The sequence below is a fragment of the Sphingomonas hankyongi genome (assembly GCF_023516575.1).
In the GTDB taxonomy this organism is placed as follows: domain Bacteria; phylum Pseudomonadota; class Alphaproteobacteria; order Sphingomonadales; family Sphingomonadaceae; genus Sphingomicrobium; species Sphingomicrobium hankyongi.
Map to the genome: position 1 here is coordinate 220,839 of NZ_JAMGBE010000001.1, position 54,824 is coordinate 275,662.

At 63.7% G+C, this 54,824-nt stretch carries 61 protein-coding genes and 1 tRNA gene (2 of these 62 cut by a window edge); 33 read left to right on the forward strand and 29 right to left on the reverse strand.

Annotation, left to right across the window (positions count from 1 at the left end; all coding sequences use genetic code 11):
• Nucleotides 1-248: the beginning of an SDR family oxidoreductase gene (locus LZ538_RS01170; RefSeq protein ID WP_249830170.1), read on the reverse strand. 532 nt of this gene lie to the left of the window's left edge; the window shows 248 of its 780 coding nt (coding positions 1-248); it begins with the start codon at nt 246-248; the stop codon falls past the left edge of the window.
• 199 nt (nt 249-447) lie between these two features.
• Between LZ538_RS01170 and LZ538_RS01175 the strand changes: the two genes are divergently transcribed.
• Complete coding sequence (locus tag LZ538_RS01175) at nt 448-1,770, forward strand: L,D-transpeptidase family protein (protein ID WP_249830171.1); 1,323 nt, start codon at nt 448-450, stop codon at nt 1,768-1,770.
• Nucleotides 1,771-1,943: 173 nt separating this feature from the next.
• On the opposite strand, the gene LZ538_RS01180 is transcribed toward LZ538_RS01175, so the two are convergent.
• The 7 genes from LZ538_RS01180 to LZ538_RS01210 all read right to left on the reverse strand — a co-directional run bounded on the left by LZ538_RS01180 (nt 1,944) and on the right by LZ538_RS01210 (nt 7,261).
• Complete coding sequence (locus LZ538_RS01180; protein ID WP_283937530.1) at nt 1,944-2,828, reverse strand: outer membrane protein; 885 nt, start codon at nt 2,826-2,828, stop codon at nt 1,944-1,946.
• Nucleotides 2,829-2,948: 120 nt separating this feature from the next.
• Nucleotides 2,949-3,488, reverse strand: coding sequence for a DUF2793 domain-containing protein (locus tag LZ538_RS01185; protein WP_249830172.1), 540 nt, complete (start codon nt 3,486-3,488; stop codon nt 2,949-2,951).
• Nucleotides 3,489-3,592: 104 nt separating this feature from the next.
• Complete coding sequence (locus LZ538_RS01190; RefSeq protein WP_249830173.1) at nt 3,593-3,778, reverse strand: hypothetical protein; 186 nt, start codon at nt 3,776-3,778, stop codon at nt 3,593-3,595.
• 4 nt (nt 3,779-3,782) lie between these two features.
• Entirely contained in the window at nt 3,783-4,607 is an 825-nt protein-coding gene (locus LZ538_RS01195; protein WP_249830174.1) for a hypothetical protein, read from the reverse strand.
• Nucleotides 4,608-4,631: 24 nt separating this feature from the next.
• Nucleotides 4,632-5,456, reverse strand: a complete 825-nt coding sequence (locus tag LZ538_RS01200; protein ID WP_249830175.1) for a hypothetical protein — start codon at nt 5,454-5,456, stop codon at nt 4,632-4,634.
• Between the two features lie 39 nt (nt 5,457-5,495).
• Nucleotides 5,496-6,818, reverse strand: a complete 1,323-nt coding sequence (locus LZ538_RS01205; RefSeq protein WP_249830176.1) for a DNA-packaging protein — start codon at nt 6,816-6,818, stop codon at nt 5,496-5,498.
• Entirely contained in the window at nt 6,815-7,261 is a 447-nt protein-coding gene (locus LZ538_RS01210; RefSeq protein ID WP_249830177.1) for a hypothetical protein, read from the reverse strand. Before LZ538_RS01210 ends, LZ538_RS01205 begins: the two co-directional genes overlap by 4 nt.
• Before the next feature lie 235 nt (nt 7,262-7,496).
• On the opposite strand from LZ538_RS01210, the gene LZ538_RS01215 reads away from it, so the two are divergent.
• A complete protein-coding gene (locus LZ538_RS01215; RefSeq protein WP_249830178.1) occupies nt 7,497-7,889 on the forward strand; it encodes a GFA family protein in 393 nt (130 codons plus the stop codon).
• On the opposite strand, the gene LZ538_RS01220 is transcribed toward LZ538_RS01215, so the two are convergent.
• Entirely contained in the window at nt 7,886-8,446 is a 561-nt protein-coding gene (locus LZ538_RS01220) for a DUF4118 domain-containing protein (protein ID WP_249830179.1), read from the reverse strand. The two genes, LZ538_RS01215 and LZ538_RS01220, sit on opposite strands and share 4 nt — an antisense overlap.
• A 207-nt stretch (nt 8,447-8,653) precedes the next feature.
• On the opposite strand from LZ538_RS01220, the gene LZ538_RS01225 reads away from it, so the two are divergent.
• Nucleotides 8,654-8,878: a hypothetical protein gene (locus LZ538_RS01225; RefSeq protein ID WP_249830180.1), complete on the forward strand. Its 225-nt coding sequence runs from the start codon at nt 8,654-8,656 to the stop codon at nt 8,876-8,878.
• Nucleotides 8,879-8,944: 66 nt separating this feature from the next.
• A complete protein-coding gene (locus LZ538_RS01230) occupies nt 8,945-9,319 on the forward strand; it encodes a cupredoxin domain-containing protein (RefSeq protein WP_249830181.1) in 375 nt (124 codons plus the stop codon).
• 10 nt (nt 9,320-9,329) lie between these two features.
• On the opposite strand, the gene LZ538_RS01235 is transcribed toward LZ538_RS01230, so the two are convergent.
• Both LZ538_RS01235 and LZ538_RS01240 read right to left on the reverse strand, forming a co-directional pair.
• Complete coding sequence (locus LZ538_RS01235) at nt 9,330-9,854, reverse strand: hypothetical protein (RefSeq protein ID WP_249830182.1); 525 nt, start codon at nt 9,852-9,854, stop codon at nt 9,330-9,332.
• Between the two features lie 141 nt (nt 9,855-9,995).
• The gene (locus LZ538_RS01240; RefSeq protein WP_249830183.1) at nt 9,996-11,318 is read right to left on the reverse strand and encodes an NRAMP family divalent metal transporter; all 1,323 of its coding nucleotides are present in this window, start codon (nt 11,316-11,318) and stop codon (nt 9,996-9,998) included.
• Nucleotides 11,319-12,020: 702 nt separating this feature from the next.
• On the opposite strand from LZ538_RS01240, the gene LZ538_RS01245 reads away from it, so the two are divergent.
• A complete protein-coding gene (locus LZ538_RS01245; RefSeq protein ID WP_249830812.1) occupies nt 12,021-14,312 on the forward strand; it encodes an ATP-dependent helicase in 2,292 nt (763 codons plus the stop codon).
• A 53-nt stretch (nt 14,313-14,365) separates the two neighbouring features.
• Here the strand turns inward: LZ538_RS01245 and LZ538_RS01250 are convergent, their stop codons facing one another.
• Nucleotides 14,366-15,211, reverse strand: coding sequence for a hypothetical protein (locus tag LZ538_RS01250; RefSeq protein ID WP_249830184.1), 846 nt, complete (start codon nt 15,209-15,211; stop codon nt 14,366-14,368).
• A 183-nt stretch (nt 15,212-15,394) separates the two neighbouring features.
• Here LZ538_RS01250 and LZ538_RS01255 point away from each other — a divergent pair, with 183 nt between their 5' ends.
• Entirely contained in the window at nt 15,395-15,724 is a 330-nt protein-coding gene (locus LZ538_RS01255) for a GNAT family N-acetyltransferase (RefSeq protein ID WP_249830185.1), read from the forward strand.
• On the opposite strand, the gene LZ538_RS01260 is transcribed toward LZ538_RS01255, so the two are convergent.
• The gene (locus LZ538_RS01260) at nt 15,725-15,928 is read right to left on the reverse strand and encodes a hypothetical protein (protein WP_249830186.1); all 204 of its coding nucleotides are present in this window, start codon (nt 15,926-15,928) and stop codon (nt 15,725-15,727) included.
• Nucleotides 15,929-16,070: 142 nt separating this feature from the next.
• On the opposite strand from LZ538_RS01260, the gene LZ538_RS01265 reads away from it, so the two are divergent.
• Together LZ538_RS01265 and LZ538_RS01270 are read left to right on the forward strand one after the other, a co-directional pair.
• Nucleotides 16,071-16,625 (forward strand): L,D-transpeptidase family protein, encoded by a 555-nt coding sequence (locus LZ538_RS01265; RefSeq protein WP_249830187.1) that lies wholly within the window; start codon nt 16,071-16,073, stop codon nt 16,623-16,625.
• Between the two features lie 178 nt (nt 16,626-16,803).
• Nucleotides 16,804-18,111, forward strand: a complete 1,308-nt coding sequence (locus LZ538_RS01270; protein WP_249830188.1) for a L,D-transpeptidase family protein — start codon at nt 16,804-16,806, stop codon at nt 18,109-18,111.
• A 41-nt stretch (nt 18,112-18,152) separates the two neighbouring features.
• On the opposite strand, the gene LZ538_RS01275 is transcribed toward LZ538_RS01270, so the two are convergent.
• Nucleotides 18,153-18,668, reverse strand: coding sequence for a hemerythrin domain-containing protein (locus LZ538_RS01275; protein ID WP_249830189.1), 516 nt, complete (start codon nt 18,666-18,668; stop codon nt 18,153-18,155).
• A gap of 59 nt (nt 18,669-18,727) precedes the next feature.
• Here LZ538_RS01275 and LZ538_RS01280 point away from each other — a divergent pair, with 59 nt between their 5' ends.
• Nucleotides 18,728-18,982, forward strand: coding sequence for a hypothetical protein (locus LZ538_RS01280; RefSeq protein WP_249830190.1), 255 nt, complete (start codon nt 18,728-18,730; stop codon nt 18,980-18,982).
• Here the strand turns inward: LZ538_RS01280 and LZ538_RS01285 are convergent.
• Entirely contained in the window at nt 18,979-20,298 is a 1,320-nt protein-coding gene (locus LZ538_RS01285; RefSeq protein WP_249830191.1) for a serine hydrolase domain-containing protein, read from the reverse strand. The genes LZ538_RS01280 and LZ538_RS01285 overlap by 4 nt on opposite strands.
• A gap of 145 nt (nt 20,299-20,443) precedes the next feature.
• Between LZ538_RS01285 and LZ538_RS01290 the strand changes: the two genes are divergently transcribed.
• From LZ538_RS01290 to LZ538_RS01305, 4 genes are read left to right on the forward strand one after another with little or no spacing between them, the layout of a single operon-like run.
• Nucleotides 20,444-20,734: a lipopolysaccharide assembly protein LapA domain-containing protein gene (locus tag LZ538_RS01290; protein ID WP_249830192.1), complete on the forward strand. Its 291-nt coding sequence runs from the start codon at nt 20,444-20,446 to the stop codon at nt 20,732-20,734.
• Nucleotides 20,731-21,429: an orotidine-5'-phosphate decarboxylase gene (gene pyrF, locus LZ538_RS01295; RefSeq protein WP_249830193.1), complete on the forward strand. Its 699-nt coding sequence runs from the start codon at nt 20,731-20,733 to the stop codon at nt 21,427-21,429. The genes LZ538_RS01290 and pyrF overlap by 4 nt, the downstream gene beginning before the upstream one ends.
• On the forward strand, nt 21,426-22,283 hold the full coding sequence (gene accD / locus LZ538_RS01300) for an acetyl-CoA carboxylase, carboxyltransferase subunit beta (RefSeq protein ID WP_249830194.1): 858 nt from the start codon (nt 21,426-21,428) through the stop codon (nt 22,281-22,283). Before pyrF ends, accD begins: the two co-directional genes overlap by 4 nt.
• Entirely contained in the window at nt 22,283-23,503 is a 1,221-nt protein-coding gene (locus tag LZ538_RS01305; protein WP_249830195.1) for a bifunctional folylpolyglutamate synthase/dihydrofolate synthase, read from the forward strand. The genes accD and LZ538_RS01305 overlap by 1 nt, the downstream gene beginning before the upstream one ends.
• On the opposite strand, the gene LZ538_RS01310 is transcribed toward LZ538_RS01305, so the two are convergent.
• Together LZ538_RS01310 and LZ538_RS01315 are read right to left on the reverse strand one after the other, a co-directional pair.
• Nucleotides 23,500-24,864: an AmpG family muropeptide MFS transporter gene (locus LZ538_RS01310; protein WP_249830196.1), complete on the reverse strand. Its 1,365-nt coding sequence runs from the start codon at nt 24,862-24,864 to the stop codon at nt 23,500-23,502. The genes LZ538_RS01305 and LZ538_RS01310 overlap by 4 nt on opposite strands.
• Before the next feature lie 64 nt (nt 24,865-24,928).
• Complete coding sequence (locus LZ538_RS01315; protein ID WP_249830197.1) at nt 24,929-25,366, reverse strand: response regulator; 438 nt, start codon at nt 25,364-25,366, stop codon at nt 24,929-24,931.
• A gap of 14 nt (nt 25,367-25,380) precedes the next feature.
• Here LZ538_RS01315 and LZ538_RS01320 point away from each other — a divergent pair, with 14 nt between their 5' ends.
• Both LZ538_RS01320 and rsmD read left to right on the forward strand, forming a co-directional pair.
• Nucleotides 25,381-26,193: a pseudouridine synthase gene (locus LZ538_RS01320; protein WP_249830198.1), complete on the forward strand. Its 813-nt coding sequence runs from the start codon at nt 25,381-25,383 to the stop codon at nt 26,191-26,193.
• Nucleotides 26,190-26,729, forward strand: coding sequence for a 16S rRNA (guanine(966)-N(2))-methyltransferase RsmD (rsmD, locus tag LZ538_RS01325; RefSeq protein WP_249830199.1), 540 nt, complete (start codon nt 26,190-26,192; stop codon nt 26,727-26,729). The genes LZ538_RS01320 and rsmD overlap by 4 nt, the downstream gene beginning before the upstream one ends.
• Here the strand turns inward: rsmD and LZ538_RS01330 are convergent.
• The 3 genes from LZ538_RS01330 to LZ538_RS01340 form a co-directional block, all read right to left on the reverse strand.
• Nucleotides 26,707-27,090 (reverse strand): hypothetical protein, encoded by a 384-nt coding sequence (locus LZ538_RS01330; protein WP_249830200.1) that lies wholly within the window; start codon nt 27,088-27,090, stop codon nt 26,707-26,709. The two genes, rsmD and LZ538_RS01330, sit on opposite strands and share 23 nt — an antisense overlap.
• Nucleotides 27,091-27,197: 107 nt before the next feature.
• On the reverse strand, nt 27,198-27,644 hold the full coding sequence (locus LZ538_RS01335) for a hypothetical protein (RefSeq protein ID WP_249830201.1): 447 nt from the start codon (nt 27,642-27,644) through the stop codon (nt 27,198-27,200).
• A 92-nt stretch (nt 27,645-27,736) separates the two neighbouring features.
• The gene (locus LZ538_RS01340) at nt 27,737-29,647 is read right to left on the reverse strand and encodes a hybrid sensor histidine kinase/response regulator (protein WP_249830202.1); all 1,911 of its coding nucleotides are present in this window, start codon (nt 29,645-29,647) and stop codon (nt 27,737-27,739) included.
• A gap of 218 nt (nt 29,648-29,865) precedes the next feature.
• Here LZ538_RS01340 and LZ538_RS01345 point away from each other — a divergent pair, with 218 nt between their 5' ends.
• The 7 genes from LZ538_RS01345 to hslU all read left to right on the forward strand — a co-directional run bounded on the left by LZ538_RS01345 (nt 29,866) and on the right by hslU (nt 34,974).
• The gene (locus LZ538_RS01345; RefSeq protein ID WP_249830203.1) at nt 29,866-30,420 is read left to right on the forward strand and encodes a glycoside hydrolase family 108 protein; all 555 of its coding nucleotides are present in this window, start codon (nt 29,866-29,868) and stop codon (nt 30,418-30,420) included.
• A gap of 53 nt (nt 30,421-30,473) precedes the next feature.
• Complete coding sequence (locus tag LZ538_RS01350) at nt 30,474-30,776, forward strand: hypothetical protein (RefSeq protein ID WP_249830204.1); 303 nt, start codon at nt 30,474-30,476, stop codon at nt 30,774-30,776.
• Nucleotides 30,773-31,315 (forward strand): hypothetical protein, encoded by a 543-nt coding sequence (locus LZ538_RS01355; RefSeq protein WP_249830205.1) that lies wholly within the window; start codon nt 30,773-30,775, stop codon nt 31,313-31,315. The genes LZ538_RS01350 and LZ538_RS01355 overlap by 4 nt, the downstream gene beginning before the upstream one ends.
• Before the next feature lie 26 nt (nt 31,316-31,341).
• The gene (locus LZ538_RS01360) at nt 31,342-31,917 is read left to right on the forward strand and encodes a TMEM175 family protein (protein ID WP_249830206.1); all 576 of its coding nucleotides are present in this window, start codon (nt 31,342-31,344) and stop codon (nt 31,915-31,917) included.
• A gap of 23 nt (nt 31,918-31,940) precedes the next feature.
• The gene (gene hslV / locus LZ538_RS01365; RefSeq protein WP_249830207.1) at nt 31,941-32,480 is read left to right on the forward strand and encodes an ATP-dependent protease subunit HslV; all 540 of its coding nucleotides are present in this window, start codon (nt 31,941-31,943) and stop codon (nt 32,478-32,480) included.
• 32 nt (nt 32,481-32,512) lie between these two features.
• Nucleotides 32,513-33,592 carry an FAD-dependent oxidoreductase gene (locus tag LZ538_RS01370; RefSeq protein ID WP_249830208.1) on the forward strand — a complete coding sequence of 360 codons (1,080 nt, stop codon included), beginning with the start codon at nt 32,513-32,515 and terminating at the stop codon, nt 33,590-33,592.
• Nucleotides 33,593-33,678: 86 nt separating this feature from the next.
• The gene (hslU, locus tag LZ538_RS01375) at nt 33,679-34,974 is read left to right on the forward strand and encodes an ATP-dependent protease ATPase subunit HslU (protein WP_249830813.1); all 1,296 of its coding nucleotides are present in this window, start codon (nt 33,679-33,681) and stop codon (nt 34,972-34,974) included.
• On the opposite strand, the gene LZ538_RS01380 is transcribed toward hslU, so the two are convergent.
• Nucleotides 34,971-36,227, reverse strand: a complete 1,257-nt coding sequence (locus LZ538_RS01380) for a hypothetical protein (RefSeq protein WP_249830209.1) — start codon at nt 36,225-36,227, stop codon at nt 34,971-34,973. The genes hslU and LZ538_RS01380 overlap by 4 nt on opposite strands.
• A 130-nt stretch (nt 36,228-36,357) precedes the next feature.
• Nucleotides 36,358-37,017, reverse strand: coding sequence for a TIGR02117 family protein (locus LZ538_RS01385; protein ID WP_249830210.1), 660 nt, complete (start codon nt 37,015-37,017; stop codon nt 36,358-36,360).
• A gap of 97 nt (nt 37,018-37,114) precedes the next feature.
• Here LZ538_RS01385 and LZ538_RS01390 point away from each other — a divergent pair.
• From LZ538_RS01390 to ligA, 8 genes are all read left to right on the forward strand, one after another.
• Nucleotides 37,115-37,191, forward strand: a tRNA-Pro gene (locus tag LZ538_RS01390).
• Nucleotides 37,192-37,241: 50 nt separating this feature from the next.
• The gene (yajC, locus tag LZ538_RS01395; RefSeq protein ID WP_249830211.1) at nt 37,242-37,568 is read left to right on the forward strand and encodes a preprotein translocase subunit YajC; all 327 of its coding nucleotides are present in this window, start codon (nt 37,242-37,244) and stop codon (nt 37,566-37,568) included.
• Nucleotides 37,568-39,160, forward strand: a complete 1,593-nt coding sequence (secD, locus tag LZ538_RS01400; protein WP_249830212.1) for a protein translocase subunit SecD — start codon at nt 37,568-37,570, stop codon at nt 39,158-39,160. Before yajC ends, secD begins: the two co-directional genes overlap by 1 nt.
• Before the next feature lie 10 nt (nt 39,161-39,170).
• Entirely contained in the window at nt 39,171-40,121 is a 951-nt protein-coding gene (gene secF, locus LZ538_RS01405; protein WP_249830213.1) for a protein translocase subunit SecF, read from the forward strand.
• Between the two features lie 78 nt (nt 40,122-40,199).
• Nucleotides 40,200-41,027, forward strand: coding sequence for an outer membrane protein assembly factor BamD (locus tag LZ538_RS01410; protein WP_249830214.1), 828 nt, complete (start codon nt 40,200-40,202; stop codon nt 41,025-41,027).
• Nucleotides 41,028-41,052: 25 nt separating this feature from the next.
• Nucleotides 41,053-42,705 carry a DNA repair protein RecN gene (recN, locus tag LZ538_RS01415; protein ID WP_249830215.1) on the forward strand — a complete coding sequence of 551 codons (1,653 nt, stop codon included), beginning with the start codon at nt 41,053-41,055 and terminating at the stop codon, nt 42,703-42,705.
• Complete coding sequence (locus LZ538_RS01420) at nt 42,702-43,424, forward strand: dienelactone hydrolase family protein (protein WP_249830216.1); 723 nt, start codon at nt 42,702-42,704, stop codon at nt 43,422-43,424. The genes recN and LZ538_RS01420 overlap by 4 nt, the downstream gene beginning before the upstream one ends.
• A complete protein-coding gene (gene ligA / locus LZ538_RS01425; RefSeq protein ID WP_249830217.1) occupies nt 43,417-45,453 on the forward strand; it encodes an NAD-dependent DNA ligase LigA in 2,037 nt (678 codons plus the stop codon). Before LZ538_RS01420 ends, ligA begins: the two co-directional genes overlap by 8 nt.
• 3 nt (nt 45,454-45,456) lie before the next feature.
• On the opposite strand, the gene LZ538_RS01430 is transcribed toward ligA, so the two are convergent.
• The 7 genes from LZ538_RS01430 to LZ538_RS01460 all read right to left on the reverse strand — a co-directional run bounded on the left by LZ538_RS01430 (nt 45,457) and on the right by LZ538_RS01460 (nt 53,402).
• Nucleotides 45,457-46,752, reverse strand: coding sequence for an MFS transporter (locus LZ538_RS01430; protein ID WP_249830218.1), 1,296 nt, complete (start codon nt 46,750-46,752; stop codon nt 45,457-45,459).
• Nucleotides 46,753-46,866: 114 nt separating this feature from the next.
• Nucleotides 46,867-48,522: a S10 family peptidase gene (locus tag LZ538_RS01435; protein WP_249830219.1), complete on the reverse strand. Its 1,656-nt coding sequence runs from the start codon at nt 48,520-48,522 to the stop codon at nt 46,867-46,869.
• Complete coding sequence (locus LZ538_RS01440) at nt 48,522-49,478, reverse strand: hypothetical protein (protein ID WP_249830220.1); 957 nt, start codon at nt 49,476-49,478, stop codon at nt 48,522-48,524. Before LZ538_RS01440 ends, LZ538_RS01435 begins: the two co-directional genes overlap by 1 nt.
• A gap of 93 nt (nt 49,479-49,571) precedes the next feature.
• Nucleotides 49,572-50,459, reverse strand: coding sequence for a 50S ribosomal protein L11 methyltransferase (locus LZ538_RS01445; RefSeq protein WP_249830221.1), 888 nt, complete (start codon nt 50,457-50,459; stop codon nt 49,572-49,574).
• Nucleotides 50,456-51,376 carry a subclass B3 metallo-beta-lactamase gene (gene bla / locus LZ538_RS01450; RefSeq protein ID WP_249830222.1) on the reverse strand — a complete coding sequence of 307 codons (921 nt, stop codon included), beginning with the start codon at nt 51,374-51,376 and terminating at the stop codon, nt 50,456-50,458. Before bla ends, LZ538_RS01445 begins: the two co-directional genes overlap by 4 nt.
• Nucleotides 51,366-52,070: an SDR family NAD(P)-dependent oxidoreductase gene (locus tag LZ538_RS01455; protein WP_249830223.1), complete on the reverse strand. Its 705-nt coding sequence runs from the start codon at nt 52,068-52,070 to the stop codon at nt 51,366-51,368. The genes bla and LZ538_RS01455 overlap by 11 nt, the downstream gene beginning before the upstream one ends.
• A gap of 42 nt (nt 52,071-52,112) precedes the next feature.
• The gene (locus LZ538_RS01460; RefSeq protein ID WP_249830224.1) at nt 52,113-53,402 is read right to left on the reverse strand and encodes a methyl-accepting chemotaxis protein; all 1,290 of its coding nucleotides are present in this window, start codon (nt 53,400-53,402) and stop codon (nt 52,113-52,115) included.
• A 119-nt stretch (nt 53,403-53,521) separates the two neighbouring features.
• On the opposite strand from LZ538_RS01460, the gene sdhC reads away from it, so the two are divergent.
• The 3 genes in view from sdhC to sdhA are tightly spaced (each overlapping or abutting the next) and all read left to right on the forward strand, a layout consistent with a single transcriptional unit that may run on beyond the window.
• Entirely contained in the window at nt 53,522-53,917 is a 396-nt protein-coding gene (sdhC, locus tag LZ538_RS01465) for a succinate dehydrogenase, cytochrome b556 subunit (protein ID WP_249830225.1), read from the forward strand.
• Complete coding sequence (gene sdhD, locus LZ538_RS01470; protein ID WP_249830226.1) at nt 53,914-54,309, forward strand: succinate dehydrogenase, hydrophobic membrane anchor protein; 396 nt, start codon at nt 53,914-53,916, stop codon at nt 54,307-54,309. The genes sdhC and sdhD overlap by 4 nt, the downstream gene beginning before the upstream one ends.
• Nucleotides 54,306-54,824, forward strand: the 5' end (the start) of a protein-coding gene (sdhA, locus tag LZ538_RS01475) for a succinate dehydrogenase flavoprotein subunit (RefSeq protein WP_249830227.1). 1,290 nt of this gene lie beyond the right edge of the window; 519 of the gene's 1,809 nt are visible here — the first part of the coding sequence; the start codon lies at nt 54,306-54,308; its stop codon lies beyond the right edge, outside the window. Before sdhD ends, sdhA begins: the two co-directional genes overlap by 4 nt.

Here is a 54,824-nt window from a genome sequence, read left to right on the forward strand (position 1 = left end):
TTGACGAGGATGCGTTCCTGACCATGTGCATCGCGAGCCTTCGCGAATGCCGCCGCCACCTTCTCGTCTGACGTCACGTCGACTTCGCAGAAGACGCCGCCGATGTCACCGGCCACCTTTTCGCCGCGCTCGGAATCCCGATCGAAAACTGCGACCCGCGCTCCCCGCCGGGCAAGCTCGCGCGCCGTCGCTTCGCCCAGCCCTGATGCGGCTCCCGTGACGACTGCAGCTATTCCGTTCACGTCCATGTCTGTTCCTCGTTCGCCGAGGCTTTGGCTCGGCAATCCGTGGCTCGCTATGGGGGAAACTACAGGAAAACAAGCTGTCGCCGATTGTCGCTCCTGCGCCACAGCGTGCGGCAATCCAGTTGGATTCATCGCAGGTGCAGGTTGGATCGCTGATAAAAATGGCTAGATTCTGTTATTCGGAGACATCCAGGGGGTGGACGTGAAAACGAAACTGCTGATTGCCGGTCTCGGCGCGAGCATGACAGCCTTGCTGGTCGCGATGCCGGCTGGAGCGCAAGTCGGCGCGTCAGGCGCGGCTGCGGCGCAAGCCTCGACGATGCCTGTAGCGGCCTCGGTCTCCGCTTTCTACGACACTCACCAGGCCCAATCCCTCTGGTTCCAGAACGGCTCCGCCAAGCCGGCCGTGTCCCAGTTGATCGGAGTGCTGCAGCGCGCTGCTTTCGATGGATTTGCCGCTGGACCGCAGCTCGCGGCGCAAGTCCAGGCGGCGGCCGCACAGGCCGCAAGCAAGAATCCGGCTGATATCAGTGCGGCCGAAAAAACGCTGTCATCTGCGTGGGTCCAGTACGTCCAGGCGATACGGCAGCCCACTGCCGGCATGGTCTACGTTTTTCCCGTGCTTCAGCCGCAAGGCACACGCGCTGATCAGATTTTGCTGACCGCGGCCGCCGCTCCTTCGCTCGAGCAGCACATCGCCTCGGTCTCGAACGTCAACTCGGTCTATGCTCAGATCCGTGACGCGGCTTGGGCGGACGCGCAGAGCTCCGGAAACCTGACGCCGGATCCGCGCCTGATCGCGAACTTGGATCGGCTGCGTTCGATTCCGGCGAACGGCAAGTTCATTGTCGTCGATTCCGGCACACAGATGCTGACGATGTTCGAGAACGGGCGACCGTATGACTCGATGAAGATCGTAGTAGGAAAGCCTGAATATCCGACGCCCATGATCGCCAGCGTGATGTACTATATTGTGTACAATCCATACTGGAACGCGCCGGACCACCTCGTTCGCAAGATCGCTCAGAACTATCTTTCGATGGGCGATAAATATCTGAAGAGCCGGGGCTATCAGGTGATGAAGGATTGGACGGCCAGTTCGGGCGTCGTCCCTAGCGATCAGGTCGACTGGAAGGCTGTTGCGTCAGGCAAGGTGCAGATCCGGATCCGGCAGAAGCCTCAGGACGACAATAGCATGGGGGAGCTGAAATTCCCGTTCCCGAACAATCTGGACATCTTCCTGCACGACACGCCGCACAAGGAATATTTCGCGAAGGCCAATCGCAACCTCTCCAACGGCTGCGTAAGGCTTGAGGACGCGCGCCGCTTTGGGCGCTGGTTGCTCGGAACACAGCCGGCGTCTCCGGGGACGGATGCTGAGATCCAGGTCCAGCTCCCGCGCGGTGTACCTGTCTATCTCACCTACACGACCGCTCAGGTGCAGAACGGGAAGATCGCTTACTTCTCCGATCCTTATCACCTCGATCCTGCGGGCGGCGGCGCCGCCAAGGCCAGAGGCCGCTAAGCTAAGTCTGCGCTGGCTCACGAGCAGCGCTACTCTGATCGTTCAAAAACTGACGCGTTGACCGGCGTGGGCCTTCGGCGTGCGTCTACGCCGCGGCCGGAAGAACAGGACGGACAAAAGAAAACCGGCCCGGGCAAGGAAGCCCGAGCCGGTGTTTCTTTTCGCTGCGCTGCTTAGCCGCGCTCTGGCGCCGGAGGCGGCGGCGGAGGCGGAGGCGGCGGAGCCGGACACGTGTCCGTCGCCAAGATCACCGAGCCATCCGGGCAGGTCTGCGTCGCCGGAGGCGGCGGAGGCGGCGGAGGCGGCGGAGGCGGCGGAGGCGGCGGCGGGGCCGCGAAGTTGTAGATCAGGCTGGCCAGCAAGCTGTGCGAACGCCACTTACCGTCCAGGCTGAAATCGCCCTCGGCGGAGTCACCGTTGATATTGATGCGACCCGCGTTGAAGAAGCGATACTTCAGGCCAAGATCGATGTTCGTGCTGATCGGTGCGCGAACGCCCGCGATAAGCTGCCACGCGAACCCGCTGTCGCTGTCCGACACGTCGAAAGTCGTAATCGGAGGATTCGGGAGCGGCGAGCCACCCACACCGAAATCTGGGTCGTTGATATCCGTGTTGTACTTCACGCTGGCGAGACCAACGCCCGCACCAAGATAGCCCGACCAACCGTCGTCGGCGCCAAAGTCGACAAGAGCATTGATCATGCCCGAGACGGCCTTCACGCTTCCGTCGGCGTTAAAGAAGCCGCCGAACTGCTCGTTCTGCAGAGCTTCGTCGAAGCCGATCTCTTCTACCGACGCATGCTTGTAGCCAAGCTCGGCTTCAAGGCGGAACGGACCGAAGTCGTACCCGCCGACGAGATCGATGTCGAAGCCGACCTTATGGCCGACATTAACGCCGTCATCGACGAACACGTCAACATTGTTGTCGAAATCAAACCGAGTGTCCTCGACGATCATGCCGCCCGCTTCGAGTCCGACGTAGCCGGAATGATCGCGAGCGAACGCTGGCGTCGCCAGCGTCGTCGATGCGAGCGCCACCGCAATGGCAAGCTTGCGCATATTTGTCCCCTTTCGAATGCGTTCTGAGAATTGAACCGCGGGAACACATTATGAGCGCGCTTGTTGCCGCGCAAGATTCCGTTTCGGTAGTTCTGTTGCCGAAAAGCATCAGTGCCCCACCTAAACGCAGGTGCCTTTTCCCCTGCTAATTCGGCTTTCTTTCTGCGCTTCAATGAGGCCATGAGAGCGGAGGCTATGCAGGACTTCGGCAAGCGCCGCACGCGCCTCTTTGTCGACGACGGATCCGCCAGCCGGGGCGGCAATTGGGGCAGTCGGTCTACCGATCATCTTGCGACCGTCGATGATCAGTTCGAAGCCGCGAAGCTTTCCGAAATTCCACTGTCCGTTTAAATAGATAACGGGAACAGCATCTGCCTGGCGGACTGCTGTCAGTCCTTCATAGGGCTCTAGGAATCGCCAGCCTGCTTGGGTGAAGCAGGCGAGCTTCTTATCCTCTCGAGACCATTCTCCGATCGCCCCGTCTGGCACGATGTAGCAACTCCCAGGCGCCGGCGAGTTGGGCGGTTCTCTACCCTCGACCTCCTCCAGGACCGGGTGGATCAGGCTATCCAGAATCTGGAGCGCTTCGTTGTCCCATCGCTCGCTCCTAAGCTTGAGCCGCCAGACATTGGCGGCGAATTGCGCAGCAATTGCTGCCAATGTCGGAAAGACGGCGAAAGCCGGCCAGCCGGCGCCAAAGGCGACCGGTCTGACGTCACGGGATTCATTCCCGTGACGGCCTTCGTCGAAATTTCAGATGCTGACTACCGCCGCGCCTCGCGCCACAGTCCGAACGCCAGCCCCAGCGTGACCACCACGGCCAGCCAGCTGATCTCGGGTCCCACGCTCGTCCCGCCGATCGTCACCGGAAATGGGGCTACGATCCGATAAATGTGCAGCAGGCCCATGAGCAGGAAGATGACTGCCGCAATCGTCGTGAACGGTTTCATTCTCTCACACTCCCATCAACTGCCGTGCCGTCGCGTGCCACCACGGCGTGTCCCACATCAGGTTCACGAATACGGCGCACGGGACCAGGACACCCAGCCAAATCCAATAGGCTTCGTGCACTCTGCGATTACGGATTACGTCCCAAACGAACATCGGAGATACGGCCACCAGCGTATAAAGGTCCGGCGACAGCGGGCTTGTCGGCATCGTGTGCGGCAACCACGGGATACGGTCGATGCCGGCCGGCAGCGCCATGGCCGTCGCCAGGATCATCATCCTCTTGTGCAGCCCCGCGTTGCCGCCCCTCGCGCGCAATCCGATCGCCAGGAACAACGCGAACAATATGCCGATGCGGATCTGCAGCAGCATGATATTTTCCCAGACGTTCACCGCCTGGCCGAATTTCTCCGCGGCCCCCGGCGCTCCGGAATGCGCGGCGTCCCACAGCAGGTGAAAATTGGTCGGCACCAGGATGAATCCGACCACGACCAGCGCTGCTGCCAGCAGCATCCCGAAGATGCCCAGCCGCATGTGCACTGCGCGACGCCCTGTCGCCATCAGCCACGTCTGCGCGAGCAGGAATAGCAGGAACGACCCCATCAGCACCGCATGGAAGTGCAGCACCAGTGGGAACGGCGGCCGCTCCCCGGCGCGGACCATTGCAACCTTTTCGATCGAATCCGGGATGAATCCCGCCAGCACGATGGCGATGAACCAGGCCGCCATGAAAACGAAGATCCATCGATCCAGCGCATGCGCCCGGGGCGTTCCCGACAATGAGTCGGTTCGCGGCGGACGAGCTGAAATTCCCGCAGTGACTGTGGCCATGACCTGTCCCCCGCTGGCGCGCTTCTATACCCCCATGATCTGGCGAGCCGTCGCGTGCCACCACGGCTTGTCCCACACTAGATTTTCGATCGTGGCGACGCTGACGAAGACCGGAAACCAGATCCAGTAAGCCTCATGCACCCTTCGATTGCGCGCCACGTCCCACACCAGCATCGGCACGATCGTCAACGCTACGAACAGGTTGATCGACAGCGGGCTCGCCGGCATCGTCGACGGCAGGAAGTGCATTCGGCTGATCGCAGCGCCTAACGGGGCAGCCACGGCCAGGATCATCATCCGTTTGTGCAATCCCTCGTCGCGATCCCTCGCCCTCAAGCCGATGACAATGAAGAGCGCGAACAACAGCCCGGCGCTGACCTGCAGGATCAATATGTTCTCGAGCAGCGGCACGACCGGCGCCAGCGCCTCTCGAACTGCCGGCGGCCCGAAATGCGCTCCGCCCCACACTTGGTGGTACATGGTTGGAGCAAGGATGAGCCCCACGATGAAGAGCGCCGCGGCAAGCGCCATACCGACGACGCCAAGCTGCATGTGATAGGCACGGCGCCCAGTCGCCATCAGAACGGTTTGCGCAAGCAACACCAGCAGGAACGATCCCATCAGGATTGCATGGAAGTGCAGGACCAGCGGGAAAGGCGCTCGCGCGCCCGCCCGGACCAGTCCGACTTTCATGATCGAATCGGGAATGAACCCGACCAGCACGATGGCGATGAACCACGCAGCCATGAAGACGAAGATCCATCGATCCAGCGCATGCGCGCGCGGTGTTCCCGACAATAGGTCCGTCCGCGCGGGACGACCGGAAATTCCTGCAGTGACTGTGGCCATGACGTTCCCCTCGTCTTGGACCTTCCCCCCTTTCTCGTATCACAATCGCCGGACGCGCGGCACCCCGCTGCGCGTCTCGCTCAATGCCGTCATCGCCCACACCATTGCGTCGGCTCGGTCCGGCGATCGTCCCGGCCCGTCGTAACCGCCTCCGGCGATCATTCCGCCAAGCTCGGCCGCGAGCGCTGGAAACTCGCCCGCGAAGAACGCCTTCCCCGTTTCGAACTTCAGGGCGATCGGTTCGGCGCGGACGCATTTGCCGCGCGACGCATGGACCAGCCGCACCTTCAGCTCGCTGTCGGCGGCCTTCAGGACGCTCCCCACCATCGCCCCGCCATTGTTTGCTTCGGCCACCACCAGCGTGGCGCCCCAACGCGCTGCGGCGGCGGCGACCCGGCTCGCCCATCCCTCGGGCGACAGGCCGCGCACAGTCGCATCCTCGAGCACGTAAAGCGTGTTCGCGCTCGATCCAGCAACCACGATCCCGCAGGCATCCGACCCTTCGCCTGCGCCCGCCGGCGGATCGACGCCCACCACGATCCGATCGAACGTCTCCGGGCGCTTCGTGCGCGCGGCGTCGATAATATCGTGGGTCCATAGCGCGCCTTCGACGTCCTGAAGAAGCTCGCCGTCCAGTTCCTGCCGCCCGATCCGCGTCCCGCCATAGGTCGCGGTCAGCACGTCCACGACCTTTTCATCCAGGTTGATATTGTCGCTCGTCCGGCCGCGCGTCGTGATCGTCCACCGATCGGTCTCGATCTTCTTCAGCAGCTCCATTGGTCGCGGCGTCGTCGTCACCAGCGCGCGCGGTCGCGGACCTCGCCGCAGCCCGAATTGCAGGTTGGCCCACGCCTCCTCCGCCTCGCGCCACTTGGCGAGCTCGTCCGCCCAGGCCACGTCGTGCTCCGGCCCTCTAAGGCCATCTGCATTGTCGCCCGAAAACAGCTGCGCCTCGCTTCCGTTGGGCCAGCGGAGCCGGCCCAGGCTCGGCTCCCAGACCAGCTTGCGACCGTGACTCGCGGCCACGTTGATCAGTCCGCTGACGCCTTCCACCATGATGCTTCGCGCATCGGCGATCGTCGCACCCACCAGCGCGATCCGCATGCCCCGGCGGCTGCTGGCGAGACCGTTGATCCATTCGGCTCCGGCACGCGTCTTCCCGAACCCCCGCCCCGCCATCATCAGCCACACGCGCCAACCGTCGCCCATGGGCGAAAGCTGGCTCTCGTGCGCCCACAGCTCGAACCAGGCATCCAGTTGCAGGATGTCGGATGGTGTCAGCTTTGAAATGAAAAGCTGGACTTGCTCCTCTGTCGCATGCCGCAGCCACTCGAAGACGCGCCGCGCATCCTCGTAACTCATCCGGGCGCACCGCCGGCTACAATGCGTTCCTTCAGCCGAAGCAGCTTCTTCGCGAGGCGCCGTCGCGCCTCCTCCACATCCTCGGCCGTCGGTTCGGTGCTCGATTGAATGGCCGTGTCGCGGTGCATCTTGAGCAGCGCCAGCCCGAGCTGGTTCGAATATTCGCGCATCCGCTCTTCCGAACCGTCGCGACGCTGCACGACTTTCTCCGTGCCGTTGAAGGCGCGGTCGAGCAGCACCAGCTCCAGCCTGTGATAGGCCGCGCCGATCGCGTCGAGCCATGCGGCCCGGAACGCCGCTTTGGTCTTGCGCATGCGATAGGCGTGCGTGACCGAGACCCCCGCCGCCTCGCACGCCCGGGTGACATTGCATGTCTCGCCGAGCACCGACAGGAATTGGGCCTCTTTGGCCTTCGTCCAGCTTTTGGCGGACCGTTTGCGCATCTGGGGCGACTTCCCGCCTACCAATGTCAATTTCGACTTCCGCGCCATGCTCGCTCCAAAGAAAAAGGGCGGTCGCTCCGCGTGGGAGCGCCGCCCGAACTCGCAATTCTTCACTGTTCCTGTCTGCTAACCAAACAGCGTCACGATGTCAAGAGTTTTTTACCCGTTTGGTTATTTTATATATCGGTTGCCGATGTTCGCAGTTCGGCACAAGAGGCTCGGAGGGAGACTGAAAATGCCTCGATCTACCGGATCCTGTCTCTGTGGCGACGTTCGCATCGTGGCTGAGGGCGAGCCCTACCGGGTCGGCATCTGCCATTGCCTCGACTGCCGCAAGCATCATGGTGCTCTGTTTCACGCTTCGGCGATCTTTCCCGCGGACGCCGTGACTATCGAAGGCGAGACCCGCGACTTTGCCGGCCGGCATTTCTGCCCTCGCTGCGGCTCGTCGGTCTTCGGGCGATCCGGCGACGAAGTGGAGGTAAACCTCGGGGCGCTCGATGCCATCGACCAGTTCGTGCCGACTTACGAACTGTGGACGATCCGCCGCGAATCCTGGCTTCCGCCATTCGCGCTCGCTCACCATCACGAACGCGACCGCGAAGGCGCCGGCCGCACTGAGGACTAGGAGCAGTTCGCGTTTAGCCGCCGGCCGAGCTCGAGCTGGGCCAGGAAGTCCTGCATCATCTCGGCAACTTCGCTCTCGGGCCCAAGCCGCAGCGGACGTCCGCTGCCGCACCAGCTTGCGAAGGCCTGTCCTTTGTCGAGGCTGAAGATGATCCCCGTCCGCGCCGCCCCCGCTGGCGCAGGCAGCGGACGGGAATGGATCATCAATCGTGCGACCTGCACCAGAATGATGATGAGTGCAGCCGAGGCCAGGAAGATCAGCATTCCGAATAGGTCGGTCGGTCCCGCCATCGGCACGAAGCGCGGATCGATGAACAACATGTCCGCGACCGCCGCCGAGACCACGGTTACGAATGCCGCGTGGCGCCATCCGAGGCAGACCGCAGCGACCAGTATGAACGGAATGTAGGGCGAGAATGCCACCCCGGTGACGTGGTCGTCGACCAGGCAGCGAAGGATTGTCGGCAACGCAACTGCGGCGAATGCCCAGGACCATGCATCGATGCCGGAAACGGGGGGATTCCCGAGCGCCCTTCTCAGCAAGTGGACAATGCCCATCGCGGAGTTCCTCTATGTCTGCGAGGGCGCGCCCATAGCTAATTACTGCTGTTGAGACGATCCTATCCGCGACGCGCAATTGACCAACTGCGACAACGGTGGCTGCGGTTGCAGTGGTCTCGACCGCAGCTGAGGACCGAGGGGTGTGTCCGCAATAGCCTAATTCACTTTGCAGCGGGGATGGGATGTCGGACTCACGACTCGCCTATGTCGAACATCCACGCGAACGAGTGGGTTCGCATCTGTCGCATCGAAGCAGCCCGGACGACCCACGGGCCCACGCGCGATTTCCTGCTGGAACTGGCTGACGAGTATGAAGGGATCAACGGCGAAGCTGTCCCGCGGGACCCGGACGACCCCGGAGTGCAGGACGCCGTGGCCTACCGGCTATTGGCTTACGGATCGCAAAGGCGGGCCTCGAACAGGCGATAGCGCGCGAATGGCGACAGCTCTGCTCCTGTGATATCTGCGGACCGGCAGGGGTTTTGGAGGTCGAACATGTACAGGTTGACCTTGGTTTCCGCCGCGCTTGCCGCTTTCGTAGTAGGGCCCGCGGCCGCGCAACAGCCGTCGACGCAGGCCATCAACGTCTACAGCTTCGGCTTCACGCCGAAATTGATCCATCTGGCTGCCGGCCGGCCGGTAACGCTGACTTTCACGAACACATCAGGCAGCGGCCACGACTTCACCGCTAAGGAATTCTTCGCCGCGTCGCAGATCACCGCCGGCGCCGCTCCGAAAGGCGAGATCGAGCTGCATTCGGGGGAGACGAAGTCGATCACCCTGGTGCCGCGCGCCGGCAATTATCCGACGCACTGCAGTCACTTCCTGCACGCGACGTTCGGCATGGTGGGCACGATCGACGTCAAATGACGTCGGCTCCTTAAGCGACGTTCTCGCTGTGGCCGTAGACCATGATGGTCATGAAGCCGACGCTGTCGCCGCTCCCGCTTGAGGCCGTGGGCTGGAACTTCTCTGCCGAAGCTTCCTCACATCCATAGTCCGGCGTGACGTCGCCTGACTTGGCGATGACCTTACAGCCGTTGACCTTGCCGCCGCCGTCGATCGCCAGCGCCATGATCTGACCGCCGAGCAGCGTATCGCCGGGGTCGATCTCGCTCGGCTGCGGCTGGCTGTCGCCCGGAATGAAGCGGCGTTCGAACGTGATGCGGGTCATCTCGTCGGCGGAGCCCGCGGATGCCTGCGTCACGCCGGCTTTGGCGCCGACGACTTCGCAGCCGTCGGTTGGGGCCGTCGAGAGATTCGACTCGTACGTGCAGGATTGCGGATCGCCATCGCCGACCATCGTGACGGTGATTTTCTCCCACCAGGGGCTCGTGGATGACAGGGCCTGAGGAGCAGATGCGGATGCAGTTGCGGCAGCAGCCGCGAGAGCGAGCTTGAGCACTTCGACACTCCTTCGCGCCCCACCGCTCCGCCGGCATCTCTACCGGTGCCACCTGCCTCACGTAACGCGCGAAACGAATTTTGGTCCCGCGCGCGCGAAGTTGCTTCCGTCAGATTTGAAGCACGGCTCAGCGGCGGGCATTCAGAGAGTTGCGATCATCACAACCGAAGCAGCGGCCATCACGGCGGTCGCCAGCCACCCCATCAGGCGGAGTCGCAGGCTCGCGGTGAACCTTCCCATTTCATCCCGGCGGGACACGATGATCATCATCGCGATCATCAACGGTACGGAAACCACACCATTGACGACGGCGCTCCAGAACAGCGCCTTTATAGGATCGAGCGGGGAATAATCGGCCGCAATCCCAAGAATGACCGCGGCGGCGATCACGAGATAGAAGCGCACGGCTTCCTGCGGTTTGCGCTCGAGGCCGGCCTTCCAGCCTTCGGCCTCGCATACCGCATAAGCGGCCGACCCGGCGAGAACAGGGACCGCAAGGAGCCCGGTGCCGATAATTCCCATGCTGAAGAGGGCGAAGGCGAATTCCCCAGCGATCGGACGAAGCGCTTCGGCCGCCTCGGCGGAAGTCTGGATGTCCATGATTCCCTTGGCGTTGAGGGTCGCGGCAGTGGTCAGGATGATGAAGAATGCGGTGAGGTTCGCGAACGCCATCCCAATGAAGGTGTCCACCTTGATGCGCTGCAGCTGCGCCTTCGCCTGCCGCGGATGGGAAATAAGCGGGGCATCTTGATCGTTGGGATCGACCTTCTCGTCCTCGACCTCCTCGGACGCCTGCCAGAACAACAGGTACGGGCTGATGGTTGTCCCAAACACGGCGACGACGGTAGTCGCCGTTCCGGCGGTCAAACTCAGTTCGGGCATCACGGTCCGGCGAGCGACCTCGCCCCAGTCGATCTCCACGGCTAGCGCAGCGCCAAAATAAGCGAACAGCGCAAGCGTGAGGAATTTCAGGAAGTGCACATAGCGATGATAGGGAACGGCAACCTGCAGGATCAGTGAAACGGCGGCCAGCAGGAAGGTCATCGGATGCCTGCTTATGCCTGTGACCAGCTCCGCCGCGGCACCCATGGCAGCCAGGTCCGCCCCGATATTGATCGTGTTGGCAGTGACTAGCAGCCCGACCAGCACCGCAACTGTCCAGCCGGGAAAAACGCGGCGCATGTTGGCCGCCAGGCCCTGACCCGTGACCCGGCCTACCCATGCGCTGATCAACTGGACCGTGGACATGAGCGGGTACAGGACCGGCATCGTCCACAGCATGTTGAGGCCGTACGCAGCGCCCGCCTGCGAATAAGCTGCGATCCCGCTCGGATCGTCGTCTGCGGCCCCCGTGATCAGTCCGGGGCCGAGCTTTCGAAGCACGCCGCCGCGGACCGCGCGAGCCCGTATCCGCGTTGATCGCCGCTCTGTCGCCGGCTTCGTCTGATTGCCCGGGGTCCCCATGAGCTCTGCATAACAGCCTTCATGTGTTGCGGCACAGAGGCGCCAATCGGCGAGGATTGATAGGTCGTGGGGATGTCGAGCCGCGCTGGCGTCGCAGGATCGCGCCGTCGCTGTGGCCCCAAAGGAAATGGGGGCCGGCATTGCTGCCAGCCCCCACTGCGCCGAGCGAAGGATCTGCCGGTGTTCTCAACCTGGTTGATAGAACCCGAAGGCCTACCTACCCGCTCTCGATCCTGGCTCACCAGCTCAGGCGTCGCTTCCTATCGGTTCCAACGAAGCCCGGAGGACTTCTTCTTCCCCGATTTTCCGCGGCCCTTCTTGGGATGACCAATCTCAGCGTCCCGCTTTGCTCTTCCTGGTCCGAAGACCGTTCCGAGCCGCGTCGCGCGAGATGACGATCATCTCTTCCGGCGCCTCTTACCAGCTGGCCCCGCTTCTGCTCCCGAAGGAACTTCGGCATTGCCGGCCGGCGGAGATCGGAACCTTGGGACCTGCCGCACCCTCTTGCCGTTTCCGGCCTGGGGGGAGGCTTGAACCGCCGTCCCGATCACAGGTGCACCATGCGCTCCTCGGCCGAGTCGGGAAAGCGAAAAATGCGGTAACAAGCCTGTGGATAACGTGGATATCGGTAACAACAATTGGAACCTTTTCGCGAGTCGCTGTTCGGTTGCCGATCCGTTCTCCCTCGCCTACCTCGGCCAAGTGCCTGAATCCGCCGAACTCTCGCCCGAGCCTGCCTATCTGCGCGGGTTGAATCCGCCCCAGCGCGAGGCAGTGCTGACGACGGAAGGCCCGGTGCTGGTGCTTGCGGGTGCCGGAACCGGAAAGACCGCGGCGCTGACGGCGCGACTCGCTCATCTCATCGCCACGCGGCGGGCCTGGCCGAGTCAGATCCTTGCGGTCACCTTCACCAACAAGGCCGCACGGGAGATGAAGGAGCGGGTGGCCGCGATTTCCGGCGGAGCCATCGAAGGGATGCCCTGGCTCGGCACCTTCCATTCGGTCGCGGCGCGCATGCTGCGCAGCCACGCGGAGCTGGTCGGCCTTCAGTCCAACTTTACGATCCTCGATACCGACGACCAGCTACGGGTTTTGAAGCAGCTGATCGTCGCGGCGAACATCGACGAGAAGAGATGGCCGGCCCGCCAGCTCGCCGGGCTCATCGACCGCTGGAAGAACCGCGGATGGACTCCGAAGCAAGTCGACGCCGGCGAGTCCGAAGCCTTCGCCGCCGGCCGCGGGGCCGACCTCTATGCGCAATATCAGGAGCGCTTGCGGACGTTGAACGCCTGCGACTTCGGCGACCTCCTGCTGCACATGCTCGTCATCTTCCGCTCGCATACGGACGTGCTGGAAAGCTACCGCGACCGCTTCCGCTACATACTGGTCGACGAATATCAGGACACCAACCAGGGCCAGTATGAATGGCTGAAGCTGCTCGCCGAGCCGCGCCGCAACCTGTGCTGCGTCGGCGACGATGATCAGTCCATCTACTCATGGCGCGGCGCACAAGTCGCGAATATCCTGCGCTTCGAGAAGGATTTCCCCGGCGCCAAGATCGTCAGGCTGGAACAGAATTATCGCTCGACCTCGCACATCCTCGCCGCCGCTGACGGCCTCATTTCCAACAATGCCGGGCGGCTCGGCAAGACGCTCTGGACCGAAGCAGGCGACGGCCAAAAGGTTCGCGTCATCGGCATCTGGGACGGGCCCGAAGAGGCGCGGCGCATCGGCGAGGAGATCGAGCGCCACGAGGCTCGAAGCGGCTCGCTCGACGATGTTGCGATCCTGGTTCGCGCCCAGTTCCAGACGCGCGAGTTCGAGGAGCGCTTCATCGCCATCGGCCTCAACTACCAGATCATCGGCGGCTTCCGTTTCTACGAGCGCGCCGAGATCCGCGACGCCATCGCTTATTTACGCCTGATCGTTCGGCCTGCGGACGACCTCGCCTTCGAACGTATCGTCAACACGCCGAAGCGCGGCCTCGGCGACAAGGCCGTGGCGACCATCCACCGTCACGCCCGTAGCACCCAGCAGCCCTTGCTCGTCGCTGCCGCCACGATCCTCGGGACCGACGAGCTGACTCCGCAGGCGCGCCGATCACTCGGCAATTTCGTCGCCGACATTGCGCGATGGCGGGAAATGGCGTCGAGCCTGCCGCACCCGGAGCTCGCGCGGATCGTTCTCGACGAAAGCGGCTATACCGCGATGCTCCAGGCCGACCGCTCCGCCGAAAGCGCCGGCCGGCTCGAAAATCTCGCGGAGCTCACGCGCGCGATGGAAGAATATGAGAATCTCGGTGCGTTCCTCGAGCATGTCTCGCTGGTCATGGACAATGACGAGGCGCGGCAGGGCGAGCGGGTGACGATCATGACCATCCACGCCGCCAAGGGCCTTGAATTCGACATCGTCTATCTGCCGGGCTGGGAAGAAGGCGTGTTCCCGTCGCAGCGCTCGCTCGATGAAGGGGGGCTCGCCTCACTCGAAGAGGAACGCCGCCTCGCCTATGTCGCGATCACCCGCGCGCGGCGGAAGGCGACGATCATGCACGCCGCCAACCGCCGTATCTACGGACAGTGGACGAGCAGCATCCCGTCTCGCTTCCTGGCCGAACTGCCCAAGGGGCATATCGAGGAAGAAACCACCATGACCGGCGGCGAGAGCTTGTGGCGCGCGCAGTGGTCCGAGCGCGGCGACCCCTTCGCGCATCTCGCCGCAGCTCAGTCCAACCGGGCCAGCACGCGCGGCCCCGGATGGCAGCGCGCCAGCCGCGGCGGCTCGTTCAATCCGGAGCCGCAGCGCATCATCGAGGCGCGGGCGTCGGCGGTAAGCCTCGGCAACCAGGGCCGAAGCGACCTGTCCGTGGGCCAGCGCGTGTTCCATGGGAAGTTCGGTTACGGCACGATCGCGGAAATCGAGGGCAACAAGCTTGAGATCGATTTCGAGAAAGCCGGCCGCAAGAAGGTGCTCGACAGCTTCGTCAGCGTAACCTGATTAAGGTCGCGAAAAATGGGGCGGCCCGGCGTGCACGGACCGCCCCTCCCCTGTTACTGTTTGTTGGCCGAATATGTCGTCTTCGACCCGTCGAGCTTGTTTTCGTAGACGACGTTGAGCTTGCCGTCCGCGCCGACGCTGAACGTCGAGACGCCCACGACCTTGCCGTCGCGCTTGTCGGTTTCTTCATATCCCTCGCCGACCTTTTTGACGGATGCCATCGTACCCGCCGGATCGCCCTTGATCGGAGTGTCGGTACCGTCGAGCTTCGCGTCGAAGCTGACGCCGCTGGGGCTGCTCATGTGCAGCGTATCGCCGTCGAGCGCATAGGTCGTGGTCAGGCCTTCCGCCGAGACATTCTCGATCTTCGCCGGTTTCCACTGGCCGGAAACCGCATGCGCGCCTGCTGGAGCCGGCCCAACCCTGGTTTCGGTATAGCTGCCCTTCACGACCGGCGCGTTCTCGATCGAGCTGTCGTTGAAGCTGACGGTCAGCGTATTCCCGTCGGCCGATACCGAGGTCGTGCTGTCGCCCGTCACGCGATCGCCCTTCTTGCCGGTGCGCTGGATCGTCTTGTCATCGACGACCTTGACCGATGCGCTATCGAAATAGGGCTGCCCCGAAACTGGATGGAAAGCACCGTCCGCTGCGACCTTGTAGGGAGGCGTACACGTCTTGCATTCATACTGGCCGTTCTGGACCAGGATTTCATCGGGCCGGGTGTCGATCTGAACGCTGGCCAGATCGGCTACCCACGTGCCGTTGATATCGCCGGCTGCCGCGGTTTCGGTCCCGGCATTCTCGGCTGCCGCATTCTCGTCCGGCGCAGGCTGCTTATTGCATGCAGAGAGCACGAGGATGGACGTTGCGGCCAAAGCCGCGACAAAGGTCTTCCGCATTCGATCTTCCCTTCGGACTGCACCACTCCCGCCCCGACTGGCGGGTTGAATGGGCCGGCGGCGTCGCCACGCGAACTCGTCACAGGGTGACGGCGTCGTCAGGGGGGACAGCTAATCACGCAAAACAACAATGGGCAACTAACGAAAGTTGAGGGGGTCGACTCCCGCGGTTACATCGCCGGAATGGCCAACGCATCCGACCTCCCCATCCGCGACAATCCTGAGAAGCATCGGTACGAAGCGGACCTGGGCGACGGCAGCGCGGCCATCGCCGAATATGCCCTGCCGGCGGGGAAGATCATGTTCACCCACACCGAGGTTCCGCCAAAGCGTGAAGGCAAAGGGATCGGGTCGGCTTTGATTCGATATGCGCTTGCCGAAGCACGCAGGCGCGGTCTCAAGGTCATCCCGGTCTGCCCGTTCTTCGCCGTTTACATGCAAAAGCACACGGAAGTGCAGGACCTGCTCGACGACAGCTGGCGCATCCGTTTCGGGCTGGCCCCCGCACCTTGATCAGTCGCGCGGCTCGCCGCCCAGCGTCCAGCTCGGCGGATCGCTTGCAGGGAAGGATTCGACGCCCGCTTCGTCGACGATAGAGTCTACTTCTTCGTTTTGAGGAGCCTCGACCGCTATTCGCCGCTTGATCCAGCGAAGCCCGGTAAAGGTCGCGACGCCCGCGATGAGAGCTGCCGCCAAGGGCGGAATCGCGCGTTTCATGAGGCGCCTGATAGCAGCAAAAGCGGAGCTCCGCTTGCCGTAACTGCGGTGAATTCCGTCAACTAAAACAGCATTAGGCGGAACCCGACTCGGGTGCGATGCATTTCCGCGACAAAAGTCAACAACTAAATTCAGGTGTGATATGAAGCAGCTAGCCTATGCGCTGGCGCTGACGGGGATGTGTGCGTTCGGGACTGTAATAAGTTCCACGCCGGCGTCGGCGCTTGAAACCTACGAAGCTCAGATGACGGCAAGCGACGCCGCATCGCAGGCAAGGATCGACATGCTGGACGCCTTCGGGCCGAAGGTCCTCAAGCCCGGCCAGTATCTGTGGCGCGACGTTCCGCAGGACGCCGGAGAAGAGCGCGTCGTCGTCAGCCTGTCCGACCAGATGGCCTATCTCTATCGCGGCAATACGTTGATGGCGGTGGCGACCGTGTCGAGCGGCCAGCCCGGGCGCGACACGCCGACCGGCGTCTTCTCGATCGGGACGAAGAAGGTGATGCATCGGTCGCGCAAGTACGAGAATGCGCCGATGCCGTTCGCACAGTTCATCACGGATTACGGCGTTGCACTGCACGCCGGCTACAATCCGGGCCACCCCGCAAGCCACGGCTGCGTCCGGTTGCCGAGCGCCTTCGCCAAGAAGCTCTACTCGGTCACCGACGTCGGTACGCCGGTCTACATCGGGGTCTGATCAGGTGTCACACCGGGCAAACGTCGGTGCTCGCTCGAGCGCCGGCGTTTGTTCGAATCAAACCACGCGATCCGGGTCCCGGCGCGGAACAGTCCGGCGCATTTGTCAACGGCAATTTTGAACCGCCGCGCCGCTTGGGCGTTATGCAGTTCAAAAGCAATTTCAAAGAGTTCGTAAAATGAGAATCCAAATGCTGGCCGGCGCCGCTTGTGCGGCGCTGATGGGTCTCCCTGTGCCTGTATCAGGCGCGACACCCTCCTTTGCTCCACAGGTCACGACGGCGGTCGGACCGGTTCAGGGCGCGGTCGACGCTTATTATGCGCGCCGCCCCGGGACATTGATCTGGCTCAGCGCCGGACCGCAATCTCCCGCGGCGGCGAGCCTGCTCCAGGTCCTTCAGCGCGGGCCGATTGACGGCCTTCAAAATGGCCCGGCTCTCGCATCCCAGGCGGAAGCGCTGATGGCACGCGCAAGCGGTGGCGATCGCTCCGCGCTGGGACTTGCCGACCGGTTCCTCTCGGCGGCCTGGGTGACCTACGTGCAGAATCTTCAGCGCGCTCCCGAAGGGATGGCGATCGCGGACGGCTGGGCTGCACCGCGCCGCCAGTCGCCTCAGGAAATCCTGCTGCAGACGGCGTCCGCGAATTCGATCCCGTCGCACATCCGTGACGTATCGAACGTCAACCCGATCTACGCGCAGCTACGCGATGCGGCGTGGCAGCAGGCCCAATCGACCGGCAGCGCCGATCCGCGCGTGCTTGCCAACCTCGACCGGGTGCGGACGATGCCCTTCCAGGACCGCTACGTCATGGTCGATGCTGGCTCGGCTCGCCTTTGGATGGTCCAGGACGGTCACGTCGTGGATTCGATGAAGGTCATCGTCGGCAAACCCACTACGCCGACGCCGATGGTTGCGAGCACCATCTATTATGCGACGCTGAACCCCTATTGGAACGTGCCGCAGGAGCTGGTCCAGAAACTGATCGCGCCGCGCGTGCTCGACCAGGGCGTTACATACCTCAAGGACCACAATTACGAGGTGCTGTCGGGCTACGGTTCGGACGCCGAGCCGATCGACGCGGCCAAGGTGGACTGGCGTGCCGTCGTATCGGGACAGCAGGTGGTCAAGGTCCGGCAAAAGCCCGGCCCCGCCAACTCTATGGGCCGTGTGAAGTTCGGCTTTCCGAACACTTACGACATCTACCTTCACGACACCCCCCGGAAAGAGCTATTCTCCGAGGCGAGCCGCGACGTCAGCAACGGCTGCATCCGGCTCGAAGACGCGGAGCGGCTCGGACGCTGGCTGCTCGGTCGCGATCCGCAGGCGGCTTCTCCCCAGCCGGAGCAGCACGTGCAGCTCCCCAAGCCCGTGCCGATCTACGTCACTTACCTGACCGCGCAGGCCGACGGGGGTCAGCTGACCTATCTCGGCGATGCCTATGGGAAGGATGCAGGCGCCGCCGTCAGCGTCGCGTCCCTGCAATAAGAAACGGGGGGCATTAATGCCCCCCGCTCCAATTAAGATCGTCAGACCTGGGCGTCTTCCATCGTCTTAAGCTGCGGCTTCGGAATCCCGCTCGTCTTGTAGGTCTCCGTCAGCTCCATCTTCCGGGCGGCAAGCTGCTCGCCCAGAACGTCGAGGTCGAGGTCAGCCTTGCGCGCTTGCGCGAACAGGCCTTCGAGCCTCTTTTCTTCTTCCTCGACATGGTGCTCGATCTCTTCCTGAAGCACCTTCACCTTCGCGTCGAAGAATTCGTCGTTCGACCCGGCGCCCGCGACGATCTCGGCGATGAGGATCTTGGCTGCGTCATGTTCGACATAGCTTTCCTTGAGCAGGTCTTCGTCGACCTTGCCCTCGCAGGCGGGATAGAAAATCTCTTCCTCGATCGTGGCGTGGACCGAGAGCTCAAGGCAGATTTCCTGCGCAAGCTTCTCCTTGCGGCCGTCGCCCTTCGCGCCTTCGAAATCCTTGAACAGCTCCTCCACCTTGCGGTGGTCTTCCTTGAGCAATGCAATCGCATCCTGGGACTTGTTACTAGCCATCGGCAATCCTCCTGATTTGCCGGTGAAACCAACTTGCCCAATCTGATGTTCCTCTGGCGATGCATCAGCGACAAAACCCATCCCGAAGCGGCAAGCTCGACTGGAAGGGCATCGGATATCTCGTGTCGATCGTCAGCGTCCTTCTGCTAGGCGCCATCGCCTGGCCGACGCCCGACAAGCCCGCATGGCACCTGCCTGTGCTGATCGCGGGTATGGCCACATCAACGCTTGGAATGGCCTTCCGCTACAAGGCGCACCTCGATCAGCAGAAAGAGCTCAGGCAGATCGAAGAAGAGGAGAGCGCCCGGCGCTAGCGACCTGCCCTCCGATGCGGCGCGGGCGCATCGCCGCTGCCGTCGGCGTCCTCTTGGGTTGATGCAATCTGCGGCGGCTTGGCAGCGGGGCCCGAGTTGAGCTCCAGCCAGTCGCGGAACGGCAGGCGGTAGATCATGTCCATCACCTCGAACTCGACGCCGCCCGGCTGGTTGGTGTTGCTGTTCCATAGGGCGACGACGCCGCTCTTCTTCTGTGGGTCGAACAGAATGAGCGAACGATAGCCGTTAATCCCGCCGCGATGGCCGATGATCCGGTGTCCGGCATAATCGTAGCTTCGCCAGCCGTAGCCGTACCAGGCCGTCTTCAGCCGCTCGAGGAACTTGCGCAGGCGTCCGCGCTCGCCCGGGGTGACCACATAGGGCGCGTGGATGGTGTCGAGCACCTTCTGGTCTAGAACGTCCGGCATCTCGCCCATCTGGGCAAGCATCCAGAGCGACATGTCCTTGATGTTGCTATTGACGCCGCCAGCGGCCGGAACCTTGTAATAAGTGTCGACGATCGGCAGCGGCTTCTTGCCGGCGTTGTGCGGGCGCGCCCAGCTGCGGCTTGATTGCAGGCCCTGCATCGAAACGCTCGCGCCGCTCATGCCGATCGGATTGAACAGGTTCTGCTTGACCGCCTGCTCATAGGATTCGCCGGTGAGCTTGGCGACCATCTCGCTCGACGCGTCGAAGGCGACATTCTGGTACGACCAGCAGCTGCCCGGCGGGCAGATCAGGTTGAGCTGTCCCAGCGATTCCCGAAGGATGCTCGGGTCCTGCCCCTCTTCGAGCTTGTTGTCATAGGCGTTCCGGTAGAGCCCGAGGCGGTGAGACAGCAGGTCGCCCACAGTCGCCCGATATTGCGCCTGGGCCGGCAGGTGCAGATCCGGGGCATAATTGGCCACCGGCGCGTCGAGTTGAAGCTTCCCCTGCTCCGCCAGCTTCGCGACCATCGTTCCGGCAACGCCCTTGGAGACCGAAGCCCAGCGGAATACTGTGTCGGGAGTCACCGGCTCGCCGGACCCCGCGAGCGTTTCGCCATATCCGCGAAGGAAGGTGATGCGCCCGTTTTCCACGATGCCGACCGCAAGCCCGACCATCGCCGGCTTGTTCATCAGTTGCTGGAGGCGCTGGTCGATCTGTGCATAGTCGATGTCGCGCCGCGCCGCGGTCGACACCGATGCGAGCTTCAGATGGCTTTTGGCGACTTCGGCGCCGTCCGGCTTCGCCTTCTGGTCGGGACGCATGGCCAGAACCGCCGCGCCGCTCAGCAGCACCAGAACCCCAAGCCCAATCTTATCTACTGTCCGCAACTGCGCCTCTCCCCGGCATCAGCTCTGAGCCTTGACGGAACGCCCCTCAACGCTGTTCCCCGCGCTCTGCGACGAGCCGATTCCTGACTGCGACGAACGGCCGTGCTGGCGTTCAACGCACGGCTCGCTTAAAGCGCCGCACGCGATGCAATTTCTGAAAACCCTGTTCTGGGTTCTCCTCGCAGTGATCGTGGTGCTCTTCGCCAGCCGCAATTGGGCTGACGTGACGCTCAACCTGTGGGGCGACATCCAGGCCGACATCAAGGTCCCGATCCTACTCCTGATCGCGGTCCTGATCGGCTTCCTGCCCACCTGGCTGATCCAACGGGCGCGGATCTGGTCGCTGAACCGTCGGCTTGGCGCGCTCGAGCGCAGCCGCGCTGCGCCCGTCACTGCTCCTCCCCTGGAGGCGGAGGAAGAGGCGCCCGCCCTATGAATCCGATCTTCGTCGCAATCGACACGCCCGACGTCCATCGCGCGGCAGCGCTCGCCCGGGACCTCCGAGGGCTTGCCGGCGGCGTAAAGCTCGGCCTCGAATTCTTCTGCGCGAACGGCGAAGACGGCGTGCTTCGGATCGCCGAAGGTCAACTGCCGGTCTTCCTCGACCTAAAGTTCCACGACATCCCCAATACGGTCGGGAAGGCGGTCGCGGCGATCGCGCACCTTCAGCCCGCCGTGCTCACCGTCCACGCGGCCGGGGGTCGCGAGATGATGGCGGCCGCAAAGGCAGCCGCTCCGCCACAGACCAAGGTCGTCGGCGTGACCGTCCTGACCAGCCTCGATCAATCGGACCTGGCAGCAACTGGCATCACCGGCGCGCCCGACGAGCAGGTGCGCCGCCTTACCGACCTCGCACGGGAAGCCGGAATCGACGGCATTGTCTGCTCCGGCGCGGAGGTGGCGGCGGCCAAAAAGGCCTGGCCCGACGGCTTTTTCGTGGTTCCTGGCGTACGCCCGGCGGGGGCGGATGTCGGCGACCAGAAGCGCGTCGCCACCCCTCGCGAAGCGCTTAACGACGGAGCCTCGATACTGGTAATAGGCCGGCCGATCACGGATGCTGCGAACCCCGCAGGTGCGATGAGGGAGATCGCGGCCAGCCTGAACGCTGAAGAAGCAAGGTATATCGCATGAGTTGGCTCAGCCGCGTCCGCAGCGGGATTCCGTTCCTGCCCAAGAGGCAGACGGCGGAGAACCTCTGGCACAAGTGCCGCAAGTGCGGGACCATGGTGTTCGTCAAGGAGTGGGAAGAGAATTACAGCGTCTGCCCGCGCTGCGATTACCATGACCGGATTGGGCCGAAGCAGCGGTTCGAGCAATTGTTCGACGCTGGCAAATACGAGCTACTGCCCGCCCCCGAGGTGCGCGAAGACCCGCTCAAGTTTCGCGACACGAAGCGGTACACGGACCGGCTCAAGACGGCGCGCAGCGCCACCGAGGAACGGGATGCCCTTCTTAACGCCAGCGGTCGGATCGACGGCCATGAGGCCATCGTCGGGGTCCAGGACTTTGCCTTCATGGGTGGATCGATGGGGATCGCGGTCGGCGCGGCGTTCATTGCCGGGGTCCGCGCGGCCATAGACCAGCGCGCTCCCTACATCCTGTTCACCGCCGCCGGAGGCGCGCGCATGCAGGAGGGCATCCTGTCGCTCATGCAAATGCCCCGAACCACGGTCGCCCTATCCCAGCTTCGTGAAGCGAGCCTGCCCTATATCGTCGTGCTGACGGACCCGACGACCGGCGGCGTCACGGCCTCTTACGCGATGCTGGGCGACGTGCAGCTCGCCGAGCCTGGCGCCCTTATCGGTTTCGCCGGGCAGCGCGTCATCGAGCAAACCATTCGCGAGAAGCTCCCCGAAGGCTTCCAACGCGCCGAATATCTGCTGGAGCACGGAATGATCGACATGGTCGTTCCTCGCAGCGACCTCAAAGAGAAGCTGGCCTTGCTCATTTCCTACTTGATGCCGGAGGACAAGGCGGCAGCCTGATGGCCGACTTCGCGCGCTCGACGCATCCTGGCGTCCAGGCGCAACTCGACCGTCTTTCCATGATCTCTCCGGGGGGAGACCGGCTCGGGCTCGATCGGATCTCGCGGCTGCTCGACCGGCTCGGAAGACCGCAGGACTCCCTGCCCCCGCTGTTCCATGTGGCTGGCACCAACGGCAAGGGCTCGACCGTCGCGTTCCTGCGCGCCGCCTTGGAAGGGGCGGGCCATTCGGTCCACGCCTTCACCAGCCCCCATCTCGTCCGGTTCAACGAGCGCATCCGGATCGCGGGCAAGCTGATCGACGATGGGCAGCTGCTCGCGCTGCTCACCGAAACGCTGGACGCCAGCGACGACATCGAGCCCAGCTTCTTCGAGGTCGCGACGGCGGTTGCGCTGCTCGCCTTCGCGCGAGCGCCAGCGGACGCCTGCATCCTCGAGGTCGGCCTCGGCGGACGCCTCGATGCCACCAACATCGTCGAGCATCCGCTCGTCACCGGCATCGCGAGCCTAGGACTCGACCACCAGCAATTTCTCGGCTCCGACATCGTTTCGATTGCCCGGGAGAAAGCGAGCATCGCCAAGCCCGGCGTGCCGCTCGTCAGCCTGGCTCAATCCACCGAAGCCGAAGCCGCGATCGCCGATGTCGCTGCCGAACGCGATGCGCCGCTGCTTCTCGAAGGTCGCGACTGGGCTTTGGATCCCGAAATGAAGCCCGGCCTTCCCGGTGCGCACCAGCGGCGCAACGCCGGTCTCGCCTGGGAAATGTTCCGCGCGCAGGACAAGCTGATGGTCGCTCGCGAGACATTTCTCGACGCCATCGCTGCCGCAGATTGGCCGGCACGTTTTCAGAAGCTTGGCGACGGCCCCCTTGCGCGTTGTCTCGAAACGTGGGTCGATGGCGCGCACAACCCGGCGGCCGCCGCGGCGCTGGCCGATATTCTTTCCGAACGCGGCCCGATGCATCTCGTCATCGGCATCCTCGCCAACAAGGACGCTGAAGCGATCGTCTCCGCCCTCGCGCCGCATGCGCTGTCCCTGACCTTCGTGCCGGTGCTCGATCACCCTCACCACGACCCCGAAGAACTGGCTGAGAAGTTCGGCGGGCGAACGGCGGACACGCTGGAAACAGCGCTTGCCGCCCTCCCAGAGCCGCGCCTGATCGCGGGCTCCTTATACCTCGCCGGGCAGGCCCTGGCCGCGAACGACCAGGTACCAAACTAGGCTTTTGCCGGTTGCTGCTCTGCGCGGGCGTCGCCTTCGCCTTCGGTGCCGGCATCGCCGATCGATTCGTCGATCAGGCCCTTTTTCAGCATGTAGGCGTAGAGAAGGACGCCGGGCAGCGCGATGAGCGTGGTGAGCAAGTAGAAGTTCACATAGCCCATGCCTTCGATCAGCGCGCCGGCGGTCGTCCCGGTTAGGAAGCGCCCGACGATCGCGGCCGCCGCCGAAAGCAATGCGAATTGGGTCGCCGTGTACCTGAGGTTGCACAGCGCCGAGAGGTAAGCGACCACTACGACGCCGCCGATGCCGCTTGCGAAATTCTCAAAGCCGACCGCCCAGGCGAGCATCGGCATCGAGTGCCCGACCGCCGCGAGGCCTGCGAAACTCAGGTTCGAGATTGCCATCAGAATCAGGCTTACGAGCACCGAGCGCTTCATGCCGAGCTTCGCGTAAAGGACGCCCCCGACGAAGATGCCGACGAGCAAGGCGAAGAAGCCGACCCACACGTCGCCGTAGAGGATCTCGTCCTTGGTAAAGCCGAGGCCAACCAGCAGGTCGCGGATCATGAGGTTGGCCATCGTGTCGCCGATCTTGTGGATCAGGACGAATAGAAGAACGAGGAAGGCGCCCTCGCGCTTTAGGAAGTCCGCGAGCGGTCCCCAGAAGGCGTCGATCAGCGCTCGTCCGCCCTTCACCTCCTTGGGCTCGTGATGCCGCTTTGGCTCGCCCATGAACAAAGACGCAATCGGACCTGCGAAGGCGAGCGGCATGCAGGCGAGATAACCGACGGTCCAGCTGCTCCGCGCCGCCACGAACAAGGCGATCGACGCAGCGAAGAACGATCCAAGACGCCAGCCATATTGCGACATGCCCGAGCCGACGCCGAGCTGGCGCGGCTCAAGGATCTCGATGCGATAGGCGTCGATGACGATGTCGAAGGTTGCGCCCGCAAATCCGAGCAGCAGCGCGCCCACCACTACCGACTTTATGTCATGCTCCGGATCGGCGAGTCCCAAAACGGCGACCGCGCCGGCCACGAGCAAGGCGCAAAGCCAAAGCCAGCTGCGCCGCTGACCGAAGCTTCTTGAGCCCGGCAGCTTGATGCGGTCGACCAGCGGAGCCCAGGCCCATTTGAAGCTGTAGATGAGAAGCGCGAGCGCGAAGGCCGAAATGGACTTCTTCTCGATGCCGGCTTCGGAAAGCCGCTGGGTCAAGGTCGCCGCGAGCAGCGCGAAGGGAAAGCCGGACGAGATGCCGAGGAATAGCGCGGTAAGGGGCGCCGACTCGACATACGGTCTGACGCCCTGGGGAACGGCATTCCGCCAACCGCTCGAATCTTCAGCTGCTCCGGTCGACGCCATACTGCTCCTCCCCTCGGGTGAAGCCGGGATGTTAGCAGCGCTTCAGGCGCTGGCTAGAGCCGCATCACTTCTGCTCGTCCTCACGAATGAACAGCTGGAGGCCCTTCGGCGGCTTGACCTTGTGCCCCTGCAGATGCCGGTCGACGCATTCGATCGCCTTGCACAACTGGCGCTCACTGTAGGGCTTCATCAGGCAGCCGACCGCGATTTCCGACGCGCCCGGATAGGCGTGGCCGGTTGCAAACAAGGTCGGGACGCCCTTCTTCCTGGCCGCATGCGCGAGATCGATGCCAGTCTTGTCGCTGCGCAGCCGCACGTCGCTGAGGACGAGGTGCACCTCTTCGCGCCCGAGCACGTCGAGCGCTTCATCGAGATCGTCGACCGTAGCGACGATCTCATATCCGGCGTCGCCGAGCATATTCTCATTGTCGAACGCAGTAAGCGGTTCGTCTTCGACGATGAGTATGCGCTTGACGACTTGCTTGCGTCTCCCGAACAGCATCAAAACCCCGAGAAATGACCGTGCCCCCGCAACGAACGAAAAAGCGTCCAGTGCCGCGTCCGCGCAGCGGGCGTTCAACTGTGCCGCCGAAGCAACAAAACGGCAATGGCGGATCGCAGCGAATCGCCAAGCTTTTGGCGCGCGCCGGCGTCGCCTCGCGTCGCGAAGTCGAGCGGATGATCGCCGAAGGCCGCATTGCCTTGCATGGCGAGACGCTCACGACGCCCGCGACCTTGCTCGACGACCTCTCGGGCGTGACGGTCGATGGGAAGCCGGTTCGGCCGGCGGCGTCGACCCGGCTGTTCCGTTTCTACAAGCCTGCCGGAACGATCACGGCGGAGCGCGACCCAAGGGGACGACCGACAATCTACGATCGCTTGCCCGCCGGACTTCCTCGACTGATGCCGGTCGGCAGGCTGGACTTTACGACGGAAGGGCTCCTGCTTCTGACCAACGATGGCGAGCTCAAGCGCCAGCTCGAGCTTCCGCGCAGCGGCGTGGTGCGCACGTACCGGGCGCGCGCGTTCGGTCACGTCACGCAAGACCAGCTCGAACGGCTCGCGGAAGGCATCACGATCGACGGCATCCACTACGGTTCGATCAACGCGAACCTGGAACGCCGAACCGGCCGCAATTGCTGGATCGAGATGAGCCTGACCGAAGGCAAGAACCGCGAGGTGCGACGCGTGCTCGCGCATCTGGGCCTGCAGGTCTCGCGGCTGATCCGCGTCGCTTACGGACCGCTCACCCTCGAGGGTCTCGAACCTTGCGCGGTCGACGAAGCCGACGGATCGGAGCTCGACGCCCTGCGCCGCTCCATCCGATGAGGATCATTGCTGGCCAGTGGCGCGGCAGGCCGCTCGTCGCGCCGCCGGGCTCGGCAACGCGGCCCACTGCCGATCGGTTGCGAGAAGCGCTCTTCTCGATGCTCGCCAGCCGCCTCGGATCCTTCGGCGAGCTTCGCGTTGCCGATCTCTTCGCCGGTAGCGGCGCGCTCGGCTTCGAGGCCTTGTCTCGCGGAGCGGCGCACGTGACTTTCGTCGAGCGGGACCGTGGGGCGATTGAGGCCATCCGGCGGAATGCCGCCAAGCTTGGCGCCGCCGACAGGATCCGCGTGATTACCGCCTCAGCGCTTTCCCTGCCGCCTTCGGAACCGTTCGATCTTATATTCGCCGACCCGCCGTACGAGCCGGGCGCCGGGACCAACGTCGTCAACGCGGTCCTGGGTGCTCAATGGCTCTCGCCTGGAGGGTGGATGAGCGTGGAAACAGACCGTCACGACGATGTCGACGCGGGCGTGCTGGTCACCGACGCGACCCGTGTCGCGGGCCGCGCGCGGATTACCCTCCTGCGCCGCGCTTAGCGGCTTTTGCAGCCTGCTTGATCTCGTCCATCTCGGTGCTGAGGCGACGTCCAACTGCTGCGGCCGCAGCCTTGCCCGCCGCCTTTACCGCTCGGCCGGCGCGCTTGCCGCGCGTGGCGTCGCCACTCGTGAAACCATGCTCGGCAAGGGAAGCAAGCGCTGCGGTCGCGGCAACGGCGACAAGCTCCGCGACCAGAGGGCTCTGAAGCAGCTTGATGAAGGCATCGCCCGCGTTGAAGCCGTTATCGCCTTTCGACCCGCCGCGCGAACTGCTGACACGCGCCACAGCGCGGCTCTTTGGCTTCGAATCCGCCTTTTTGGCCTTCGCGCCGCCGCCCGCCTTGGTCGCCTTCTTCGCCATTACCCAGTCTCCTCGAGGTTCGTTTGCAGGCTTAACTCACGCCATGCCCGACCGTTTCCCGCCAAGCGAGATCAACGGCTCGTCTCAGCCCTTTGGAAGCGGCCCCATCAGCGAAGCAGGCCGGCGTTCTCCTGACGCCAGGCATACCAGAGCAACAGAGCGCAAACCGCGATGATCACCAGCGGCACATACTTCAGCGCGCCCGCCGTCATCTCCGGCGGAGGCGGAGGGCCCAAATATTGCGTGCCAAGGCTCAGGATCGCGCCAATCAGCGCAACTGCGAAGGCGTGCACCGCGTAGCGGCTGCGCGCCAGCAGCAGGATCGAGCCGAGGACGGAGCCCCAGACGCCCAGGCCCCACCCGACCTGCGCATAGAGCGGCATCCCATCGATGTACGCGAGCATCGCATTCGGATCGCCCATCGAGGAGAGGTAATCCATGTTCCGGAAACGCGTCATGAGATAATCGTACGCGCCGAAAGCGTTCCACAGCAGTGAGAGTATTCCGACAATCCAGAGATGCGCGGGAGTGCGCGCGGAGACCGCTTGCTGCATATCCATCCCCCTCAGTGCGCCGTCAGGCCACGGCAAGCAGCAGTGGGCTCCTGTCTCCAGGCGAAGTCAAGCAGCAGCAGCTGCCAATGCCGTCAGGCGGCGGTGACGGTTCTCTTGAGCACGCCCTGAAGAGCCTCGGCGAGCGTTGAAAGCTCATAAGGCTTCTGCAGGACTGGGAAACCGTGACTCCCGCTGATTTCCTCACTGTAACCGGTGGTGAGAAGGATCGGCAGCTCGGGAAAGCGCGCGCGCACGCGCTCGGCCAGCTCGATGCCGCTGATGCCGCCCGGCATGATGATGTCGGAGAAGATCAGCTTCGGCCTCTTCCCTCCCGCGAGCTTGTCGAGAGCCTCCTTGCCGCTGTGGGCGACGGTCGTTTCGAACCCTAGTTCGCTCAACATTCCGGCCGCCAGGTCGGCAACCAGCTCGTCATCCTCCACGATCAGCACCTGGCCGAGAACCCGCCTCCCGTTGGCCTTGTGGACGGCCGCTGTCTGCGCGGCCCGGCTGGCAGGAAGGTACAGGGTGAAAGTCGCGCCTTTGCCCGGCTCCGATTCGACGGTGACCGCCCCGCCGACCTGCTTCACGAACCCAAAGACCTGGCTGAGCCCAAGCCCGGTGCCCTCGCCGAAGCTCTTGGTGGTGAAGAAAGGCTCGAACACGCGCTCCATCGTGTCCGAGTCCATGCCACTCCCCGTGTCCGACACGCGAAGCGCCACGAACTCGCCGTGGAGGTCTTCTGGCTGGCCCTCAAGCAGCTGGTTCGTCGCGCTGATGCGCAACGATCCGCCATCCTTCATCGCATCGCGAGCGTTGAATGAGAGATTGAGAAGCGCCAGCTCGAGCGCTCCGGCGTCGGTGTCGATCTGCCAAAGCTGGTCTGACGTTTCGAGGATAACCTCGATATCCTTGCGCAGCGATGGACGAAGCAACGTGATCGCCTCGTCAAGGAACGCCCGAAGGTCCACTGCCTTGATCTCCAGCTGCTGTGCTCGGGCAAACGCCAGCAGCTGCTTGGTAAGACTTGCCCCGCGCTGCGCGGAATTGCGCACGCCCTCGAGCATCTTCCGGAGCTTTTGTTCATCCCGGATGTTTCGCGCTGCGAGGTCCGTTGCGCCCAGGATCGCCGTCAGCAGGTTGTTGAAATCGTGGGCAAGGCCTCCCGTCAGCTGGCCGAGCGCCTCCATTTTCTGCGACCTGAACAGTTGTTCGCGCGATTCTTCGAGCCGCAGCTGGGTTTCGCGCTTCTCGGTCATGTCGCGCGTGACCTTGGCGAAGCCGATCAGCTTCCCGGTTTCATCCTTGATCGCATCGATGACGACGCTCGCCCAGAAGCGCGTTCCATCCTTGCGGCGGCGCCATCCCTCCGCTTCATAGCGGCCGGTCTTGCGCGCGGTCTCGAGCGCCTTTGTGGGCACTCCGGCTTTGAGGTCCTCGGGCGTGTAGAAGCGGCTGAAATGCTCGCCGATGATCTCATCGGGCATATAGCCTTTGATCCGCTGCGCCCCCGCGTTCCAGTTGGTCACGCGCCCATTCGGATCGAGCATGTAAATGGCGTAATCCGTGACGCCCTCGACCAGCAGCCGGAAGCGCCGCTCGACGTCGAGCAAGGCCTGTTGGGCTTCGCGCTGCTCGGTCATGTCCCGCGTGATCTTCGCGAAGCCGATCAGCTTCCCGGTTTCATCCTTGATCGCATCGATGACGACGCTCGCCCAGAAGCGCGTGCCGTCCTTGCGAACACGCCATCCTTCACCCTGGAACTTGCCTTCTCGTCTCGCGGTTTCGAGCACCTTTTCGGGCAGCCCGGCCTTGCGGTCCTCCTCGGTATAGAAAGCCGAGAAATGCTTCCCGATGATCTCGTCCGCTTGAAAACCCTTGATGCGCTCGGCCCCGGCATTCCAGCTGGTTACATGCCCGCCGGGATCGAGCAGGTAGATCGCATAGTCGACGATCGACTGGATCAGCAGCTTGAACGGATCGTCAGTGATAGCCTCGTCGCTCAAGTCTGAAAATTCCTCCGCCCCCGTCGGGCGGCGGCTCAGGCCGCCCTGCTATGACGCGTAACCCGCGAGCGCCGACCTAGTTTCATTGCGCGTCAATACGGCTCTTGAGCCGTGTGGCTGAAATCGCCTCTCGGTCCGCCTGTCCGATAACGCAGCCCTTTCCTACAATGTGCCCATTTGGTTAGCTATTGATCGACTCGGGCGATACGGAGAGTTCGATGGATATAGCCGATGCGATGATCGACGCGGTCCTGGACCGCGAGGGAGGATATGTGAACCATCCCGCCGACAAGGGCGGTCCCACCTGCTTTGGAATCACCGAGGCGGTAGCGCGAGCGCACGGATATCGCGGCCAAATGCGGCAATTGCCGCGTGAAGAGGCGGTCGCGATTTACCGGCGCCTTTACTGGCTCCGTCCGCTCTTCGACCAGATCGCCTCGCGGAGCACGCGCGTAGCGGCGGAACTGTTCGACACCGGCGTGAACATGGGCCCGACGGTCGCGGCGACATTCCTGCAGCGCGCGCTGACCGCGCTGAACCGCAACGGGAAGGACTATGCGGACCTGGTGCCGGACGGCCGCGTCGGCACCCAAACGCTCGCAGCCCTGGATGCATTTCTGGGGGCTCGGGGCAAAGCGAACGGAGAGACGGTCCTCCTTCGTGCGCTCGAAGCCCTCCAGGGCGAGCGATACTTGCGGCTCGCCGAGCGACGCCCCGCAAACGAAGCATTCCTCTACGGCTGGCTGGCGAACCGGATGGGTGAGTCGAACTGAGAAACCACCGGCACAGTCAACTTGGTCAACTTCCCCTCTGGAGTATTCCAACAATGACAAGGCTTCCGCCCCCCGGCACATTCGCCGAGGGCCAACGCTACATCTACGGGCTGCTGGCAGCGGCCGCGGGCATGTTCTGCGGCCTCTGCGCGACGGCGATGGTCGCGCTGCTCATGTGGGGCCGCTGGTCCGCCGCCGAAGAGCATAGCATCGTCACCATATTCGGCTGGTCCCTGGGTGGCTTCATCGCGGCGATGATCGTCGTCATCGTCGGACTGCTGGCCGGCGGACCGGTCGGACGCTTCAAGATGAGCGCAACCCGCGACGGCGCGTCATTCGAGGCGGAGACGGCATGACGTTCTTTCGCTTCCTGAACGGGCAGGGATTGGCGGGCTTCGCCGTGTCGATCTGCCTCGCGCTGCTGCTCCTCCTGCAGAAAGGCGAGACGCGCCACTGGAAGGCCGCGAGCCATAAGCTCGAGCAGCTGTATCGCGGCGAGCAAAACGCGTTCGCCGCCACCGTCGCCAATTATCGTCGTGCTGCTGAGGCCGCGCGAGCGGCAGACCGCGCCAATGCCGAGCGCGTCGCTTCCGAGCAGAACGCCATCAACCAAAGGATCTCCGATGACTTTGAAGCCCGCCTTTCTGCTGCCCGCGCTGCTGCTGAGCGCCTGCGCCAGCAAGTCCGAACAGCCTCGACCGATCCCAGCCGTGGTGGAGCGGCGGGAATGCCTGCCTTATCCGCTGCCGCCGGCCAGTCTGCTCAAGCCCCCGGTGAAGACGGACTTCCTGACCGGCTCCTCGCCACCGAGCAGGCCATCCAGCTCGAAGAATTGATCGAATGGGTTCGCCAGCAGGCCAAGGTTGACCCGCAAACCGATCCGCGCTCTCGCTGATCTGCCGAAGGACGCGGAGGGATCGCATGAAGCCGGATCGACTGAATGCATTGACCGACGGAGTAGTCGCGATCGTCCTCACGATCATGGTGCTCGAGCTCAAGATCCCGGAAGAGCCCTCGCTTGGCGCCGTCGTAGCGGTCCTTCCGATGCTTGCGGCCTATCTGCTCGCCTTCATCTACGTCGCCATCTACTGGAACAACCATCACCACATGATGCAGTCGGCGCATAAGGTGACGGGCGCGGTGCTGTGGGCGAACCACTCGCTGCTGTTCTGCCTCACTTTGTTCCCGCTGATGATCCGCTGGATCGACGAAGCGGGTCCGACGCCCTGGCCGGTTGCCTCGTTCGGCCTGGTGCTGGTGGCCGCGTCGATCTGTTACGTGCTGCTGGAGCGGGCGTTAGTCGCGGCGGAAGGCGATAGCTCAGGCGTGAAGACGGCGGTCGGCCGCGGCACGAAGGAATGGATCAGTTTCTGCGGCTATGTCGCCGCAGTTCCGCTCTCATTCGCCTCCCCGTTCGTCGCCATAGCAATCTATGTTGCCGTGGCCTTTCTCTGGCTGATCCCGGACCGCCGCTTCGTGCGCGGCTTGCAGCGATAAGCGGGGCAACCCACCTGAGAGCGATGGAACAGTATCACGGCACAACGATCCTTGGGGTCAAGAAGGGCGGCAGGACTGTCATCGCCGGCGACGGACAGGTGAGCCTCGGTAACACGGTCATCAAGCCGAATGCGCGCAAGGTCCGCCGGATCGGTGAGCAGGGCAAGGTGATCGGCGGGTTTGCTGGAGCTACCGCGGACGCCTTCACCCTGTTCGAGCGGCTCGAACGCAAGCTGGAGCAATATAACAATCAGCTCCTGCGGGCTGCCGTCGAGCTGGCCAAGGACTGGCGGACGGACAAATTTCTCCGCAACCTCGAAGCCATGATGATCGTCGCGGATGCTGAGCAACTGCTGATCCTGACCGGCAATGGCGACGTTCTGGAGCCCGAAGGCGGCATCGCGGCGATCGGCTCCGGCGGCAACTATGCCCTGGCAGCGGCGCGCGCGCTGGCGGATTACGAACAGGATCCGGAAGTCCTCGCCCGGCGCGCGATGCAGATCGCGTCCGAGGTCTGCGTGTTCACGAACGATTGGCTGACGATCGAGACGATTGAAGCCTGACGCGAAGCGCGGCTAGGCTCCGCGGCGTGTTGTTGGACCGCCGAACTTTTGCCGCCAGCTCGGCGGCTTTTCTTTCCGGTTGCGCCACGGTCGGCAATCGCACGCTCAGCGACTGCACGCCGCTTCCACCTGTGCTGGTCGATCAAAGCCGCGTCATCCGCACCGCCGCCGGACTGCGGCCCTATCGGCGACAAGGGTTCGTCGTTCGCCGCGAGCAGCTCGGCGACAAGTCGCTTGTGCACAATTACGGCCATGGCGGCGGCGGAATCACGCTTAGCTGGGGCAGCTCGCGGCTTGCGACCGAGCTAGGCCTTCCGGGCCATAGCGGGCCAGTCGCGGTGGTGGGCGCCGGCATCATGGGCCTTTCGACTGCAAGGCTCGTGCAAGAGGCGGGCTTCCCGGTCACCATCTATTGCGCTGCGCTGCCACCGGACACGACCTCCAACATAGCGGGCGGCCAATTCCATCCGTACGCCGTTTTTCGCGACGACATGGTCACGCCGGAGTTCAGGACCCAATTCACCCGCGCTCTGGACTACAGCTGGCGGCGGTTCCAGATCATGGTGGGGGACGATTATGGGATCCGCTGGATGCCGACCTACGTCGAGGCGCGCTCGCCGGAAGCCAAATTGCTCGAAACCTTTCCTCCGGTGAACCGGATGCTGCGACCCGCCGAGCATCCCTTCCCGTCCGAGAGCATCCTCCGCTACGACACCATGTATATCGAGACTGGCCGCTACTTGCGGGAGATGATCCGCGACGTGCAGATCGCCGGCGGAAAGATCGAGGTCCGGCGCTTCGCCTCGCCGAACGACTTGGGAGCCCTTTCCGAGCGCCTGCTGTTCAACTGCACTGGCCTTGGCTCGCGCGAACTGTTCGGCGACCAGGATCTGCATCCGGCGCGCGGGCAGCTCGCCATCCTCGAGCCGCAGCCGGAGGTCCGCTACGCCTTCACCGGCGGCCCCGGCTACATGTTCCCCCGGCCCGACGGCATCATCCTCGGTGGTACGTTTGAGGTCGACGAGTGGAACGCGACGCCGCAACCCGAGGATATCGCGCGCATCCTGTCCGCCCAGAAGAGCTTCTTCGACAGCTTCAGGTGCACCGCTTGAAGGGTAAGGCCCGGCGTCCAACATAGTTTGCTGAAATGAACTATCATGCAGCCATTCCCCAGAACGGCGGGGAGCAAGCCGAATTGCTGAAAGACAAGCTCACCCCCAAAGCGATCGTCGCCGCGCTCGATGAGCACATCATCGGACAGGACGACGCTAAACGGGCCGTCGCCGTCGCGCTGCGCAACCGCTGGCGGCGGCAACAGCTCTCGCCCGAGTTGCGGGACGAGGTCACTCCCAAGAACATCTTGATGATCGGCCCGACGGGCTGCGGCAAGACGGAGATAAGCCGCCGCCTGGCAAAGCTGGCGGATGCGCCGTTCGTGAAGGTCGAAGCAACCAAGTTCACGGAGGTCGGCTATGTCGGCCGCGACGTCGAGCAGATCGCGCGCGACCTCGTCGAGGAGGCCGTTCGCCTCGAACGAGACCGGCGCCGCGCCAAGGTCCGCGCCGCCGCTGAAGAAGCAGCCATGGACCGCCTTCTCGACGCGCTGACCGGCAAGGGATCGAGCGAGGCCACGCGGCAGAGCTTCAAGGAGCGATTCGCGGACGGAAGCCTCAACACAGCCGAAGTCGAGATCGAGGTCGACGAGGCGCCGTCAATGCCGTTCGAGATCCCCGGGATGGGCGCGCAGGTTTTCGATCTTCGGTCGATGATGGGGAAGCTCGCGGGCCAGCAGCCGCGCGCCCGTCGCAAGCTCAAGGTGCCTGACGCGTTTGCGCGCCTCAGCGACGAGGAAGCCGACAAGCGCGTCGATCCGGACGACATCAACCGCGCGGCGCTTGCCGACGCGGAGGCCAACGGGATCGTCTTCATCGACGAGATCGACAAGATCGCCGTCAGCGACGTGCGGGGCGGCTCGGTCAGCCGCGAGGGCGTGCAGCGCGACCTCCTGCCCTTGATCGAAGGGACGACTGTCGCGACCAAGTACGGACCGCTGAAGACCGACCACATCCTCTTCATCGCCTCGGGCGCTTTTCACATCGCCAAGCCCGCCGACCTGCTGCCCGAGCTTCAGGGGCGCCTTCCCATCCGCGTCGAGCTCAGCGCGCTGACGCAGCAGGATTTCGTGCGCATCCTCTCGTCGACACGCGCGAGCCTGACGGAGCAATATCAGGCGTTGCTTGGCACCGAAGGGGTCAGCGTCCAGTTCGCCGAAGACGGGATCGAGGCGCTCGCCCGCATCGCCGCCGAAGTGAATGAGGCGGTCGAGAATATCGGCGCGCGGCGGCTTCAGACCGTGATGGAAAAACTGCTCGAGGACGTGAGCTTTGACGCCGAGAACCGCCGCGGCGAGACGCTCGTGGTCGATGCCGCTTTCGTCGATGGGCAGCTTACGAGCATAGCGCGCAACGCCGACCTCAGCCGCTACGTGCTCTAGAGCCGCATCCCTGAAATTGTCCCGGCAATCCGGCACAGGGCATTCCCGGCCTCGAACTGCACCTTGAAGGTGGATCCATCGGCAGCGAATGCGCCGTTGAACGTCGCGGGGACTTCGCTCGTGAGTCCGAATTTCACCGAAATGTTGGTCGATTGCGATAATATCAGGCCTTGGACCTGCAGCATGACCGGTCCCGCGAACATCTGATTGAATTCGTTGAGCGGAATCAGGATGCCGGGCTGCGGCGTCAGTTCCAGATCCCGCTGCCAGGTGCCGCGGAGGTTGTCCTGCAAGCAGCGGCTCTCGGTCACCTGGAGCCGCGTTGAATATGTGCCGTTGATCAAGGGCGACGGCGGCACGGGCGCGGTCGGCTCGTTCGGAGAAGGCGCGGCACCCAGATTGACGGAGTCCGTGAAAATCGAAACTCCGCCTGGTTGTTCTGGCGTGGGGTTTGGGTTCTGTTCCGACCCGGCGCCGCCAGTGGGTGCGGGACGCTTCCGCTTGCCCAACGTCCTTTGCGTTTGCGGGATCGACGATTCGTAAGAATCGCTGGCATCCTTGCCCAGATCGACTTTCGGTTTCTTGCGCTTGCCGAGGGTGCGGCCTTCGGTCGAACCGGTAGCAATCGCCGCGGGTTTCGGCCCGCACATCAGGCCGAATGCATCGACGTAGCGGTCAGATCGGCCACGGATGCCGCTGGCATAGCCGCCGGCGCAATTCGATGCTCCTGTCAGGCTCCCTTCGTATCCCCCCACCAAGCCGAACGGCGAATCGTAGCCTTCAAAATGGCCTGTGCCGCGAATTTCGATTGCCCGCTGGCCGCCGCCATCACGTTGGACAAGCTCTGTGCAAATGAGCCGGATCGCACCGAGATACGGATTGCTCTCGTTCCTTGCCATGTAGGCGTCGGTGACGGCGTAGGGCACCGGGCATTGAACCGAATTGTCGATCGGGCGATCGCCTCCAAAGACCGGCCCGTAGCTCGATCCAGTCGCAAGGTTTCTTGCGTCGACGGAAGCACACATCGGCTGGATGCTGTCGAGGAGCACACCCGCGGAACCGCGAAGTCCCACCAGCACGCGGTCCGGCCCGCAACTATATTCAAAATAATGGCCCCCCGCGCCGCCATAAATTGCGCCGGCTTGAGCGCGGGCGGGCTGGGAAAAGGAAAAAGATACGACCGCGAAGCCCAAACAAGCGACTGACGACAACGTCCCCGACGCCTGAGCGCGTGCAACGAAATTCCGTGACATCGGCCTGCCCCCTTTTCGTTCGATCGACCCGTTCACCCTCTTGCAAAAGTTCCGTGCGTAAACCGATGTTATAAATGGACGATTGGGGGCGTGCGAGTCCTTCGAATCCTCAGGTCATTTGCCCGCAAATCTATTTGATCCCCGATCTGCGGTACCGCCATGTCAGCCCCTGCACGAACGGCGGCCACACGCTGGTCTCGATACCTGCCAACCGAAGGCGGCTGGCGGCCCAGGTGTTGCAGGTCTTGGCCGCGCTCGCCTTTCCAGTCGCGCGATAGAAAGCATCGCAGCAGCCGTAGCCGGGATGATCGATGCGCTGCGGCCGGCCTTCGCCGTCGAGCTCGAAATCCGCGCGGATCGCAGTCCACAGCCGCCGATATTCCTCAGGGCGCAGCCGTATCTCGCGGACGGCGTAGCTAGGGTCCGTTACATATTCGACATGCATCACCCGCTTGCCGCCGCTCAGCGCCGACCAGATCGTGCGTGGGGTGATGTCCCACCAGGTGGGCGTTTCGAGATAGACGCGCTCCTCTCCGGATCCGAATGCGATCCATTGCGCAGCGGGGTCGGCCGCTTGGAAATCGCCTCTGGAGATCAGGGGCCTCCAGTCGAGGCCCTGTGCCGAGACCGGCATGATGATGTCGGCATGGATGCCGTTATCCGCGAGATAGACCGTTGTGCCGCTTCCCGCTTCCTCCCAGCCGCGATTGACCGGAAGCACCGAGCCGACGACAGCGGCGAACAAGTACAGGGCCGGGACGGCCAAGATCGCGACGATCGCCCATCGCACTTGCTTCCATATTTTCGATTTTCGACGCCGACGACCCACACTACCTCCCGCCGCACCTTGCCTTGAATGATAGGGCTGCCTAGATGCGCCAGCCAGTCGGGGCGTAGCGCAGCCTGGTAGCGCATCACACTGGGGGTGTGGAGGTCGCTGGTTCGAATCCAGTCGCCCCGACCATCCATTCCAAGGAAAGTCGTAAGTCGGGAATGTCGGACCAAGCGATATCGATGGCCATGCTCCAGGCGGCACCCGCCGCCGAGCCGAGCGGGACGGCCGCATTCATGATTCAAATGTTCCCGCTGCTTGCGATCTTCGTCATCTTCTATGTTCTGATGATCCGCCCGCAGCAGCGCCGCGTGAAGGAACATCAGGCCGCCATTTCGGCGATCAAGAAAGGTGACGAGGTGATCACCGGCGGCGGCATTCGCGGCAAGGTCACCCGTGTGATGGACGACGATGCCGAAGTGGAGATCGCGCAGGGCGTGAAGATCCGCGTCGTCAAATCGACGATCACCGGCGTCGCGACGGGCTCTTCGAAGCCGGCAAACGACTAATGCTCGATTTCCCGCGCTGGAAAATCTGGCTGATCTCGCTCACCGTCGCGGTGGGCATATTGTTCGCAATCCCGAGCCTGGTTGCGGGAACCGTCCTGGCCCCGCATTGGCCTTCCTGGCTTCCCCAATCCAAGATCAACCTAGGACTCGACCTCGCGGGTGGGAGTCACCTGTTGCTCGAGGCTGACGCCGCCGACGCCCAGAAGCAGCGGCTGCAGGGGATGGAAGACACGGTCGCCACCGAGCTGCGACGCGCGCCGCGCGTTGAGATCGGTGAAGTTTCGACCGCCGGCGGCCGAGTATCCTTCATGGTCCGCGACCCACGGCAGGTGGATACGGCCGTGGAGCGCCTTCGCGAGATCACCCGTCCCGTCGGACTGACCGGCAGCCGCGACTGGGACGTTCAAGTCACGGACTCGACGCGCATCAACCTGATCCCGACCGCCAGCGGATCGGCACGCGCGCTGAAGGATGCGATGACGGTTGCTCGCGACGTGGTGCGCCGCCGCATCGATCCGCAGGGCACGAAAGAAATCACGGTCATCAACCAGGGCGAACGCCGTATCCTGGTGCAGGTGCCGGGCGTCGAGGACCCAGAGGCGCTTAAGAAGCTGATCGGCCAGACCGCCCGGCTGGAGTTCAAGCTGGTCGACCTCACGGCGGACCAAGGCCAGATCGCGCAGGGGCGCGCGCCCGCGGGCAGCCAGGTGCTGCCGATGGCCGACGGCACCGGAGCGATGGCCGTCAAGCGCCGCGTCATGGTTTCGGGCGACCAGCTGACCGATGCAAAGCAGAGTTTCGACCAGGACGGACGGCCGGTTGTTTCTATCACCTTCAACACGGCGGGGGCTCGGCGCTTCGGCAACGTGACGCGCGATAACGTCAACAAGCCGTTCGCGATCATCCTCGACGACAAGATCTTGTCGGCGCCGAACATCAACGAACCGATCCTCGGCGGCCAGGCGCAGATCAGCGGCAATTTCACGGTCGAAAGCGCCAATCAGCTGGCTGTCTCGCTCGCGTCGGGCAAGCTGCCCGTGAAGCTCAACGTCATCGAGGAGCGGACAGTCGGGCCCGACCTGGGCAAGGACTCGATCCACAAGGGTGCGGTGGCCAGCATCGTCGCGACGCTCGGCGTGATCCTGTTCATGCTCGTGACCTACGGCCGGTTCGGCGTCTACGCGACCGCCGCGCTGGTGGTGAACGGGCTGATGATCCTGGGCGTCATGGCCATCTTCAATGCCACCCTCACGCTGCCCGGCATTGCCGGCTTCGTGCTCACGATCGGCGCCGCGGTCGACGCGAACGTGCTGATCAACGAGCGCATTCGCGAAGAGCAGAGGCGCGGCCGCCGTATCCTCGATGCGATCGAGACTGGCTACAAGGAGGCCTCGACGGCGATCTTCGACGCCAACATCACCAATGTCATCGCCGCTGTGCTCATGTGGTACTTCGGCTCCGGCCCGGTGCGCGGCTTCGCCGTCGTGCTGATGATCGGCATCATCACGTCTGTGTTCACCGCGGTGAATTTCACCCGCATGCTCGTCGCGCTCTGGGTCCGCCGCAAGCGGCCGCGCGTACTCCATATTTGAGGCGGCCCTGATGAAGCTCCTGAAGCTTGTTCCTGACAACACCAACTTCGACTTCATGCGCTGGCGCAACATTGCGCTTGTGCTGTCGATCATCGCGACCGCCGCCAGCTTGGCCGTGGTCGGCATCAGAGGGCTGAATCTCGGCGTCGACTTTGTCGGCGGTCAGATGATCCGGACGACCTTCGCCAAGCCCATCGATGTCGAGGGTCTCCGCAGCCGGGTCGACGGGCTCCATCTCGGCGAATCAAGCATCCAGGAGTTCGGCGGACCCACCAGCTACCAGATCCGCCTGCCCAAGCCCGAAGGCGGGGAAACGGCGGCCAATCGCGCCGCGAGCCAGGTCCGCGCGATGCTCCAGAGCAATTACCCCGGTTCGCGCGTCGACGCGGTCGAGACCGTATCGGGCAAGGTCAGCGAGGAGCTCGCGCGTGACGGCGCCCTCGCCATCGCGCTCGCGATGATCGGCATCGCCATCTACATCTGGTTCCGCTTCGAATGGCAATTCGGTGTCGGCGCGCTCGTCACCCTGTTCCACGACGTGTCGATGACGCTCGGCTTCTTCTCGTTCACCCAGCTGCAGGTCGACCTCAACGTCGTCGCGGCGATCCTGACCATCGTCGGTTACTCTCTCAACGACACGGTCGTGATCTACGACCGGATCCGCGAGAACCTGCGCAAATATCGCAAGATGGCGATCATCCCGCTGCTCAACCTCTCGCTGAACGAGACGCTTTCGCGGACGATGGTGACCTCCCTGTCCATCCTGTTGGCGCTCGGCTGTCTCCTGCTCCTCGGGCCGGAGGTGATCTTCGGCCTCACGATCGCGATCTTCCTCGGCATTTTCGTCGGGACCTATTCGTCGATTTACATCTCCTCGCCGGTGCTCGTGTGGCTTGGAGTCAAGCCGGACAGCTTCCTCAAGGGCGACGAAAAAGAAGAAGCCGGGCCGCAGCCCGCCTGATCCGTTCAGCCGCGGCCAAGCTTCGCGGCGCCATGCAATGCCTTGGCCTGCCATGGCGGCCACGCTAATGAGGTTCCGATGTTCAAGTTGACCCGTTCCGCCGCCCTGTTGATCGCCTGCGGCGCCTTCGTTCCGCTCGCCGGTTGCGCCACCGACAAGAACAAGGGGGATACCTCCTACGTCGCCCGCGACGTCAATACGCTCTACGCTGCGGCCAAGCGGCAGATGGACGGCGGCGCCTATGAACAGGCTGCCAAGCTGTTCGACGAAGTCGAGCGCCAGCACCCCTATTCCGTCTGGGCGCGCCGCGCTCAGCTGATGAGCGCCTTCAATTATTACATGGCGCAAAAATATACGGATGCGATCAGCTCGGCGCAGCGGTTCGTCACGATTCACCCCGGCAATGCCGAGGCGCCTTACGCTCATTATCTGATCGCGATGAGCTATTATCAGCAGATCGAGGACGTGACGCGCGACCAGGGGATCACCCAGCAGGCGTCCGACGCGTTCGGCGAGCTGATCCGCCGCTATCCGCAAAGCCGGTACGCTTCGGATGCTCGCCTCAAGCTCGACCTGATCCGCGACCATCTCGCGGGCAAGGAGATGGAGATCGGCCGCTTCTACCAGCGTTCGGGTAACTGGCTCGCCGCGAGCCTGCGATTCCGCGAGGTCGTCGAAAAATATCAGACGACCAGCCACGCGCCCGAGGCGCTCGAACGAATGGTCGAATGCTATCTGGCGCTCGGCGTTCCCGATGAAGCGCGCAAGGCCGCTGCCGTGCTCGGCCGGAATTATCCGAACACTTATTGGTACCGGCAGTCGCTCCGCCTGATGCTGAAGCATTATCCGGGCGCCACGCCGGTCCGAGCCGAAGCTCCCACCCCGCCGCCTACCAAGGGGCAATGAGCTGGGCGCGAGGTCCCGGCACTGAATGCTGAGGCAGCTCGCCGTTCAAAATGTCGTGCTCGTCGATCGGCTCGAGCTCGAATTCGAGCAGGGCCTGAGCGTACTCACCGGTGAGACAGGTGCGGGCAAATCGATCCTGCTCGACGCGCTTGGCCTGGCGCTTGGCGCCCGCGCCGACGCGGGGCTTGTGCGATCGGGCACGGAGACCGCGACGGTTAGCGCGGAGATCGAGCTGCCACGCGCGCATGTCGCGCTAGGCCTGCTTTCCGAGCAGGGCGTCGACATCGAGCCCGACGAGCCCTTGATCGTTCGGCGCACTCTGAAGAGCGATGGTGGAAGCAGGGCTTTTATCGGTCCAAGCGCGGTCGCAGCCGGGCTGCTTCGGGAAATCGGCGCCTTGCTCGTCGAGGTTCACGGCCAGCATGACGACCGCGGACTGCTCAATCCAAAGGGGCATCGCCAGCTTCTCGACGCCTATGGCAAGCTGGACGTCGAAGGCGTCAGCGCCGCCTGGTCGCGGGTCACCGAAATAGAAGCTGAGCTTGGACGGGTCCGAGCCGAGGCTGCGCTTGCGGAGCGCGACCGCGAATGGCTCGAACATTCGAGTGCCGAGATCGAACGGCTCGCTCCAGAGGAAGGCGAGGAAGCGCGGCTCAGCGACGAACGAGCGGCAATGCAGGCAGGCATGAAGGCCGGAGAAACGTTGACCGGCCTCGACGAACTGATCGGTGGCGCGGATGGAGCGCTGGCTCAGCTTCGCCAGGCTGCGCGCCGGATCGAGCGCGGCGCGACCGAGCACCCGCTGCTTGCCGAGGCCCTGGCAGCGCTCGACCGCGCGGTAATCGAAGCCAGCGACGCCGAAGACCGGATTGCCCGCGCGGCGGACGCCCTGGTCTTCGATCCGGCGCGGCTCGAGCTCGTCGAATCCAGGCTGTTCGACATAAGGGCGCTCGCGCGGAAGCATCGCGTCGATCCTGACGCGCTCGTCGCCCTGAGCGAACAAATGAGAAGCCAGCTCGCCACGATCGAGGCCGGGAGTGAGCGAATTGATGCGCTGGACAACGCGCTGGTCGCGGCCCGCGAAGCCTATGCCGCTGCCGCCGACGATATCAGCGCGAAGCGCAGAAAGGCCGCAGCGATGCTCGATGCCGCCGTGGCGGCCGAGCTTGCGCCGCTGAAGCTCGACGCTGCGCGCTTCCGAACCGCGATTGTGCCATCCGAGCCGGGCCCTAGCGGCAGCGACCGCATCGAATTCGAAGTGTCGACCAATCCGGGCGCGCCGTTCGGTCCGTTGACGCGCATCGCGTCGGGCGGTGAACTGTCGCGCTTCATCCTCACATTGAAGGTTGCGCTGGCCGAGGCTGGAACTGCCGCAACGATGATTTTCGACGAGGTCGACCGCGGCGTCGGCGGCGCAGTGGCAAGCGCGATCGGCGAAAGGCTCGCCCGGCTCGCAAAGGCCTCTCAGGTGCTGGTCGTCACCCACTCCCCGCAGGTCGCGGCTCGCGCCGCTCATCACTATCGCATCGAAAAATCGCATGGACCGGATGGCACCCGGACAAGCGTCCATAAGCTTGCGCCGGGCGAGCGGCGCGAAGAAATCGCGCGCATGCTATCGGGTGCGTCCGTAACCGAAGAAGCGCGCGCCCAGGCGGCGAAGTTGATGGAGGCTGCATGAGCAGGGAAACACCGGTCCCGTTGGAGTTTGAAGGCGAGCAGCTGGAAGGCATATTCGTCGGTCGACGAGACGGGCAGGCCCGTCCCACCGTGATCCTGATTCCGACCGTCATGGGCGTCTCGGATCTCGAGATCGGGTTCGGGCGTCAACTCGTCGAGCTCGGGTTCAACGCTTTCGTTGCCGATCTTTTCGGGAAGAAGTTCCGGGGAAGCGCGCGCGACGTCATGTTCGGCGAGATGAACCGTTTGAAGGGCGACCGTGGCGCGCTTCGTCGACGTCTCACCACAGTGCTCGACCAGGTCCGCGGCCTCGGCGAGGTGGAGGAAGGGCGCGTCGTCGTCGCCGGCTATTGCTTCGGCGGGATGTGCGCTCTGGACGTCGCGCGCAGTGGCGCGGAGATTGCCGGCGCGGTCTCGTTCCATGGCCTCTTCGACCCGCCCGGCCTCTCGCCGGAGAAGGTCAAGGCCAAGGTCGTCGCCTTCCACGGCTGGGACGATCCGATGGTCCCGCCGGAAAAGGTGGTCGCTCTTGGGCAAGAGCTGACCGAAGCAGGCGCCGACTGGCAGATCCACGCCTACGGCAATGTCGCCCACGGCTTCACCAACCCAAAGGCCGCAGACCTCCAGATCGACGGCGTGCGCTACAACGCGCTGGCCGCGGAGCGGTCGTGGACCGCATTCATCAACTTCCTGGAGGAAGTGTTCGGCGGGGATGGCTGACACGATCAGCGAGGCCGACGCAGCCAATCGCATGATGCGGCTGGCCAGGGAGATCGCTCGGCACGACAAGCTTTACCACGACAAGGACGCGCCCGAGATCTCGGATGCGGACTATGATGCGCTCATCCGCGAAAATCGTGAGCTCGAGGAGCGTTTCCCCCATCTCGTTCGCGCCGACTCTCCGTCGAAGCGGCTTGGCGCGGTACCGAGCTCCACGCTCGCAAAGGTTGCTCATGCCCGGCCGATGCTCAGCCTGGACAACGCGTTCAGCGCTGATGAAGTGCGTGACTTTGTCGCGCGGGTGCGCCGCTTCCTAAGCCTGGCGGCGGAAGAGCCGGTCGCGATCACGGCCGAGCCGAAGATCGACGGGCTGAGCTGCTCACTTCGTTATGAGGGCGGACAGCTCGTTCTCGCCGCGACGCGGGGCGACGGCACGGTCGGCGAAGACGTCACCGCGAATGTTCGGACGATTGGCGACATCCCGCAGGTTCTGACCGACGCCCCAGACGTGCTCGAAGTTCGAGGCGAGGTCTACATGTCGAAGGCGGACTTTGCGGCGCTCAACGCGCGGCAGGAAGCCACCGGCGGAAAGGTCTTCGCGAACCCGCGCAATGCCGCGGCAGGCTCACTGCGCCAGAAGGACCCCGGCATTACCGCCTCACGCCCCCTGCGCTTCCTGGCGCACGGCTGGGGCGAGGTCAGCGAGCCGCTGGGCACGCTGCAGCTACTGGCCATGAAGAAGATCGAATCCTTCGGCTTTCCGATCAGCGATCTTCTGAAGCGCTGCGAGACCGTCGACGAAGCACTCGAACATTATGCGCGCATTGAAGCGGTGCGCGCCGACCTGCCCTACGACATCGATGGGGTCGTCTATAAGGTCGGCCGCCTGGACTGGCAGGAACGGCTCGGCTTCGTCGGCCGTGCGCCGCGCTGGGGGCTCGCCCACAAATTCCCTGCCGAGAAGGCCGAGACTACGCTCGAAGCCATCGACATCCAGGTCGGCCGCACTGGGAAGCTGACCCCGGTCGGGCGGCTGAAGCCCGTCGGCGTCGGCGGCGTGATTGTTGCCAACGTCACTCTCCACAATCGTGCCGAGATCGAACGTCTCGGCCTTCGCATCGGCGATCGCGTCCGGATACAGCGCGCGGGCGACGTTATTCCGCAGGTGGTCGAGAATCTCACCCGTGACGAGCCGCGTCCGCCTTATATTTTCCCCGACCACTGCCCTGAATGCGGCAGCGAAGCGGTCAGCGAGGAAGGCGAAGTCGATGTCCGCTGCACGGGTGGCTTAATTTGCCCTGCACAACGTTTCGAACGACTGAAACATTTTGTTTCACGAAGCGCGCTGGATATAGAGGGACTTGGCGAGAAATCTATCGCGGAATTCATAGACTTAGGCTGGCTGCATTCCCCCGCGGACATCTTCCGTCTGCACCGCCATAGCGGCGAGTTGCTTGGCCGCGAGGGCTGGAAGGAAAAGTCGGTCGAAAACTTGCTCGCTGCCATCGAGGCAAAGCGCGCGCCGGACGGTCCTCGCTTCCTGTTCGGGCTGGGCATCCGCCACGTCGGGATCGTGACCGCCCGGGACTTGCTGAAATGTTTCGGGACGGTCGAGGAATTGCGCCGCGTTGCAACCTCCGAAACGGCGCAGCCCGAACTTGCCGGAGTTGAAGGCGTCGGCCCCGTAGTCGCCGAAGCGCTGGTCGACTTCTTCCACGAGCCGCACAACCGTCAGGTTCTCGACGACTTGCTCTCGGAGGTTTCGCCCAAGCCCTTCGTGAGCGGCGCGCGTCAGACCGAATGGAGCGGCAAGACCATCGTCTTCACCGGCAGCCTCGAAACGATGAGCCGCGATGAGGCGAAGGCGCAGGCGGAACGCCTCGGTGCAAGGGCGGCGGGCTCGGTTAGCGCCAAGACGGACCTGGTCGTCGCCGGACCGGGTGCAGGCTCAAAGCTCAAGAAAGCGGAAGAGCTTGGCGTCCGAGTGATCAACGAAGAGGAATGGGCGAGGATCGTCGCCGATGCCTGATCCTCATGCCGTGGCCGGCTGCGCGATGGCGGAGTCGCGCTGAAGCGCGCGAGAGGCCATTACCGCGGCAAAGGTCAGCAATCCTGCGCCGGAAAGCAGAAGCCCAGCATATCGCAGATTGCCTGCATTGCTCATCATCTGCGCGATAATCGGAATGCAGGCGCCGCCGATCACCCCACCCGTGTTGAAGGCAAAAGCGAAGCCTGAGTAGCGCACGCGGACCGGATAGAGGCGACAGAGCCAGGTGCTGAAGGATGAATTGCTGATCGCCCAGCAAGCGTTGCAGGCGAACAGTATCGCGCCGATGATCAACAGTGATCCGGAGGCGAGTGCGGGACCGAACAGGACCCCGACCGGCACAGTGCCGAGTGCAGCGACCAGGACGTACCGGGCGTTGTTTGTCCGGTCCGCATGTGCCGCGAAGAAGATCATGAACGGCAAGGCGCAAAACAGGGCGGAGAGCTGGATAAGCAGAAACGTTTCACGATCGTAACCCAGCGGCCCGGTCCCCTGGGCGAGCGCAAAGGGACCCGCCATGTAAACCAATGCAAAGCCGCAGATTAGGCTGATGCAGCCTGTCAGGACGGCCAGCGGGCTTTCCGCGAACAGCCGAACTATCGGAATGCGTGGCGGAGCTTCCTTTGTCAGGGCTTCGCGAAACTCAGGTGTGTCGGCGACGCGTAGCCGCACCCAGAGGCCGATTGCGATCAAAACTGCACTGGCGAGGAACGGCACACGCCAGCCCCACGCCACGAAATCCTCGCCGGGCATGATGGCCCCCATGGTCAGGAGGACTGACGTTGCCGCCATATTCCCGATTGCCGATCCCAGCGCCGGCATGGTGCCGAAGCGACAGTCCCATCCCTCCGGCGCAGTTTCGATCGACAGCAGTGCCGCACCGGCCCATTCGCCGCCGAGACCAAACCCTTGGCCGAAGCGCGCAAGGCAGAGCAGCGCGGGCGCGATCCATCCAGCCGTCGCGTAGGTCGGAATGAACGCGATTGCGAGCGTGCAAATCCCCATGAGCAGCATCGTAGCGATGAGCATCGACTTGCGGCCGATCCGATCTCCGAAATGGCCGAATGTGATCGCGCCGATCGGCCGCGCAACGAAGGCGAGACCAAAGCTGACCAGCGCGAGCAATGTCTGCGCGGCTGCGGATTTTACGGGAAAGAATAATGGCCCGAAGACAAGGGCCGCTGCATATCCGTAAAGGTAGAAATCGTAATATTCGACTGCGGTGCCGACGATGGATGCAGTGAGGATGCGCCGATGCGAGCGTAACGGCTGAGTGTCCACGAATGCCCCCCATTCGCCGCCCTCAGGCACGTATACGGGTACCGCGTGGGCCGGAGCATGCGGGACGAGGACAAGTGCGTCCTCTTGAAAGACCGAGTCAAGCGAAAGCGAAGCCTAGTGCGCCCCGGACGTTCTCCGGATGAAGTCGGCGACATTGTCGTGCAGCGCGACCAGCGACGGGTGATGCGCGTAGACCATGTGTCCCGCCTCGTAATAGCGATACTCGATATTGTTCAGCAGGTTTGCGGGAACCGGAAGGTGCCGCATCTCATATTTTCCCGCGAAGTAGGGCGTGGAGACGTCGTAATAGCCGCCGTTCACCATCACCTTTAAGTCGGGGTTCTGCTTCATCGCGACGGCGAGGTCGGTAAGCACGTTCGGAAGGGCGATCAGCGGGTCGCCGGCGCCGGGCGGCTCATGTTTGTAGTCCCAATCCTCGTAGACGGAGATCCCCGACTTGAACTCGATGCCTTCCCCGTAGCGGAGCCTGTCACGAACGTAGCCATTATATGCCGCGACGTAGGCCGCGCTGATCGCCGCGCTTTGCGGGTCATAGCTCGCGACCTTGCTCAAGGGGTCGATCGTCGCGCCGAGAAAGCGCGTGTCGAGCGTCCCGACAGTGGTCGCCTGTTCGGACAGCAACTCCTTCTGGAACGCTCCATATTCGATACGCAGGTTTGTCTTGAGCAGGTAAGCGACCGGCAGACCCGTGTATGCCGAGAGCTGCCCCGCGATGCGGTCGCGCTCCGCGCTCGTCAGCTCGTTACCCTTCATCAAAGCCTGCGCGTAATCCGTGGTCGCGAATGCTTCGACCTGGCCGAGGAAACTTTGCAGGTCTCCAGCGGGCCGAGCGATCCGGTTGTGATACCAGGCCGTGGCTGCATAGGTGGGCAGGCTGACGACGTACGGCAGGTCGACGCCCGGGTTTAGCTGCGGATCGTCGGGCATCAGATCCCAGTTGAGGATATCCGAAAGCAGGATCAGGCCGCTGAGGTCCACGTCCTTGTCCTGGAGCGACAGCGCCAGCCCGGCTCCACGCATCGTCCCGTAACTTTCGCCAAACACATATTTCGGCGAGCTCCAGCGTCCGTATTTCGACAGGAATTGCGTGATGAACTGCGTGAAGGCGTCAATGTCCTGGTCGACGCCGTAGAAGCCCTTTTCCTTGTCCTTGCCCGCGATCCTGCTGAAACCTGTCCCGGGAGCATCGATGAAGACCAAATCGCTGGCGTCGAGGAGGCTCTGGTCGTTGTTGATCAGCTGATATGGCGCTGAAGTGTGCCGCTCATCGAGCGTCTGCACGCGTTGCGGCCCGAAGGCGCCCATGTGGAGCCAGACAGTCGAGGAACCGGGGCCGCCGTTGAACAGGAAGGTGATCGGCCGATCGACGGCCGGAGCGCCCTCCCTGAAATAGGCCGCATAGAACATCGAAGCCTCGGCCTTGGGCTTGTCCTCGTCCTCGTCCCCGCCCTTCGAGCTCGCCGCCGCCTCGATCGCGTCCGTGTCTTCCCATCCCTTCGAATGGACCACGAGCGTGCCGGCAACCGCACGATAAGCGATGCGCCGTCCCCCGACCGTCACGGAGCCGGTTGAGCGGACCTCCGTCGGCACGAAGAACGGCTTTGCCGGCTCCGCGTCTGCTTTCGGTTTGTCGGCTTTCGACGGTGATGCCGGCACCGACACCGCCGCCTCGGGCTTCACCGGCTTTTCGGCGACGGGCTGCGCCGTAGCGGCCTGCGCGGCCAAAGCGGCAAGGATCGCCGCGTTCATCAAGCCGCGGCTTCCTGATCCTCTTCGTCGGCTGGATCGCCATCCTCGCGGCGGAGCCAGAACATCTCGCTCGCCCAGGCGCGCAACTCCTCCGACGCATCCTTCCATTCCCAAAGCCCGCTTTCGTCGAACCGCAGGTCGCGGTCGGGATCGAAGTCGAAGGTTTTGAATTCGTTGTTGAGCTCGGTGTAGCGCCGGTTGACGAGGTCGCCATGCCACAGGTGCAGAAGGTCGCCGGGAACGACCCCGACCTTGCCGTGGACCAGATCCCTCGCTTTCACCGCCCAGGTGAAGAAGTGCTTCAGATACTTTTGCTGCGGCCCGATCATCCGGCCGATGCACGGGCTGTGCCGCATGCCGCCAACGAACGCATGGGACATCAGATGGTCGCCGCTGCAGGTGAGGCAGGCGTCGTAGAGCCCGATCTCCTCAAACAGCTCGCGCCGCGCAGCCCAGGCGAAACCGGTGTGTCCGTGCTGGTAGAATTCCCCCCCGCGCGCCACGCCGGGCTTTTGAGAATAGACCTGCGCGAAGGATTCATAGGTTTCACCGCGCCCGTCGAATGTGGTCGTTCCGCGCGGCAGGCGGACGCACCAGTCGAAGGGCTGAACCACCATGTGGGTATCGAGGGCTTCCGAAGTCAGCCTGACCCAGTCGGGATTTCCGAACAGCACGTCATTGTCGAACCAGCCGATCTTGGTGCACGATTTTGGCAACGTCGCCGCGGCGATGTTGAGCAGCCGCTCCTTCTGCCACATCAGGCCGTCGCCGCGCAGCCGGAGGACGCCGTCGCCTGCGGGAAGCTCGAACTCCTCTTCCCCGAATGCGAGCTCGGCCACGAGGACGTTCGCGCCAGACTTCTTCATCCCATCCATGAACAGGTCGAAGTTATAGCGCTTCGTCTTGTAGCGGCACGGGTTGAAGTAGCAGGTAATCACCCAGAAGTCGGAAGCCATTATACTCTCGCAATTGGAATCAATGAGAATTTCGAGTTGCTATCTGGCAGCGGCGCCTTCTCATCGCCAGCCTTAATGCTAGCATTCGGACGTTCAAACGTCCGCTCGTCGAAAAAGCAGAACCGGCCATTCACTATTGCCACAGTCGCCGAGCACAGCGCCGAGTGATTCATACGCAGCCCGCACCGCCGCCGCCTGCGTGTCGAGCAGGCCTGCCAGGATGATTGCCCCGCCCGGCGTCAGGGCGTCCACAAATCCGGGTGCTAGCTCGATCAGCGGGCCGGCGAGAATATTGGCGATGATCAGGTCGAATGGGGCGCGGGCGGCGAGCAATGGAGAATCCATCCCATCCGCTGCGCCGAGCAGCAACTCTCCGGGCGCATGACCAAGCCGTACATGATTGATCGCGGCATTTTCGCGACAGACGTCGATGGCGATCGGGTCAATGTCCGTCGCGATGCAACGTGCCCCCGGCCACAGCGCGAGCGCGGCGAAGGCCAGCAAGCCGGTGCCGGTTCCAATGTCGGCAATGTTGCCGAAATGCTCCCCTTCGCGTTCCAGCCGATCGAGCGCTTCCAGGCACCCGGCAGTGGTCGCGTGCTGCCCGGTCCCGAAAGCTAGGCCGGCATCGATCTCGAAAGCCACGGTGCCCGGAGGGACATTTCGGTACATTGGCGTGTGCACGTAGAAGCGCCCGGCGCGGATCGGCTGCAGCCCCGCCTGGCTCATCGTGACCCAGTCCGCCTCTCCAAGCTCTTCGATGCGGGGGTCGCCGTTACCAAGCGAAGCGAGTGTTGCGATTTCCCGATCGGTAGGCGGATGCTCGAAATAAGCGTGGATCAACCAGTCGTCGGGCTTGTGCGGATCGGGTTCGTCGGCGACCAGCACCGGCGGATCAGCGCATCTCGCGAAGGCATCGCCCGCGTCGGGAATCGATTCTCCCTGAGCCCGCGTGCACGGCACCGTTACGCGAAAGCTCACTTGCCTTTCGCCTCCTCCGCCAGCCGCTCGTCGAGCTGCTTCCCGATCGCATCGGCGTAAGCGCGGCAGGCGTTGGGATCATCGAGCGGCGCGCGACCCGCCATTCGGTCGATCAGCTTGCTGGCCGAAGGATGCGGCGTGAGCAGGATGTCGCACTCGACCTTGCGCAGCTTGTCCAGGGAAGCGCGATAGGCCTGGAGGTAGGCCGGATGATCGGAAAACCGATAGCCCTCCTTGCTCACTGGCGTCAGGCTGTCGGCATAGACGATCCGCCTGCACACCCCTCCGTCGCAGCTACCCCAGTGCCAGCTGAGGGCGCCCGGGGTGTGACCCGGCGTCGCGATGGCCGTCAGGGAGAGATTACCGAGCCGAACATCCTCGCCATCGTGAATGACCCGATCGACACGTGCCTTCTCGATCGGCTTCTGGGTCCCTGCTTGGGGATCCTCCGCTCCGTCGAGCCCCGTCTCGAAGACTTTGGCGGCGGCCGGTGACGCGAAAAGCTGCGCGCCTGTCAGGCGCTGCAACCTCGCGATTCCTCCGACATGGTCGATATGCTCGTGGCTCTGCAGGAGTATCCTCACGTCCTGCAACCGAAACCCGAGCGCCTGGATGTTGTCCGCGATCAGGTCCGCGTCATGCTCGGTCCCGCCATCGATAAGGATATGCCCGCCGGTCCCGGTGATCAGGATCGAAGCGATGCCGCAGGTGCCGACCAGATAGGTATTCGCATGGATGCGCACGGGCGGCGCCGGCTTGTCCCAATCATCCCAATCCTTGCAACGCGCGGCGAACTCCGGGCCGGAAATCTCCATCGGAGCCCTGGGCTGTTCGACCTGCCGCGGCGTTTTCTGGAGCGGGATCGTGATCGGAAAGCCTTGCGCAGCGGCAAGTGCAATCGCGACGCTAGCGAACATAGCTGGCGCCGTTCACGTCGATGACGCTGCCCGTGGATGAAGCCGGTGCATCGATGGCCAGCCAGCGGATCACCTCCGCGACTTCGTCGGTACTTGCTACCCGGCCGAGGGGAATGTCCGCGACGATCTGCGCACCTCCCCGCCCCTGCAGATATTCCTCCGTCATCTCCGATACCGTGAAACCTGGAGCGACCCCGAAGCACAATATGCCCTCGGCCGCGTAGCCTCGCGCGATCGTCCGGGTCATCCCGACAAGCGCCGCTTTGGATGCGGCATAGTGCCAATGCTGCGGGCTATCGCCGCGAAACGCGGCGCGGCTCGCGACGTTCACGATACGGCCGGGAGCTCCCGCATCGAGGAAGTGCGAAACCGCAAGCTTGCAGAGATCGGCCGGGGCCTGGAGGTTGATCGTCAGGGTTCGATTCCAGGCCTCGCGCCATTCCTCGTCGGTCACATTGTCCGCGACCCCCTCGTAAATGCCCGCGTTGTTGACCAGGACGTCGATCTGGCCGCCGAGCTCATCGAGCGCGGTGTCCCAGATATTTCGAGGCGCGGTGGGATCCATGAGGTCGCCGGCGATGAGATCGTCGCTGCCCTTGGTCGAATGACCAACGACATGGTGGCCGCATTTCTTCAGCAATGCATAGACCGCCGCGCCGATGCCGCGGCTTGCCCCCGTGATCAGGATGTTCATGGCGGCGGATTAGCCGATCCGCCGCGGCAACGGGAGTGGGAGTTACGCAGCCATTCCGTTGACGAAGGCTTTGGCGGTCGTCTTGAAGTTGACGATCTGCTCGGAGAAGCGGCCGAAGCCCTGCTCCACCTCGTCGATGTCCTTCGCGACATTCTCGGTATCGGACCGGATCGCGGCGATGGTCGAGCTCATTGAGTCCGCCGCGAGCGCGGTCTCGTCCACCGCGGCAGTGATCATCGTCACCGTCTGCGCCTGAAGCTCCATCGCCTGGCGGATACGGTCCGCGGAGCTCTGCACTTCCTCCACCGTGCCCTGGATCGAGCCGTTCGCGTCCACCGTCTGTCGAGTGGCCTGCTGGATCGCCGTAATCTTGGCGGTGATGTCGTCCGTCGCCCGTGCCGTCTGAGAAGCGAGGCTCTTCACCTCCTGCGCGACGACCGCGAAGCCGCGGCCTGCATCTCCGGCGCGGGCCGCCTCGATGGTGGCGTTGAGTGCCAGGAGATTGGTCTGACCGGCAATGTCGCGGATCAGCGAGAGGATCGATTCGATCGCTTCGACGTGGGACGAAAGAGCCTGGCTGACTTTCACAGCCTGGCTTGCCTGATCGCCCGCGCGAGTGGCAACGCCGGCCGCGACTTCAACTTCGGAACGTGCGTCCTCGATCGCGCGGATCAGGCCAGCGGCGGTCTGGGCGGCTTCGCGCATGGCGACGGCCGATTGCTCGGCCGCGGCGGCGACTTCGCTGGTCTTGCCGAGCATGCCGCGTGCCGATGCGGCGGTAGAGCGCGTACGATCGGTCAGAGCGCGGGATTGCTCGGTGCTGGCGCGAACCAGGTCGCTGACGCGGCGTTCGAACTGCTCGCTCTCGCGTCCGCGCTGATCGGCGGCCTCGATCGCCTCGAGGAGGGCAACCTGCGCAAGAATGATGTCCGTTTCGAACATGCTGAGGCGAAGGAACGCGCCGACGCATTCCTCGAGCTTCACGGGATCGTTCGAGAAGCGCTCGACGATGGCAGACACGATCTTGCTCGCTACGCGGGTGCGGTCTGCAATATAGCCGGGGACAGAGATCCGCTCGGCATAAATGAGGCGCCCATATTCGGCGATGCCCTGGACCCAACCGGTGTCCACCCGGCCGGAGTAAATGGCGCTGTAGCGCTCCGCCCGATCCGGTCCGAGCTCGTTGAGGACCTCCGCGGCGATCAGGTCCGTGGCGTTGTCACGCAGAAGAGCGATATCGGCTTCAAGCGACCCGCGAGGGTTATAAGCCGCAAGGCGCGCGCTCACCTGCTGGTCTGTCAGCCGCTGCAGATGTCCAGTATCGCCGCTCATCAATCGCTCTCCAGTGAATTCGCCTCTTGAGGTGGCTCTTGCCCGACAATGGTTAAGACCGGGTTAGGCGTGCGCCCGAATCTTGCCTCTGCCGAGACCGCGCCCTAAGCGCCCCGAACATGGCAACGACCCGATCCCGCCCGCTTTCGCCCCATCTCACCATCTGGCGATGGGGACCGCACATGACGGTCTCCATTCTGCACCGCGTAACCGGCGGCGCTTTGGCAGTTGCCGGCCTAGCGGCGCTCACCTGGTGGCTTCTGGCGATCGCCGAGGGTGGAGACGCGTATCAGCGGTTCGCGACGGCTGCCCGCCATCCAATCGGCATCATCGTCCTGGTCGGCCTGACATGGAGCTTCTTCCAGCACCTGCTGTCCGGTGTGCGACACCTGGTCATGGACAGCGGCGCTGGCTTCGAGCTCAACACCAACAAAAAGTTCGCGATCCTGACGATCGTCGGATCGCTTCTTCTGACCGCAGTCCTCTGGGGCTGGCTGCTGGGAGTACGCCCATGAGCCTTGGTGATAGCTCGACTCCGCTCGGGCGGGTGCGCGGCCTCGGCTCCGCTCGCGAAGGCGGCGAACATTGGCTGAGCGAGCGCGTGACCAGCGTCGCCCTCCTCTTGCTCGGCACATGGCTGATCGCCTCGTTGCTGATGCTGCCCGCGCTAGACCAACGCACGCTCAGCGAATGGCTAGGCTCGCCATGGGGAGCGGTCCCGATGGCGCTTCTGGTCATCGTCGGGTTCAAGCATGCGCTCGACGGCCTGAAGGTCGTAGTCGACGACTATGTTCATGAGCCGGGCAACAATTTCGCCTTGAACACGCTGCTGCTCTTCCTCGCCGTCGGGGGTGGCGCGCTGGCGCTATACGCGCTCGCGAAAATCTCCTTCGGAGGCCACGCTTGAGCTCCGCCTACAAAATTGTCGACCATACCTATGACGTGGTGGTCGTTGGAGCGGGCGGCGCGGGCCTTCGCGCGACGATGGGCGCTGCCGGCGCAGGCCTGAAAACCGCCTGCGTCACGAAGGTTTTCCCGACCCGCAGCCACACGGTAGCAGCGCAAGGCGGCATCGCCGCGAGCCTCGGCAACATGGGCCCGGACCACTGGACCTGGCACATGTACGATACCGTCAAGGGCTCCGACTGGCTCGGCGATCAGGACGCTATCGAATATCTGACCCGCGAAGCTCCGGCGGCGGTCATCGAGCTCGAGCATGCCGGGATGCCGTTCAGCCGGACCGCCGACGGGCGCATCTACCAGCGCGCATTCGGCGGAATGACGCAAAATATGGGCGAAGGCCCCGCGGCGCAACGCACCTGCGCGGCTGCCGACCGCACCGGCCATGCGATGCTTCACACGCTCTACCAGCAGAGCCTGAAGTATGACGCGGATTTCTTCATCGAATATTTCGCGATCGAC

Coding starts and splice junctions, on each gene's coding strand:
- LZ538_RS01180 (WP_283937530.1), bottom strand. CDS start 2,828: ATGCGCAAGCTTGCCATTGCGGTGGCGCTCGCATCGACGACGCTGGCG.
- LZ538_RS01190 (WP_249830173.1), bottom strand. CDS start 3,778: ATGAAACCGTTCACGACGATTGCGGCAGTCATCTTCCTGCTCATGGGC.
- LZ538_RS01195 (WP_249830174.1), bottom strand. CDS start 4,607: ATGGCCACAGTCACTGCGGGAATTTCAGCTCGTCCGCCGCGAACCGAC.
- LZ538_RS01200 (WP_249830175.1), bottom strand. CDS start 5,456: ATGGCCACAGTCACTGCAGGAATTTCCGGTCGTCCCGCGCGGACGGAC.
- LZ538_RS01205 (WP_249830176.1), bottom strand. CDS start 6,818: ATGAGTTACGAGGATGCGCGGCGCGTCTTCGAGTGGCTGCGGCATGCG.
- LZ538_RS01210 (WP_249830177.1), bottom strand. CDS start 7,261: ATGCGCAAACGGTCCGCCAAAAGCTGGACGAAGGCCAAAGAGGCCCAA.
- LZ538_RS01215 (WP_249830178.1), top strand. CDS start 7,497: ATGCCTCGATCTACCGGATCCTGTCTCTGTGGCGACGTTCGCATCGTG.
- LZ538_RS01220 (WP_249830179.1), bottom strand. CDS start 8,446: ATGGGCATTGTCCACTTGCTGAGAAGGGCGCTCGGGAATCCCCCCGTT.
- LZ538_RS01225 (WP_249830180.1), top strand. CDS start 8,654: ATGTCGAACATCCACGCGAACGAGTGGGTTCGCATCTGTCGCATCGAA.
- LZ538_RS01230 (WP_249830181.1), top strand. CDS start 8,945: ATGTACAGGTTGACCTTGGTTTCCGCCGCGCTTGCCGCTTTCGTAGTA.
- LZ538_RS01240 (WP_249830183.1), bottom strand. CDS start 11,318: ATGGGGACCCCGGGCAATCAGACGAAGCCGGCGACAGAGCGGCGATCA.
- LZ538_RS01250 (WP_249830184.1), bottom strand. CDS start 15,211: ATGCGGAAGACCTTTGTCGCGGCTTTGGCCGCAACGTCCATCCTCGTG.
- LZ538_RS01255 (WP_249830185.1), top strand. CDS start 15,395: ATGGCCAACGCATCCGACCTCCCCATCCGCGACAATCCTGAGAAGCAT.
- LZ538_RS01260 (WP_249830186.1), bottom strand. CDS start 15,928: ATGAAACGCGCGATTCCGCCCTTGGCGGCAGCTCTCATCGCGGGCGTC.
- LZ538_RS01265 (WP_249830187.1), top strand. CDS start 16,071: ATGAAGCAGCTAGCCTATGCGCTGGCGCTGACGGGGATGTGTGCGTTC.
- LZ538_RS01270 (WP_249830188.1), top strand. CDS start 16,804: ATGAGAATCCAAATGCTGGCCGGCGCCGCTTGTGCGGCGCTGATGGGT.
- LZ538_RS01275 (WP_249830189.1), bottom strand. CDS start 18,668: ATGGCTAGTAACAAGTCCCAGGATGCGATTGCATTGCTCAAGGAAGAC.
- LZ538_RS01280 (WP_249830190.1), top strand. CDS start 18,728: ATGCATCAGCGACAAAACCCATCCCGAAGCGGCAAGCTCGACTGGAAG.
- LZ538_RS01290 (WP_249830192.1), top strand. CDS start 20,444: ATGCAATTTCTGAAAACCCTGTTCTGGGTTCTCCTCGCAGTGATCGTG.
- pyrF (WP_249830193.1), top strand. CDS start 20,731: ATGAATCCGATCTTCGTCGCAATCGACACGCCCGACGTCCATCGCGCG.
- accD (WP_249830194.1), top strand. CDS start 21,426: ATGAGTTGGCTCAGCCGCGTCCGCAGCGGGATTCCGTTCCTGCCCAAG.
- LZ538_RS01305 (WP_249830195.1), top strand. CDS start 22,283: ATGGCCGACTTCGCGCGCTCGACGCATCCTGGCGTCCAGGCGCAACTC.
- LZ538_RS01310 (WP_249830196.1), bottom strand. CDS start 24,864: ATGGCGTCGACCGGAGCAGCTGAAGATTCGAGCGGTTGGCGGAATGCC.
- LZ538_RS01315 (WP_249830197.1), bottom strand. CDS start 25,366: ATGCTGTTCGGGAGACGCAAGCAAGTCGTCAAGCGCATACTCATCGTC.
- LZ538_RS01320 (WP_249830198.1), top strand. CDS start 25,381: ATGACCGTGCCCCCGCAACGAACGAAAAAGCGTCCAGTGCCGCGTCCG.
- rsmD (WP_249830199.1), top strand. CDS start 26,190: ATGAGGATCATTGCTGGCCAGTGGCGCGGCAGGCCGCTCGTCGCGCCG.
- LZ538_RS01330 (WP_249830200.1), bottom strand. CDS start 27,090: ATGGCGAAGAAGGCGACCAAGGCGGGCGGCGGCGCGAAGGCCAAAAAG.
- LZ538_RS01335 (WP_249830201.1), bottom strand. CDS start 27,644: ATGCAGCAAGCGGTCTCCGCGCGCACTCCCGCGCATCTCTGGATTGTC.
- LZ538_RS01345 (WP_249830203.1), top strand. CDS start 29,866: ATGGATATAGCCGATGCGATGATCGACGCGGTCCTGGACCGCGAGGGA.
- LZ538_RS01350 (WP_249830204.1), top strand. CDS start 30,474: ATGACAAGGCTTCCGCCCCCCGGCACATTCGCCGAGGGCCAACGCTAC.
- LZ538_RS01355 (WP_249830205.1), top strand. CDS start 30,773: ATGACGTTCTTTCGCTTCCTGAACGGGCAGGGATTGGCGGGCTTCGCC.
- LZ538_RS01360 (WP_249830206.1), top strand. CDS start 31,342: ATGAAGCCGGATCGACTGAATGCATTGACCGACGGAGTAGTCGCGATC.
- hslV (WP_249830207.1), top strand. CDS start 31,941: ATGGAACAGTATCACGGCACAACGATCCTTGGGGTCAAGAAGGGCGGC.
- LZ538_RS01380 (WP_249830209.1), bottom strand. CDS start 36,227: ATGTCACGGAATTTCGTTGCACGCGCTCAGGCGTCGGGGACGTTGTCG.
- yajC (WP_249830211.1), top strand. CDS start 37,242: ATGGCCATGCTCCAGGCGGCACCCGCCGCCGAGCCGAGCGGGACGGCC.
- secD (WP_249830212.1), top strand. CDS start 37,568: ATGCTCGATTTCCCGCGCTGGAAAATCTGGCTGATCTCGCTCACCGTC.
- secF (WP_249830213.1), top strand. CDS start 39,171: ATGAAGCTCCTGAAGCTTGTTCCTGACAACACCAACTTCGACTTCATG.
- LZ538_RS01410 (WP_249830214.1), top strand. CDS start 40,200: ATGTTCAAGTTGACCCGTTCCGCCGCCCTGTTGATCGCCTGCGGCGCC.
- recN (WP_249830215.1), top strand. CDS start 41,053: ATGCTGAGGCAGCTCGCCGTTCAAAATGTCGTGCTCGTCGATCGGCTC.
- LZ538_RS01420 (WP_249830216.1), top strand. CDS start 42,702: ATGAGCAGGGAAACACCGGTCCCGTTGGAGTTTGAAGGCGAGCAGCTG.
- ligA (WP_249830217.1), top strand. CDS start 43,417: ATGGCTGACACGATCAGCGAGGCCGACGCAGCCAATCGCATGATGCGG.
- LZ538_RS01435 (WP_249830219.1), bottom strand. CDS start 48,522: ATGAACGCGGCGATCCTTGCCGCTTTGGCCGCGCAGGCCGCTACGGCG.
- LZ538_RS01440 (WP_249830220.1), bottom strand. CDS start 49,478: ATGGCTTCCGACTTCTGGGTGATTACCTGCTACTTCAACCCGTGCCGC.
- bla (WP_249830222.1), bottom strand. CDS start 51,376: ATGTTCGCTAGCGTCGCGATTGCACTTGCCGCTGCGCAAGGCTTTCCG.
- LZ538_RS01455 (WP_249830223.1), bottom strand. CDS start 52,070: ATGAACATCCTGATCACGGGGGCAAGCCGCGGCATCGGCGCGGCGGTC.
- LZ538_RS01460 (WP_249830224.1), bottom strand. CDS start 53,402: ATGAGCGGCGATACTGGACATCTGCAGCGGCTGACAGACCAGCAGGTG.
- sdhC (WP_249830225.1), top strand. CDS start 53,522: ATGGCAACGACCCGATCCCGCCCGCTTTCGCCCCATCTCACCATCTGG.
- sdhD (WP_249830226.1), top strand. CDS start 53,914: ATGAGCCTTGGTGATAGCTCGACTCCGCTCGGGCGGGTGCGCGGCCTC.